This window comes from Dactylosporangium sp. CS-033363 (assembly GCF_050942475.1).
Taxonomy (GTDB): Bacteria; Actinomycetota; Actinomycetes; order Mycobacteriales; family Micromonosporaceae; genus Dactylosporangium.
On record NZ_CP192032.1, the window covers coordinates 10295146 to 10351695 of the forward strand.

A 56550-nucleotide genomic window follows, 5' to 3' on the forward strand; every position below is an offset into this window, starting at 1 on the left:
TGGAACGCGCACAACGTGGCGTTCTCGGCGCTGCACCGCTGTGGCGTGCCGGTGCAGCGGGTGCGGTACGAGGAGCTGCTCGACAAGCCGGAGGAGACCTTGCGCGAGCTGTCCCGGTTCATCGACATCAAGCCGGGCGGACTGCCGTTCCTGCAGGACGGCGTCGCGACGCTCGGCGCGTGCCACAGCGCGGCCGGCAACCCGATGCGCTTCACGGTCGGGCCGGTGCCGCTGCGCCGCGACGACGCCTGGCGCACGGCCCTGCCCCATCGGCAGCGGCGGGTCGTGAGCGCGCTGACCGCGCCGCTGCTCGGCGCCTACGGCTACCGCGGGGAGGTCCGATGAGCACCGGCGGGCACTGGCCGAGCGTCGGCGTCATCATCCCCACCCGCAACCGCCCGGAGCTGCTGCGCCGCGCAGTCGCCGGGATCGTGGCCCAGGACTACCCGGGGCCGGTCCGCACCATCGTGATCTTCGACCAGCACGACCCCGACGCGAGCCTGTGCCGCGGCGGGGACCGGCCACTGGACGTACTGCCGAATCTGCACAAACCCGGATTGGCCGGAGCGCGCAACACGGGCATCGTCGCGCTCGACACCGACCTGGTGGCCTTCTGCGACGACGACGACGTGTGGCTGCCGACCAAGCTGCGCCGCCAGGTCCACGCGCTGCAGCAGCGCCCGCAGGCCGAGTTCTGCACCTCGGCGATCGAGGTCGAGTTCGCCGACCGGCTCACCCCGCGGCTGGCCGGCGCCTCGCTGGTCGGGCTGGACGACCTGGTCCGCTCGCGGATGGCGATGCTGCACTCGTCGACGTTTCTGGTACGCCGCGCCGCGTTCGCCCCCGACGAGATGGGACTCGTCGCCGAGGACGCCCCCGGCAGTCAGAACGAGGACTGGGACCTGTTGCTGCGCGCGGCCAAGCGCGGCGAAATCGTGCATGTCGACGAGCCGCTCGTGCGCGTGTTGTGGGGGCGGACGTCGATGTTCGCGTACGAGTACGCGACGAAGATGGCCTCGCTGCGCTGGATGATGGGCCGCCACCCGGAGATCGCCAACTCACAGACCGGAGCCGGCCGCGTGTACGGCCAGCTGGCCTGCTGGTCCGCCGCCACCGGCGACCGCCGCGAGGCGTGGCACTGGACCAAGGCCGCGATGCGCTCCAACTGGCGCGAGCCCCGGGCGGCGATCGCGATCGCGGCGGTGACCGGCATGGTGAAGGTCGAAAGCGTCCTCGGGGCCCTCCACCGGAGGGGCCACGGCATCTAGGCTCTTGCTCCATGAGGCTTCACGTTCGCGTGCACGGCGACGGCCTCGCGGGGACGCCGTTTCTGCTGGTGCACGGCCTGTCGTCGAACGCCCGGCTGTGGGACGGGGTGGCCGCGCACCTCGTCGCCGCGGGACATCCCGTGCGCGCGGTCGATCTGCGCTCGCACGGGGAGTCGCCGAGCCCGCCCGACGGCTACGACACCGCGACCGCCGCCGCCGACCTGGCTTCGTTGCTCGCTTCGCTCGGTGCGGCGCCCAGCATCGTGGCCGGGCAGTCCTGGGGCGGGAACGTCGCGGTACACCTGGCGGCTCTTCATCCCGAGCACGTGCGGGCGGTGGCGCTGGTCGACGGCGGCTGGATCAACCTGCCCGCGCAGTTCCCCACCTGGGCGGCGTGCGAGGCGCGGCTGCGGCCGCCGGACGTCAACGGGCTGACCGCGACGGCGCTGCGCTCGCGGCTGCGGGCGGCGCATCCGGACTGGGAGCCGTGGGCGATCGAGGCGACGGTGTTCAACCTGGTCGTGCACCCGGACGACTCGCTGTCGCGGCGGCTGCCCATTCCCGCGCACATGCGCATCGTGCGCAGCATGTGGGACGACCCGCCGCAGCCGTACTACCCGCGCATCGGCGTGCCGGTGCTGGCCATTCCGGCCGGGTCGCACCCGCCGGACCTGGGCGGGCTGCGGGATGTGCGCGTCCGGGCGTACCCGGGGGCCGATCACGACGTGCACGCCCAGCACCCGGCCGACGTCGCCGCCGACCTGCTGAGCCTCGCATGACCGGGCTCCTCGTGATCATGGGCTCCGGCGAGACGGCGCCGACGATGGTGAAGCCGCACCGCGAGATCTTCAAGCGCTGCGGGGACCGGGCGGCGGTGCTGCTCGACACGCCGTACGGCTTCCAGGAGAACGCCGACGACATCTCGGCCAAGGCGGTCAAGTACTTCGCCGACAGCACCGGCCGCCGGCTCGCGGTCGTCGAGTGGCGCACCACCCCGGCGCCCGGCCTGCCGCTGGAGCGCGCGCTGAGCGGCCTGCGGGAGGCCGGCTGGCTGTTCGCGGGCCCGGGCAGCCCGACCTACGCGCTCCGCCAATGGGCAGAAACGCCGATCCCGGGTGTACTGGCCGAGGTCCTCGAGTCCGACGGTGTGGTGTGCTTCGCGTCGGCGGCGGCGCTGACGCTCGGCTCGCATACGATCCCGGTGTACGAGATCTACAAGGCCGGCATCGATCCGCACTGGGTGCCGGGCCTGGACCTGTTCCACCGGATGACCGGGCTGCCCGCCGTGATCATCCCGCACTACGACAACGCCGAGGGCGGGCACCACGACACCCGCTTCTGCTACCTGGGCGAACGCCGCCTCGCGCTCCTCGAGCCACTGCTCCCGGCCGAGTCGTTCATCATCGGCATCGACGAGCACACGGCGGGTCTTTTCGATCTTGCCGCCGGTACCGTCGAAATCGTCGGCAACGGCGGCCTGACCCTCCGCCGCGGCGGCGTCTCGCAGCGCTGGCCCGCGGGCACGACCTTGCCGTTCTCGGTGTTCTCGCCGTCGTCCTCCTTCGTCGCGTCCGCGCCGGCGCCTGTGGTCTCGGTCGATCCGCCGCCGCTCACGTCCCTGGCCGCGTCGACCCTGGAGACGACGGCCCGCTTCGAGGCGTCGTTCGAGGCCCACGACCCGGACGGCTGCGTGGCGGCGGCGCTCGACCTGGAGCAGGCGCTGCAGGACTGGATCGCGGACACCGACGTCTCCGACGAGCGGGAGCAGGCCCGGGCGGCGCTGCGCGGGATGCTGGTGCGGCTGGCCTCGTTCGCGGGTCCGGACCGCTTCACGCCGCTGGTCTCCGCCCTGGTGGAACTGCGCACGGCGGCGCGTTCGGGGCGGGACTTCGCCTTGAGCGACTCCTTGCGGGACGTGCTGGGCTCGGTCGGTGTGACGATTCAGGACACTCCTGGCGGCACTTTGTGGGTGTAGCGATAAGTCGGGCGCTCCGCGCCGCGACTTATCGGACATATCACGATTTTTAGGTATCCTGCGGCGTTATCGCTGGTCAGCGGGCCTTTGGCGTGGCGCGGGGGCCGAGTCGGGGGTTCGGCCGGGGATGCAGTACGCTCGTACTGCTAAGCGAGGATTCAGCGAGGACTGCCCCGCGGCGGCGGAGACCCCCCGTTGAGGCAGCGCGAGAGGAGCGCCCGGCCGATGGCGAAGATCAAGGTAAACAACCCTGTCGTCGAGCTCGACGGCGACGAGATGACCCGGATCATCTGGAAGCAGATCCGCGAGCAGCTGGTCCTGCCCTACCTCGACGTCGATCTGAAGTACTACGACCTGTCGATCGAGTACCGCGACCAGACCGACGACCAGGTCACGATCGACGCCGCGAACGCCATCAAGCAGTACGGCGTGGGCGTGAAGTGCGCCACGATCACCCCCGACGAGGCGCGCGTCGAGGAGTTCTCGCTCAAGAAGATGTGGCGCTCGCCGAACGGCACCATCCGCAACATCCTCGGCGGCGTGGTCTTCCGCGAGCCGATCATTATGTCGAACGTCCCGCGGCTCGTCCCCGGCTGGACCAAGCCGATCATCATCGGCCGCCACGCCCACGGCGACCAGTACAAGGCCACCGACTTCGTCGTCCCCGGCCCGGGCAAGGTCACCGTCACGTACACCCCGGCCGACGGCGGCGCCCCGATGGAGTTCGAGATCGCGAACTTCCCCGGCGGCGGCGTGGCCATGGGCATGTACAACTACGACGACTCGATCCGCGACTTCGCCCGCGCGTCGTTCCGCTACGGCCTCGACCGCGGCTACCCGGTGTACCTGTCGACCAAGAACACGATCCTGAAGGCGTACGACGGCCGCTTCAAGGACCTCTTCGCCGAGGTCTTCGAGGCCGAGTTCAAGGACGAGTTCGCCAAGGCCGGCATCACCTACGAGCACCGCCTCATCGACGACATGGTCGCCGCCGCGCTGAAGTGGGAGGGCGGCTTCGTGTGGGCCGCCAAGAACTACGACGGCGACGTGCAGTCCGACACCGTCGCCCAGGGCTTCGGCTCGCTCGGCCTCATGACCAGCGTCCTCATGACCCCGGACGGCAAGACCGTCGAGGCCGAGGCCGCGCACGGCACGGTCACCCGGCACTACCGCCAGTGGCAGAAGGGCGAGAAGACCTCGACCAACCCGATCGCGTCCATCTTCGCCTGGACGCGTGGCCTCGCCCACCGCGGCAAGGTCGACGGCACCCCCGAGGTCACCAACTTCGCCAACACCCTCGAGCAGGTCTGCATCGACACCGTCGAGGGCGGCCAGATGACGAAGGACCTGGCCCTGCTGATCTCGCGCGACGCCCCGTGGCTGACCACGGACGAGTTCATGAACGCGCTGGACCAGAACCTCGCGAAGCGCCTGAGCGCCTGACACAAGCGCACAGCACCGCCGGCCCCGCCCGGAACCCCACAAGGGTTCCCGAGCGGGGCCGGCCCCTTTTCGGCAGCATCCCCCCGGCGACCCCGCGGCGTCCCCTCCCCGGTCAGGAGGCCAGGACGCCGATCCCCAGGCTCAGTGCCCCCGCCGCCAGGCTCAGCGCCCCGATCCACACCAGCGCGATCGCCCCGTTGGCGGTCGTCCGCCCCTTGCCGGCCGACGAGGCGAAGAACCCGCCCGGCATCAGGATCGCCGCGGCCAGGATCCCGATCCGGCCCAGCCACCCCAGCACGCCGTCGAGCCCCGCCAGGTCCGCGTAGAGGATGCCGACCAGTCCGAGCGTGACCAGCACCCCGGCGTGCGCGTGGCCCGCCCGCGCGAAGTTCTGCTGGAACGGCGTCATCGGCACCGAGCCGCGGACGATCCGGGTGAGGAAGTAGCCGCCGAACTCAATGGTGACGATCGAGATCAGCGCCACGCCGGCCAGGTAGCGGCTCACGTCGGTGAACTCGAACTGCATGTTCAGGCCTCCCCGTCACTGTCTTGATACGCTATGCCAGTGACGATAGACCGCGCTGGCATCACTGGTCAAGCCGCAATAGACAGTTACGTGGCGGCCTGGGTCGATCTCTGCGCGGCGATCGTCAACGACCTGGTCATCGAGGTGCGGCAGGGGCGCCGGGTGTCCGCGGACGCCGGGCTGGCCGACGCGTTCGCCGAGCTGGCGGACAACGTGCTCACCAAGGACTTCGAGATCTCCTCGGCCGACGTCGACGACCTGGCCTCGGTGGCCCGGCGCCTGCACATCGCGATCGAGACGTGCATCGCGGGCGACCTGCTGACCGCGGCGTTCGCGTTGAACACGGTGCTGGCGGAGTTCGGGGCGGTACCAAATCTGCATGCGGCGGCCGGCGAAGTGCCGCACCTGGCCTTCCACGCGGCGGACGCGCCGATCGTGGACGCCTGGGCCGCCGAGTCCGCCACCGCACTGGCGTTTCTCATCGGCACCCGGCAGACGCACCGGCTGGGGCAGTGCTCGGCCGACACCTGCGACGCGTTCTACCTCGACTCGACGAAGAACGCGTCCCGGCGCTTCTGCTCGCTCGCGTGCCAGAACCGGGCGAAGTCGGCGGCGTACCGCCAGAAGCGCCGCGAGCAGGCCGGATGAAAACTGTCGTACCCACCCGTCATCCTGTCCTCGTGAACCTCATCGCACGCGCAGCAGGCGTCGTCATCCTCGGGCTCGGTGTCATCGCCACCGTCGCCGGCCTCGCCCTGCCGTGGACGATGGCCGGCGGCAGGCATCCCGACCTGGTCACCATCGCCGGCATCGGGTTCCTGGGGCCGATCATCACCGGGCTCTGCGTCCTGTACGGGCGAACCGAGCCCCGCCGATCCCGCCTGATCTCGATCGTCGCCGGGGTGGCCGCCGCGGCCGCGACGGTGATCGCGGTGGCCCTCGCCCGCCTGGTCGAGCCGAGCGCGGGCATCGGCCTGGGCGGCCCCGTCACGGTGGTGGGCGCCGCCGCGCTGGTCCTGGGCTGGCTCGTGCTGGTCGGGACCGGCGTCGGCCGCCTGCCGAGCGCGAGCTGGCGGCGCTGGGCCCCGGTCGGCGCCGTCGCGGTGGTGCTGGCCCTGGTCGGCGGCTATGCGATCTCCTGGGCCCGCGAGGGCCGGTTCGTGGACGCCACGACCGCCGGGTCGGCTCCGGCACCGCAGACGCAGACCTGGCCGCTCGCGCTTTCGGGTGTACAGCTTGTCGGCGTACACAAGGACCTCGCCATCATTCGCGGCGCCGACGGCATCCGCGCGCTGTGGCTCGGCAGCGGGACGCCGGCGTGGCAGTACCTGCGCTCGGATCTGCCCAGTCAGGCCGCGGGGCTGGTCGACGGCCAGGTCGTGATCGCCTTCGGCACCGACGACGGCGTCCTCGTCACGGCCCTGGACGCGGCCACGGGGGCGGAGCGGTTCTCCAAGCGGTACCAGTCGGGCAAGATGTCGACCGTCCACGCCGCCGGCCGCACGGCGGTCCTGTCCGCGACTGGCGGCGGCGCCGGCGACCTGCTCGGCATCGACGCCCACGACGGCACCCAGCGCTGGCGCTGGACCCCGGCCCGCGGCGGCGCGGCGTGCGACGTGACCGATGTGGCGGGCTCACCGCAGACCGTGGCCGTGGCGCTGCGCTGCCGGGCCCAGGGCGTCGACGACGTCGCGGTGGGCCTCGCCACGGAGACGGGCACGGAGCGCTGGTCCTGGCACGCCATCCAGCGGGGTACCGCCGAGCTCAAGATCCTGCCCGTCGGCACCGGGTTCGTGACGTTGACGGGGGCGGCGCCGCAGCGGGCCACGTACATGGACGCCGAGAACGGCTCGGTCGGGGCCCGGCACGACGCTCCGGGGACGCTCCCGCTGGCGGTCGGGGCCAGCGTCGTCTACGCCGATCCCGGGTCGGCCCAGGCGCGGCTGGCGTCCGTTGAGGCTCAGACCGGCAAGGTCCAGTGGACGGTGACGCTGGCCGGGTTGAGCGGCTACCAGCCGATGGCGTCGACTACGGCGGACGGGCGCGTGTACGTCCTGTGGCGGAACACGGCGGGGGCGCTTCGGCTGCTGACCGCTTCTACGAACGACGGGTCCACTACGGAGGAGCGGGCGATCGCTTGCAACACGCGGTGCCCGGAGGCTGGGATCGCGGCCGCGAACGGGCACGCCGTCGTGGCTACCAGGGAGGAGAAGGGGACGCAGGTCTGGTTGAGCGCTGTCTGATTCGGAGGCGGGGCCGGGGGGGGCCGGGGGCAGGGGGGCCGGGGGGGCCGGGGGGCCGGGGTAAGAGAACGCAGCACTGAGACGCTGTGAAATGGAGACGTGTCAGCGGGCCCGCGCGCTGAGCCCCGGGCAGGCGAGACGTTTTGAGGGCGCACCATTGAGACGGTGCTGTGGGAGATCTTCAGAACTGAGAGCGGCGGCCCTTTTACGAGTAGATCGCCTCGGTGTGTTTTTGGATGTCTACGCCGTGTTTGCGCATGAAGGCCAAGGGTTCGATTGGGCGGTCGTTCTCGCGTACCTCGAAGTGGAGGTGGGAGCCGAACGAATGGCCCGTGTTCCCGACCAGGGCCAGGCGGTCGCCGGCCTTGACCTGTTGGCCTTCCTTGCACAGGAGCTTTGAGGCGTGGCCGTACACGGTCACGATGCCGTCGCCGTGGTCGATCATTACGTTGTTGCCGTAGCCGGCGTTCCAGCGGCACAGGATGACCTTGCCCGCTGCGGCCGCGGTGAACGGGGTGCCCTGGGCCGCGCCCAGGTCCACGCCTGGGTGGAGGCGGCCCCAGCGCTCTCCGTAGAAGGAGGTCAGGGTGTATTTGTGCAGGGGGAGCATCCAGACGTCCGGGGCCGGCTGGTTGGCCGTCGAGACCGTGCCGTGCAGGTCGGCTCGGCTGGCCCGGTCGCCGGAGCGGGTGGTGATGTCGTCGTAGCTGCCCGCCGACTCCATGGTCAGGCCGTCGGTGTGGGACTCCAGGGTGGTCGCGGTGCCGAGGGCAACCACGCCCGAGGCGACCAGCGCCGTCGTGACCACGGCCAGGAGGCGGCTGCGGGGGCTTTCCAGGCGCCGGCGGCCGCGGTAGTTCGCGCGCTCGGTTGCTGAAGGCAACGCGGGAACCTCCGGGTCCGGGGCCGAAATCATTCGACGAATTGTGAATATGCATCAAGAATGGGCGAAACCGAACGCTACGGTAGTCATGCCCGAATCGTCCGCACAAGCCGATCCGCGCGCCGCGCCGGAATTAGGGGGCGTTTTTGCCCGTCGGAATGGTTGTGCGTAACCGCATTCCCGGGCGGTCGTTGGCGGTCAGGTCGCGAACCGCGCGGGGGCGGCCGGGTGCGGTACCTTCGGGCTGAGGGCTCCCGCGACCCAGCCGGGAGCTCCCCCAGTGGCCGCCACGAACGGCCGGGAAGGACCGTGAGGATGAGCGCGCGGACCCGCGTCGTCATCGCCAAGCCTGGCCTCGACGGACATGATCGAGGCGTCAAGATCGTTGCCCGGGCGCTGCGGGACGCCGGCATGGAGGTCATCTACACGGGGCTGCATCAGACGCCTGAGCAGATCGTGGAGACCGCCATCCAGGAGGACGCCGACGCCGTCGGGCTCTCGGTGCTGTCGGGCGCGCACATGACCCTGTTCCGCCGGGTCATCGAGCTGCTGGCCGAGCGGGGCGCCGCCGACGTCACCGTCTTCGGGGGCGGCATCATTCCCGACGAGGACCTGCCCGAGCTCGAGCGTCTCGGTGTCGCCGCCATCTTCACCCCGGGCGCCACGACGCAGGCCATTGTCGAATGGGCGCAGAAGAATCTCGCGGCCGCATAAAGAAACAACAAAAGAAAAGGGCGAGGGGCCGGACGCACCCCTCACACGTCCGGCCCCTCTATCGCACGATGCCCCGCCGCCACCCCTCGACCGACAGGGCATCGGCCGTTTTGGTGCCGGCCTCGCCTTCGGGTTTTCCCCGTGGGCGGGCCGACACTGCTCTCAACGACGGGCCCCGGCGGGGGTTACGCGCCAAGGTGCTTGTCCCCCGGAAGTGAAAGTGGAATGGGGCACATCAAAGACCCGCGCGGTGCTGGAGGGTGACGGCCTGGTTAGGCTGCGAAGCGTTGAGCCGTCCTCGCGATGGGGCAGGCGGCACGGTTGACGGAACGGGACCAACTGTGGACCTGTACGAGTACCAGGGGCGCGCCCTCTTCGCCAAGCACGGGCTCCCCGTGCTGGGCGGCGGTGTCGCCGAGACCCCTGACGAGGCCCGGGCGATCGCCGAAGAACTCGGCGGCCGGGTCGTCATCAAAGCCCAGGTGAAGGTCGGCGGCCGCGGCAAGGCGGGCGGCGTCAAGCTCGCGGAGGGGGCCGACGAGGCCACCGCGCACGCGACCAACATCCTCGGCATGGACATCAAGGGCCACACGGTCCACAAGGTGATGGTCACCACGACGGCCGACATCGCCGAGGAGTACTACTTCTCGTACCTGCTCGACCGGGCGAACCGCACGTTCCTGTGCATCGCCAGCGTCGCGGGCGGCATGGAGATCGAGACCGTCGCGCACGACGCGCCCGAGAAGGTGGCCAAGGTCGCCATCGACGCGGTCAAGGGCGTCGACGAGGCGCTCGCGCGGCAGATCGTCGAGCAGGCCCAGTTCCCGGCCGAGGTGGCCGACCAGGTCGTCGCGATCGCGGTCAAGCTGTGGCAGGCGTTCGTCGCCGAGGACGCCACGCTGGTCGAGGTGAACCCGCTGGCCAAGACGACCGACGGCACCGTGCTGTGCCTGGACGCCAAGGTCACGCTGGACGCCAACGCCGACTTCCGCCAGCCCGAGCACGAGGAGCTGGAGGACAAGGCGGCGGCCGACCCGCTGGAGCAGGCGGCCAAGGAGAAGAACCTCAACTACGTGAAGCTCGACGGCAACGTCGGCATCATCGGCAACGGCGCGGGCCTGGTCATGTCGACCCTCGACGTCGTCGCGTACGCGGGCGAGGGCCTCGGCAGCAAGCCGGCCAACTTCCTCGACATCGGCGGCGGCGCCAGCGCCCAGGTCATGGCCAACGGCCTGGAGATCGTGCTGGGCGACGCCGACGTCAAGAGCGTCTTCGTGAACGTCTTCGGCGGCATCACCGCCTGCGACGCCGTCGCCAACGGCATCGTGCAGGCCCTGCAGCTGCTCAAGGACCGCGGCGAGGCCGTCACCAAGCCGCTCGTGGTCCGCCTCGACGGCAACAACGCCGAAGAGGGTCGCCGCATCCTCGACGAGGCCGCCAACCCGCTGATCGAGCGGGTGGACACGATGGACGGCGCGGCCCGCCGGGCCGCCGAGCTCGCAGCGAGTGGGGTGTAACGACCATGGCGGTATGGCTGACCGAGTCCAGCAAGGTCATCGTCCAGGGCATGACCGGCGCCGAGGGCTCCAAGCACACCCGGCGCATGCTCGCCGCGGGCACGGACATCGTCGGCGGCGTGAACCCGCGCAAGGCGGGCCAGCAGGTCGACTTCGACGGCACCAAGCTGCCGGTGTTCGCCAACGTGAAGGAGGCGATGGACCAGACGGGCGCCGACACCAGCGTCATCTTCGTCCCGCCGGCCTTCACCAAGGCGGCCGCGATCGAGGCGATCGACGCGCGGATCCCGCTCGCCGTGGTCATCACCGAGGGCGTGCCGGTGCACGACACCGCGTACTTCTGGGCGCACGCCCAGGCCACCGGCAACGCGACGCGGATCATCGGCCCGAACTGCCCCGGCATCGCCAGCCCGGGCAAGTCCAACGCCGGCATCATCCCGGCCGACATCTCCGGCCCGGGCAAGATCGGCCTGGTGAGCAAGTCGGGCACCCTGACGTACCAGATGATGTATGAACTTCGGGACATCGGCTTCTCGACGGCCATCGGCATCGGCGGCGACCCGGTCATCGGCACCACGCACATCGACGCGCTGGCCGCGTTCGAGGCGGACCCGGAGACCGCGGCGATCGTCATGATCGGCGAGATCGGCGGCGACGCCGAGGAGCGGGCCGCGGACTTCATCAAGTCCAACGTGCGCAAGCCGGTCGTCGGCTACATCGCGGGCTTCACCGCCCCGCCCGGCAAGACCATGGGCCACGCCGGCGCGATCATCTCGGGCTCGGCGGGCACCGCGGACGCCAAGAAGCTCGCGCTCGAGGCGGCCGGTGTCGCGGTCGGCAAGACGCCGACCGAGACGGCCAACCTCATGCGGGACATCGTCACCGCCCTCTGAACAAAAAGACCGCGCAGGTCCGGACGGCCGGGGTTAGTGACCGGCCGTCCGGTCTTTGGCAAAGTAAAGAGCGATGCCGACCACCCCTACCCCTGAGGACCCGGAAGAAGGGGCGCAGACCCGGCTCGCCGACCGCGAGACCGTCAAGCTGCCGATCCAGCGGCGCGCGGTGCGAGGCAAGGACCCCGCCAAGCGCCCGGCTCGCCGTGCCCCCCTCGCCCTCGCCGCGGTGGTCAACTCCCTCTGGGCCGCGCTGGTTTCCCTGGTACCGACCATGCTCCTCGTCTGGGGCCTGTTCGCCTCCGACAGCTCCGGCACCCCGCTCGGGGAGACGCTGCGGCTCGGGCTGGCGGGGTGGGTGCTGGCCCATTGGGTACCGTTGCAGACGGGAATCGGCCCGATCAGCCTGGCGCCCCTGGGGCTCACCGCCGTCGCCGCCTGGCGGGTCTACCGCGCCGGGGTGCACACGGCCCGCGCGATCGGCGCCCGCGCGCACCACAAGCGCACGCCGTGGTCCCCGTGGCCGGCCGCGCGCGCCGGTCTCGCCATCGGCATCGTGTACAGCGCCCTCGGCACCCTCGCCGCCACGCTCGCCGACCACCGGGACGTCGACGTGTCGCTGGTCCGCGCGGCGCTCACGTTCGGCGGCTTCGGCCTGGTCGCGGGCTCGCTGGGGGCGTTCGCGGAGGCCCGCGGCATCGCCCGGCTGGCCGCCCGCACGCCGCGGGTGCTGCGCGACGCCACCCGCACCGGGCTCGTCGCCGCGCTGCTCGTGCTCGGGGCCGGCGCCGCGACGACGGGCATGGCGGTCGCGGTCAGCGGCGGCGACGCGAGCCAGATCATCGATGACTACCACACGGGCATCGCCGGGCAGATCGGCCTCGTGATCGTGTGCGGGTTCTTCGCCCCGGACGTGGCCGTGTGGGCGGCGAGCTACCTGGTCGGGCCGGGGTTCACGATCGGCTCGGAGACGTTCATCAGCGCCGCCCACGTGAGCGTGGGGACCCTGCCCGCGGTGCCGCTGCTGGCCGGTCTTCCCTCGACGCCCGCCACCGGGTACGCCCCGCTGCTGCTCGGCTTGCCGCTGCTCGCGGCGCTGATCGCGGGCTGGCTGCTGGCCCGGCGGTCGCTGCGCAGCGATCCCGAGCGCTCGTGGTTCCCGCTGCTCGGGGCGGCGGTCCTGGCCGGTCCGGTCGCGGGTGTGGTGCTGGCCCTGGTGAGCGCCGCGGCCGGCGGATCGCTCGGCGCGGACGGGCTGGCCGACATCGGGCCGCACGCGGGCGCCGTCGGGTTCGTCGCCATGTTCATGATCGCGATCGGCGCGCTGCTGTCCACCGCGGCGACCAAACTCGCCCTACGCGCGAAAAAGGCGCGCGAGTAGGAACTCGCGCGCCCTTTCAACGACGATCCGGAGGGATCAGATCCCGCCGTACGACGTGGTCAGGTTCAGCGTCAGCGACAGGATGAGCAGGATCACCCAGAGGCCGACGGCCACGCCACCGCAGATGAGACCGGCCAGCGCCTGGCTGCGGTTGTTCGCGAGCCCCTGCTTGACCTTGTTCATGCCGAGGTAGCTGACGATCACCGCGGCGATACCCAGCGGCAGGCCGATGTTGAAGCAGCACAGCAGCGGGATGGCCGCGATGCCCAGGATCATGCCGACCAGGCCCAGCGTGTTCTGCGGCTGCGCGGGCGCGCCGTAGCCCTGCTGGTAGCCGCCCTGCGGGTACGCCCCGCCGGAGGTCGGGTAGGCGCCACCCGAGGTGGGGTAGGCCCCGCCCGAGGTCGGGTACGGCGTGCCGGAGACCGGCGGCTGCTGCGCGTACGGGTCCTGGTAGGCCGGCTGCTGCGGCTGCGCGTACGGGTCCTGGTACGCGGGCTGCTGCGGCTGCGCGTACGGGTCCTGGTACCCGGGCTGCTGCTGGGGCTGGCCGTACTGGGGCTGCTGGCCGCCGTACTGCGGCTGCTGACCGTAGGGATCCTGGTTGGGCTGCTGCCCGTACGGATCCTGGCCCGGTGGTGGGTAGCCCATGACTGATGGCTCCTAAAACTGGGGACTATCGCTTCGTGGTGGTTGCACCAGGGTAGTCCCGAGGGGATACGGAACCCCGGCAGCCTACTTGCCCCGATCAACTCTGCGCAGCGCTAAACGGGTGGAGTATCGATAACTGGACCACAGATGCCTGGCAATTGTCCAGAATCATCCGAATTGCCGTCCGACCCGCCGCTGAGCAGGGGCGACCTGGCCGATAGAGTTTCGTGGTGACATCTCGGCTTGTCGTGCTCGTGTCCGGTTCCGGGTCAAACCTGCAGGCCCTGCTCGACGCGGCCGCCGACCCGGCCTACGGCGCCGAGGTGGTCGGGGTCGGCGCGGACCGCCCGGGCATCGAGGGCCTGGCGCGTGCGGAGCGTAGCGGCGTGCCCACGTTCGTCGCGCGGGTGGGCGACTTTCCCACCCGTGACGAATGGGACGCCACGCTGCTGGCCGAGTGCTCCCGGTTCAAGCCGGACCTGATCGTCTCCGCCGGCTTCATGAAGCTGGTCGGGCCGCGGTTCCTCGGGGAGTACGAGGGCCGCTATGTGAACACCCACAACGCCCTGCTCCCGGCGTTCCCCGGCACGCACGGGCCCCGCGACGCGCTCGCCTACGGCGTGAAGCTCGCCGGCGCCACGCTGCACTTCGTCGACAGCGGCGTCGACACCGGGGCCATCATCGCGCAGGTCGCGGTGCCCGTCCTCGACGACGACACCGAGGACACGCTGCTGGAGCGGATCAAAGTGGCCGAGCGCCGCCAGCTGGTCGACACGGTCGGGCGGATGGTGCGCGACGGCTGGACCGTCAACGAACGAAAGGTCAGGCTGGGCCGTGGCTAACCGCCGTCCCATCAGGCGCGCGCTCATCAGCGTCTACGACAAGACCGGTCTCGAGGAGCTCGCGCGCGCCCTGGCCGGCGCCGGCGTCGAGCTGGTCTCGACCGGTTCCACCGCCGGCCGCATCGAGGCCCTGGGCCTGCCGGTCACCCGGGTCGAGCAGCTCACCGGCTTCCCGGAGACGCTGGACGGGCGGGTCAAGACGCTGCACCCGAAGGTGCACGCCGGGCTGCTGGCCGACCTGCGCCTGGAGGCCCACGCGGCCCAGCTCGCGGAGCTCGGGATCGAGCCGTTCGAGCTGCTCGTGTCCAACCTCTACCCGTTCACCGACACGGTCGCGTCGGGCGCCTCCGACGACGAGTGCGTCGAGCAGATCGACATCGGCGGGCCGGCCATGGTGCGGGCCGCGGCCAAGAACTTCCCCAGCGTCGCGGTCGTCACGTCGCCCGCTTCCTACGATTCGGTACTGCAGGCAGTCACCGACGGCGGCTTCACCCTCGACGAGCGCCGCGCCCTGGCCGGGCAGGCCTTCGCGCACATCGCGGAGTACGACGTGGCGGTCGCGGCCTGGTTCGCCCGCGACGACCAGCGGTTCGCGGGCACGGCGCTGCGGCACTCGGCGACGCTGCGCTACGGCGAGAACCCGCACCAGCCGGCCGCGCTCTACGCCGACCCGGCCGCCGCTCCCGGCCTGGCCCAGGCCGAGCAGCTCGGCGGCAAGGAGATGTCGTACAACAACTACGTCGACGCCGACGCCGCCTGGCGCGCCGCGCACGACTTCGCCGAGCCCTGCGTCGCGGTCATCAAGCACGCCAACCCGTGCGGCATCGCGGTGGGCGCGGACGTCGCCGAGGCGCACCGCAAGGCGCACGCCTGCGACCCGGTCAGCGCGTACGGCGGCGTGATCGCGGTCAACGCCCCCGTCACCACCGACCTGGCCAAGCAGATCAGCGAGATCTTCACCGAGGTCGTGGTGGCCCCGGCGTACGAGCCGGACGCGCTCGAGCTGCTCACCGCGAAAAAGAACCTGCGCGTGCTGCGGGCCCCGGCCTGGACCCCGGAGCCGTCCGAGCGGCGGCAGATCTCCGGGGGCGTGCTCGTACAGGCGGCGGATCGAATCGATGCCGAGGGTGACGCCTTCGAGAACTGGAGGCTCGTCACCGGCACCGCCGCCGACGAGGAGACCCTGCGCGACCTGGTCTTCGCGTGGCGGGCCGTGCGCGCCGTGAAGTCCAACGCGATCCTGCTCGCCTCCGGCGGGGCGACCGTCGGCGTGGGGATGGGCCAGGTCAACCGCGTCGACTCGGTGCGCCTGGCGATCAGCCGCGCGGGCGAGCGGGTCACCGGCTCGGTCTGCGCCTCCGACGCGTTCTTCCCGTTCCCGGACGGTCCGCAGGAGCTCATCGCGGCCGGCGTCAAGGCGATCGTCCAGCCGGGCGGCTCGATCCGCGACGAGCAGGTCATCGAGGCCGCGACGGCCGCCGGCGTGACGATGTACTTCACCGGCACACGGCACTTCTTCCACTGAGGTTTGCGCCGGCCCCCGCTTACGGCAGCGTGACGGGGGCCGGCACCTTGGCCCCGAAGTACGTCGCCACCGCGTCGCTCACCGCGTGCGCGCCCTTCTCCAGGGTGCCGCCGGGCTTCTGCTCGTACATGGCGGCCACGACGTACCGCTCGCCGTCGCCCGCGAAGCCGACCGTGTGCGTGACCCAGACGTTCTTGCCGTCGACCGGCTTCTCGGCCCAGCCGTCCTTGTTCCCCGGCTTCAGCGCCGACCCGGCCGCCCAGACGCCCCAGCGCTGGTTGCTCGCCACCTTGCGCAGCGTGGTCACCAGATAGGTCCGGCTGGTCGGGTCCAGCTTCTCCAGCACATAGCTCATGAGGTTCTGCAGGTCCTCGGCGCTGCACTCCAAGTTGCGCCAGAAGGTTTCGTACCCGCTGATGACCTTGAGCCCGCCCATCCCATAGGCCGACTTGAACCGATCGAGCATGTTCGGCCCGTCGTACTTGTTCCACAGCGCCGTGGCGGCGTCGTTGTCGGAGTTGATCAGCGCCTTGTCCAGGTTCGCCTTGTCCGCCGAGGCGAGCGTGATCTCCTTGGCCTGCTGCCGCTCGAGCAGGTCGGTGGCGATCGCCAGCTTGATCGTGGACGCGGTCCAGGTCGTGGCCTTGGTGTCCCCGGCGCTCCAGGTCTGCCCGGTCTGCCGGTCCCGCACGATGATCCCGAACGTGCCGGACTGCTTCTGGACGAACGCCGTCGCCTTGTCCTTCGCGCCCTGGGCCGGGGCGGCCGGTGCGCTCTTGTCCTGCAGCCCGGCCGCGCCGCCGTCGACCTGGCGGCCCTGGCTCACCGCCGCCGACGGTACGAACGGCTGGGGTGTCGCGTCGTCTCCGCAGCCCGCCAGCACGGACAGGGTGAGGAGGGCGACAACGCCGCGCCGGAGCAACACGCCCTGCACTCTAATGGCAGGATCGGGTTCCGTGACGGCAACGATTCTCGACGGTAAGGCGACGGCCACCGCCATAAAGGACGAGCTGCGCGCCCGGGTGGCGGCCCTGACGGCCCGGGGCATCACCCCCGGCCTGGGCACCGTGCTGGTCGGCGACGACCCGGGCTCGCACGCGTACGTGGCCGGCAAGCACCGCGACTGCGCCGAGGTCGGCATCGCCTCGATCCGCCGCGACCTGCCCGCGACGGCCACGCAGGCCGAGGTGGAGGCGGTCGTGGCGGAGCTCAATGCCGACCCGGCCTGCACGGGGTACATCGTGCAGCTCCCCCTCCCCGCCGGCCTCGACGAGCAGCGCATCCTGGAGCTCATCGACCCCGACAAGGACGCCGACGGCCTGCACCCGACGAACCTGGGCCGGCTCGTGCTGAACATCCCGGGCCCGCTGCCGTGCACGCCGCACGGCATCGTCCAGCTCCTGCGCCGCTACGACGTGCCGATCAACGGTTCCGAGGTGACCGCGATCGGCCGCGGCACCACGGCGGGGCGGCCGCTGGGGCTGATCTTCACGCGCAAGACCGAGAACGCCACGGTGACGCTGTGCCACACCGGCACCCGCGACCTGGCCGCCCACACGCGCAACGCCGACATCGTGATCGTGGCCGCCGGCTCGGCGGGTCTGCTGACGCGCGACATGGTCAAGCCGGGCGCGGCCGTGCTGGACGTGGGCGTGACCCGCGTGGTGGACGAGACCGGCAAGGCGCGTCTCGTCGGCGACGTGGCTCCGGACGTGGCCGAGGTGGCGGGCTTCCTGGCCCCGATGCCGGGCGGCGTCGGCCCCATGACCCGCGCCATGCTCCTGGCCAACGTCGTCGACCTGGCCGAACGCGGCGCGACCCACTGAAGCGTTGACCGGCGCGCGCCGGCATCGCTTGGCCGCTTTGGCGTCGCTTTACCCCGCGCGCTCGCATCGCTTGGCCGCTTTGGCGTCGCTTTACCCCGCGCGCTCGCATCGCTTGGCCGCTTTGGCGTCGCTTTACCCCGCGCGCTCGCATCGCTTGGCCGCTTTGGCGTCGCTTTACCTCCGCGCGCCGGGCCGTCCCCGTCAGATCTTCTCGACCGCCGCGTGCCGCAGGACGATCCACATCACCTGTTCGCCGAAGTCGATCTGGGCCTGCGCGCGCGGCCCGGCGCCCTCGACGGCCAGCACCCGGCCGAGCCCGTAGCGCTGGTGGTTGACCCGGTCCCCGACCGCGAGCGACGGCACGTCCCGCTGCAGTTCGCTCGCCGTCGACAGCTTCGAGGCGTCCAGCCCGAGCTTGGCCGCCAGCTGGGCCGCCTTCGGGGTGTTGCCGACGAACGACGAGGTGCGGGACTGGGTCGCGCCCGACGAGCGGCCGCCGACGCCGGCGCGGCCCGACCAGCTCGTGTACGCGGCGTCCGTCCGCTCCCACCGCACCAGCTCCGGCGGCAGCTCCTCCAGGAAGCGCGACGGCGGGTTGTAGGAGGGCGCGCCCCAGGCCGAGCGGGTCACCGCGCGGGAGATGTAGAGCCGCTGCCGGGCCCGGGTGATGCCCACGTAGGCCAGGCGGCGCTCCTCCTCCAGCTCCTTGCGGTCGCTCATCGCGCGCTGGTGCGGGAAGACGCTGTCCTCCAGGCCGGTGAGGAACACGACCGGGAACTCGAGGCCCTTGGCGGTGTGCAGGGTCATCAGCGTGACGACGCCGGTGTGGTCGGGGTCGTCGGACGGGATCTGGTCCGCGTCGGCGACGAGCGAGACCTGCTCCAGGAACCCGGCGACGCTCGGCGGCGGCGCGGCGGTCGCGTCGCCCTGCTCGGCGGCGACGGTCACGGTGGCCTCGGCCCGCTCGGTGTACTCCCGGGCCACGCTCACCAGTTCCTGCAGGTTCTCGACGCGGCCGGCCTCCTGCGGGTCGGTGCTCTCCTCGATCTCGGCGAGGTAGCCGGAGCGCTCCAGCGCGGCCTCCAGCACCTCCTCGGGCATCGCGGTCTCGGCCAGCGTGCGCAGCTCGTCGAGCAGGGCCACGAAGTCGCCGATCGCGTTGACCGCGCGGGTCGAGATGCCCGGGGCCTCGCTCGCCCGGCGCAGGGCCGCGCCGAACGAGATCCGGTCGCGGCTCGCGAGGGCCTCGACGCAGGCCTCGGCCCGGTCGCCGATGCCGCGGCGCGGGGTGTTGAGCACCCGGCGGACGCTCACCGTGTCGTCCTCGTTGACCACCGCGCGCAGGTAGGCCAGCGCGTCGCGGACCTCCTTGCGCTCGTAGAAGCGCACCCCGCCGACGACCTTGTACGGCAGGCCGAAGCGGATGAACATCTCCTCGAAGACGCGGGACTGCGCGTTGGTCCGGTAGAACACGGCCACGTCGGCCGGGCGCACGCCCTCGGCGTCGGAGAGCCGGTCGATCTCGCGGGCGACCCAGTCGGCCTCGGCGTGCTCGGTGTCGGCCACGTAGCCGACGATCCGCTCGCCCTCGCCCTGGTCGCTCCACAGCCGCTTGGGCTTGCGGTCGGTGTTGCGCCCGATCACCGAGTTGGCCGCGGACAGGATGGTCTGGGTGGAGCGGTAGTTCTGCTCCAGCAGGATCGTGTGCGCGTTGGGGTAGTCGCGCTCGAACTCCAGGATGTTGCGGATCGTCGCGCCGCGGAAGGCGTAGATCGACTGGTCGGCGTCGCCCACCACACACAGCTCGCCCGTGCTGCCGACGAGCTCCTTCACCAGCATGTACTGCGCGTGGTTCGTGTCCTGGTACTCGTCCACGAGCACGTGGCGGAAGCGCCGGCGGTAGCTCTCGGCGACCTCCGGGTGGCTCTGCAGCAGGTGGACGACCTTCATGATCAGGTCGTCGAAGTCGAGCGCGTGCGCCTCGGTCAACCGCTGCTGGTACAGCGTGTAGGCCTCGGCGAGCGTCCGCTCGGCCGGCCCCTTCGCGGTGCCGGCGAAGGCTTCCGGGTCGACGAGCTCGTTCTTCAGGTTCGACACCTGGGTCGCGAGGCCCCGGGCCGGATAGCGCTTCGGGTCGAGGTCGAGCTCCCGCGCGACGAGCTGCATGAGGCGGCGCGAGTCGTCGGCGTCGTAGATCGAGAACGTCGACTTGAGCCCGGCGTGGTCGTGCTCGGCGCGCAGGATGCGCACGCAGGCCGAGTGGAAGGTGGACACCCACATCAGCCGGGCGCGGTTGCCCACCAGCTTGGCGACCCGCTCCTTCATCTCGCCGGCGGCCTTGTTGGTGAACGTGATCGCGATGATCTCGCCCGGGTGCACGTGGCGCTCGCCCAGCAGGTAGGCGATGCGGCTGGTGAGCACCTTCGTCTTGCCGGACCCGGCGCCGGCCACGATGAGCAGGGGCTGCCCCTCGTGCGTCACCGCGTCGCGCTGGGGGCCGTTGAGCCCGTCCAGCAGGTCGCGCCTGGGCGGTCTGGACTGCGCCGCCGGGGCCTCGGGCTGCGGCGGGCGGGACTGGGGAACTTCGAAGAGAGCATGCATCGCAGGGGCGACTCTACGCCGACCCACCGACAGTTTTCCGGCTGCGCGCCCCGTGGCGAGTCGAACGGATGACCGAAAAACGACGGTGTCCCAACCTGCGGAAGACCTTCCCGCGGACTCGGACGGCGTGCCATACTCGGGAACGTGATCGAGCGGGCGCACTACTTTTTTTACGGCTACCGGAACCCGGCAGCCGTAGGTCGCGCCTGATCGCAAAACCTACCGACGCCCCGGGCTCCAAGCCCGGGGCGTTCGCGTTCCCGGGGGCGGAGCACCGGGCCCAGTACACAAGGGACGAAGAGAAATGGCCGCCATCACCATGGAACAGCAGCCCGCCGACGCCCAGCCGTCCCCGGACGAGCACATCGCCGGCCTGCGCAACCGCATCGACGAGATCGACTCGGCCATCGTGGCGCTGTGGAAGGAACGCGCCGCGATCTCGCAGGAGGTCGGCAAGACCCGCGTCGCCGCCGGTGGCACCCGCCTCGTGCTCTCCCGCGAGCGCGAGATCCTCGAGCGCTTCTCCCAGGAGCTCGGCGCCGACGGCACCCAGCTGGCGCTGCTGATCCTGCGGGCGGGACGCGGACCCCTGTAAGGGTTCTAATAGGAACATGACCTTTCCTCCCTCGGCCGCGCCGCTCACCGACGTGCAGCGCGTGCTGTGCGTCCTCGCGCACCCCGACGACGTCGACTTCGGTTCCGCCGGCACGATCGCGACCTGGGTCGACGCCGGCCTCGAGGTCGGGTACCTCCTCGTCACCAAGGGCGACGCGGGCGGCTTCGACGACACGCCCCGCGAGCAGATGCCGATCCTGCGCGAGGCGGAACAGCGCGCGGCCGCGGCGGCCGTGGGCGTGAAGCAGGTGGAGTTCCTCGACGGGTACCGCGACGGCGTCCTCGAGCCGACGATCGGGCTGCGCCGGGACATCACGGCGGCGATCCGCCGGTTCCGGCCCGACCGCGTGCTGACCAGCTCGCCGCTGCGCCGCTGGGACCGCATCGCCGGGCCGAGCCACCCGGACCACCTGGCCGCGGGCGAGGCGACGACGTGCGCGGTGTACCCCGACTCGCGCAACCCGTTCACGTTCACCGACATCGGGCTGGACCCGTGGACGGTGCGGGAGATCTGGTACAGCGGCGGCCCCGGCCCCGACCACTTCGTCGACATCACCGACACGTTCCCGCGCAAGCTGGCGGCCCTGCGGGCCCACGCGTCACAGACGTCGCACCTGGACGGCTTCGAGGAGATGCTGCGCGAGCGGCACGCCATGGTGGCGCGCGCCGGCGGCCTCCCCGACGGCCGACTGGCCGAGGGCTACTCGATCTTCTCGACGGCCTGAAGCAACCGCCTGAAGCAACCGCCTGGAGCAAAGCTCCGTCGAAAGCTGCTCAAAACACGCTTGAACGACATGTCGGACACTCCGCGTCACGACATGTCGGATTTATCGCCCGTCGGGGTATAAATCGGATAAGAGAGACCGTCAGTAGGTGTTATTGCAGTCGTCGTGTTGTCGGCATGCCGGTCCATCGGTAGTGGGTTCGGGCGCGGCGGATGAGGGCACGCAGGGTCACGATGGCGGCGGCGAGGTAGTGGTAGAAGTCGATGACGGCTGGATGGCGGTCGGTGTGGCGGCGCAGTTTGCCGAATCCGTTCATCCAGGCGTGGTCGGCTTCCACTACCCAGCGTCGGCCGGCCTGGACCGGTGCCGGCCGGCCACGGCGGGAGATCCGGCCGGTCCAGCCCCGTCCGGCCAGCAGGTGCCGGGTCGGGATCGAGTCGTAGCCCGCGTCCAGATGCACCGTAACCAGGTCCGGCCAGCGCGGTCCGACCTGGTCGATCGCAGCGTCGAGGGTCGGGCCGAGCAGTGGTCCGTCGTGCCGGTTCGCTCCGGCCGCGACGACGCCGAGCGGGACCCCGCCGCCGTCAGTGACCACGGAGCGTTTCCGGCCGCCTTTGCCCCGGTCGACCGGCGAACGGCCGACATGCGCACCACCGGACACCGCCTTGGTGATACACCCGTCGACGGCCAGGTCGGTCAGCTGCAGGCCGATCATCCGGTCGAACGCCGCCAGGACCAGGGCGTGCACCCGCTCGCCCAGCCCGGCCGCAGCCCACGACCGCAACCGGCGGCGGATCGTCGAGTCCGAGCAGCCCGGCCCCGCGATGCGCTCGTACCCGGACCCGTGCACCAGAGCCGCGATGACATGCTCGAACACCACTCGGTCCGGCACCCGCCGCCGATGACAGCCCAGCGGGTGCGTCGGGTCGTACTCGCCTCGTTCGGGCAACAGCGCGGCGAACTCGATCCAGATCGGTTCCAGCAGCGATGATGGAAGCACGGGCACGGGACATCCTGTCGGTCACGGAGCGTAGAGAACTCCCATGATCGATGGAACCCGTGCCCGTGCCCTACATTTCGCCTCGAACGTCCCGATTCCACCCTATTGACGGTCTCCCTAAGGAAGACCGTCAGTAGGTGTCATCGGAGTCGCCGTGCTGTGGGCATGCCGGTCCATCGGTAGTGGGTGCGGGCTTGGCGGATGAGGGCTCGCAGGGTCACGAGGGCCGCGGCGAGGTAGTGGTAGAAGTCGATGACGGCTGGGTGGCGGTCGGTGTGTCGGCGGAGTTTGCCGAACCCGTTCATCCAGGCGTGGTCGCCTGCTCCGGCCAGCGTGGTCCGACCTAGCTGACCGCGGCGTCGAGGGTCGGGCCGAGCAGCGGGCCGAGCAGCGGGCCGTCGTGCCGGTTCGCGCCCGCCGCGACGACGCCGAGCGGGACCCCGCCGCCGTCAGTGACCACCGACCGTTTCCGGCCGCCTTTGCCCCGGCCGCCTTTGCCCCGGCCGCCTTTGCCCCGGTCGACCGGTGACCGGCCCACGTGCGCGCCGCCCGCCACCGCCTTGGTGCTACACCCGTCCACAGCCAGATCGCTCAGCTGCAGCCCGATCATCCGGTCGAACGCGGCCAGGACCAGCGCATGCACGTGCCCGCCCAGGCCGGCCGACGCCCACGACCGCAGCCGGCGGCGGATCGTCGAGTCCGAGCAGCCCGGACCGGCGATCCGCTCGTAACCCGATCCGTGGACCAAGGCAGCGATGACGTGCTCGAACACCACCCGGTCCGGCACCCGCCGCCGGTGACAGCCCAGCGGATGCGTGGGATCGAACTCACCCCGGACGGGTAACAGCGCGGCGATCTCGATCCAGATCGGTTCCAGCAGCGATGATGCAAGCACGGGCACAGGCATCCCCAGGTCAGTCGCGGAGCGTAGAGAACTCCCACGATCGACCGATGCCTGTGCCCATTCCCGTACCTACGTCCCGATTCCACCCTATTGACGGTCTCCCTAAGTTGCCGCGCGCCAGCGCCCGACTTATCGGGGCAAAACCGCTCAGACCAGACGCCGGTCCGCCGCCCACCGCGACAGCTCATACCGGTTCGACATCTGCAGCTTCCGCAGGACATTGGACACGTGCGTCTCGACGGTCTTGATGGAGATGAAGAGCTCCTTGGCGATCTCCTTGTACGCGTACCCCCGGGCCAGCAGCCGCAGCACCTCGCGCTCGCGGTTGGTCAGCTGATCCAGCTCCGGGTCGGCGACGGGAGTGTCGGGGCGGGCGGCGAAGGCGTCCAGCACGAAGCCGGCCAGGCGCGGCGAGAACACGGCGTCGCCGTCGGCCACGCGGCGGATGGCGTCGGCCAGCTCGTCCGGGGAGATGGTCTTGGTGACGTAGCCGCGGGCGCCCGCGCGGATCAGGCCGATGACGTCCTCGGCGGCGTCGGAGACCGACAGGGCCAGGAAGCGGACGTTGGGGTGGGTGCGGCGCATGGCGTCGAGGACCGCGCGGCCGCCGCCGTCGGGCATGTGGACGTCGAGCAGGACCACGTCGGGTTCCAGGGCGGTAATCTTCTGGACCGCCTCGGCCACGGCGCTGGCCTCGCCGACCACGTCGACGTGCAGGCCGAGCTCGGCGCGGACGCCGGCGCGGAACATCGCGTGGTCGTCGACCAGGAACACGCGCAGGCGCTGGGTGGTCTCTTCGGTGCTCATTTCTCTCCGCTTTCGCTGTGGGCCGCGCTCTTGCGGCGACGGGCCTCGCTGTCGACGGGCATGCTGAGGCGGACCTCGGTGCCCTCCCCCGGCGTACTGCGGATCTCCGCCTTGCCGCCGTGGCGCTGCATGCGCAGGACGATCGAGCCGCGCACGCCGTGCCGGTCGTCGTCCACCGCGGCCAGGTCGAAGCCGGCGCCCCGGTCGCGCACGAAGACGCTGACGCAGTCGGGTTCGACCTCGGCGTACAGCGAAATCGTCTGCACCTTGGCGTGCTTGGCCGCGTTGACCAGCGCCTCGCGGGCGGCCGCGACGATCGCGCCGACCTTCTCGTCGACGTCCATGTCCCCGACGACCACGGTCTCCACGGCCACCGCGAAGGTGTCCTCGACCTCGGCCGACGCCTCCTCCAGCGCCGCGCTGAGCTTCTCCACCGGCGAGGCGGTCGGCTTGTACAGCCAGTTGCGCAGCGTCCGCTCCTGCCCCCTGGCCAGCCGTTGTACCTCCTTGAGGTCCCCGGCGTTGCGCTGGATCAGGGCGAGCGTGTGCAGCACCTGGTCGTGGATCATCGCCGCCAGCTCGGCCCGCTCCTGCTCCCGCACCCGGGCCTCGCGCTCGGCGCTGAGCTGGGTGAACATCCGGTACAGCAGCGGCGCCAGGGCCAGCCCCACGCCGGCCAGCGCGACGGCGGCGAAGCCGAGGCCGTACCCGATGGAGGAGAAGGGGACGTTGCGCAGCGGGAACACGCCCACCACGAACACGCCGATGATCCCCGCGACGACGAGCAGGCCGCCGCCGACGAAGCGCACGAGGTACGACTTGCGGTTGGTGTCCATCGCCGCGCCCAGCCACGGCATCCCGGGCACGGTCGCGGACCAGCGCTCGCGGCGCTTCGGGTCGGCCTGGTGCCAGATGATGCCGGCGCCGAGCGCGATGACCGCGGCGAGCCAGCCGATCACCGAGGACACGCTGCCGTCGGGCTGGACCATCAGGCGCAGCACCACGATGCCGATGCCGAGCGCGAGGAACGAGAACAGCTGGTTGACGTTGCGCCCGCCGTGGCGCCCGTGCGGGGGCATCGGCAGGACGGCCCAGAACGCGGCGTAGAGCAGCGCGCCGAGCCCGTTGAACGCCGCGAGCACCACGAACGCCACCCGCACCAGGAGCACCGAGGCGCCCAGGTGCGCGGCGATGCCCGCGGCGACGCCTCCGACGACCCGGTCGGCGGGTTCGCGGTACAGGCGGCGGACGGGGACTGGGCTGCTCACCCGAGAATCGTCACACGAATGGACGGCCCGAAACCACTCCGAGCGCCCCGGAGCCGCAGAATCAGGGTGGCTTCAGGGTCGATGCCTGAGGCGCCGGACCCCGGGACTCCGCGAGCATGGATGGCATGACGAACCCGCCTGCCGCCGACGAGCCGGCCCGCAACGCCGCCGCGGAGCCGGCGGAGGAACAGACCGACACCCCCGTCGAGCACACCACCGTCGAGCTCGACGCGGAAAAGCCCGCAAAAACTGACGAACCGGATAAAGGGCCCAGCTTCGAGGCCGACTACGCGACGTCCAGCCCGTCGTCGACCTTCGAGTGGCCGGCCGAAGAGACGGAAAAGCCGTCAGCGCCGCCGACCGGAGAAACCCCGCCGCCGCCCCCGCCGGGTGCGGTGCCGCCGCCGTTCGGTGCGGGCGGGCCGAACCAGCCGCCGTTCGGTGGGTTCGGCAGCGCCGGGTTCAACCGGAACCTGCTCGTCCGCCCGCAGCAGGGCCGGTACGTGGCCGGTGTCTGCGCCGCGATCGGCCGGGCCACCAACACCGACCCCACCCTGTGGCGCGTGATCTTCGCCGTGCTGACGCTGGCGGGGGGCGTGAGCATCGTGGCGTACCTCCTCGGCTGGCTCCTGCTGCCGGCTGAGGGCGACACCGGCTCGCCGCTGGAGGCCCTGCTCGGCCGCGGCCGCTCGGGCACCTCGGCGCCGCTGGCGATCGTCATCGGGGTCTGCGCGGTGCTCGCGTTCCTGCTGGTCATGTCCCAGAACTTCGGGGCCGCGCTGGTCGGCCTGGCGATCGTCATCGGCGTGGTCGCCCTGGTCGTGCGCGGTCAGCAGGGAGGTGGTCAGCAACAGCAACCGCCACCCGGCCCGTACGTCCCGCCGGCCGTGCCCAACGCCGGCCCGAACCCGTTCACCGCGGCGGGCGCGCAGTTTCCGCCGGCCCCCGGCGCACCGGGCGCGGCGTTCGGCCCCATGGCGTTCGGCGCCCCCTCGTTCGGGCCGCCATCCGCGCAGCCGCAGGCGCCCGTGACGCCCGCGCCCACCATGTCGAGCGCGCCGCCGATCGTGCCGCAGACCGCCGCCGCGGAGGAGCCGGACGCGGGGTTCCCGCCGCCGCCCGCCGCGTACGCCGAGAGCAAGCCGGCCGTGCTCCCGCCGCGCCCGCCGATGCTGCCGCCGTTGCCGCCCCTGCCGCCGCTCCCGCCGTTCTCGGCCGGGGGATCGCCGGGGTACCGGCCGCCGTTCGCGCCGCACGGGCCGTACGCGTCCAGCAGCCCGTACGCGGCCAGTCTGGGCTATCCGCCGGGCGTGCCGGTGTCGCCGTACCCCGGACTGGCCCCGATGCCGCCGAAGAAGCCCAAGGAGAAGTCGCGCCTGGGCCGGATCACGTTCTCGCTGATCGTGCTGGCGCTGGGCATCCTGGTCGCGCTCGAGGTGACCGTGGCCGACTTCAAGGCGAGCACGTTCTTCGCGGTACCGCTGGCCGTCACCGCCCTGGGCCTGATCACGGGCGCGTGGCTGGGCCGGGCGCGGGTGCTGATCCTGCTGGGTGCCGTGCTGAGCATCGCGCTGGCCATCGCGACCGCCGCGGGCACCTCGGTGCCGCACCGCACCGACAACGTCAACATCGCGCCGCAGGCGTTCTACGAGCTGAGCCCGTCGTACTCGACCGACTTCGGCAACATCGACGCCGACCTCACCGGGCTGAACTTCGCGACCCAGGAGGTCACGCCGACGGTGGTCGGGTTCCACGTCGGCGCGGGTGATCTGCGGATCACCGTGCCGAAGGAGGTGGACGTGACGGTCAACGTGCACATCCAGGGCGGTGACTGCCGGGTCTTCGAGTCCTCGTGCGGCGGGTTCAACACCTCGACCACGATCACCGACTACGGGACCGACGGCCCCGGCGGCGGCAAGCTGGAGCTCAATCTGGACACGCAATGGGGCGACGTGAGGGTGGATCGATGAAACCGCACCGTCTGGACGGCGTCTCGCTGACGTTCGGCCTGATCTTCCTGGGCATCGTGGTCGTCTGGCTGTTCAACCAGGCCGTCTCGGTGCACCTGAACGCCGGCTGGATCGTGGCCGTGGGCCTGATCCTGTTCGGAGGCCTCGGCCTGCTGGGGGCGCTGCGCTCGGACAAACCGGGTCGCGGGAAGGCCGAGAAGAACGGCGATGGGTTCGACTACGACCTCGACACCGACTGAATCGGGCGGGGGGCCCGGTCGGCGTCCAGGACGTGGGCCGATCCATCGCGGCACGGAATATGCTGGCCGACGGGGTTGCGTACCCCGTCGGCCGGCTGTCGTTCGCGGCCTTGATCGAAATTCCGCCATCTGCCTTTGAGGAGCCCTTCCGAGATGACCCAGTTTCCCGTTGGCGGCACGTCCGGCGCGCCCCGCCGCCCGACCCAGATCGGTGACCGGGCCGCCCGGGTCCTCGCCTCCGAGCTCGCCCGCCACGGTGGTCCCAAGACCGGCCTGGTGATCGGCGCGGCCGCCGGCTCCCCGGCCCTGGCCGCGGTGATCGACGCGCTGCTGCCCGACGACCGGCTGACCGTGGTCGCCTCCGGTTCCGGATCGGCCGCCGCGCTGCGCGAGCACGTGGAGCGCCAGGGCCGCTGGGTCGCCGAGCGCACCCGGGTGATCGACTCGATCGACAACGCCGAGCCCGCCGACGTGGTCGTGCACGCCGAGGCCCTCACCGGCAGCGCCGAGGACGCCCGCGAGGTGCTCGCCGGCCTGGCCAAGCTGGTCGCCGACGGCGGCGTGCTCACCGTCGTGGTGCCCGCGACCCGCCTGCCCAGCGGCGCGGCCGACGAGGTGGAGCGCCAGGCCGCGCTGTACGGCGTCGGCAGCGACCTCGTCCTGCGCAACGTCCCGCCGGTGCGCATCCACCGCCTGCGGCACACCCCGGCCCACCACAGCATCGCCTCGAACCTGCTGCCGGCCCTGCGCCCGTCCAGCGTGCCGCTCACCCGCGGGATGAACATCGACTCCAACGGCGTGGCCGCGGCCGGCATCGCGCTGGGCCTGGCCGCGCTGGCCAAGGCGGCCCGGCCGAAGTCGAAGCTCTGGCTGGTCCCGGCCCTGGCCGCGGCCCCGGTGGCGGCGTTCTTCCGCGACCCGCAGCGCGACGTGCCCGAGGACGCCAACGCGATCGTGGCGGCCAGCGACGGCAAGGTCCTGGGCGTGGAGCGGATGCACGACAAGCGCTTCGGCGACATGGAGTTCCTGCGCATCGCCGTGTTCCTGTCGGTGCTCGACGTGCACGTGAACCGGTCGCCCGTGGCCGGCAAGGTCGTCGACTACTTCGTGGAGGACGGCGGCTACGCGGCGGCGATGAAGCCCGAGGCGGAGCACAACGTCGCGGCGTACACCCTGCTGGAGACCGCCCGCGGCCCGGTCGCCGTGGTGCAGCGCACCGGCCTGATCGCCCGCCGGATCGTGCAGCGCGCGCCGATCGGGTCGCTGCTGGCCAAGGGCGAGCGCTTCGGGCTGATCCGGTTCGGCTCCCGCACCGACGTCTACCTGCCCGCCGACCAGGCCGACCCCGAGGTGGCGCCCGGCGACCGCGTGATCGGCGGCCAGACCGTGATCGCCACCTGGCGCTGAGAACCGGACATACCGATAAATCCGATAAGTCGCGGCGCGCCGGCGCCCGACTTGTCGGACACAGAAAACGGCCCCGCTCACCAGCGAGCGGGGCCGTTCTTCATGCAGAGCTCAGTTGCGGTGCTTCAGCCACAGCAGCGGCCCGCTCACCAGGTACGCGAACACGACCACCACGAACGTCACCTGGTAGTCGACCAGCGCGCCCACCACCGGCAGCACCAGCAGCCACGGCGGCAGCTTCAGCAGCCGGGCGAGCTTCGCGTACGGGAAGCTGGACACCATCGCCAGCCCGAGCAGCACCACCCCGGCGACCCGCAGCGCGGCCGGCATCTGCGGCGCGATCAGCGTGCTGAGCGCCAGCACCGCCGCGCACATCGTGGTCGGCACGCCGCAGAAGAAGCGGCCGTCCTTCGGCGAGACGTTGAACCGGGCGAGCCGGATCGCCGCCGCCGCCGCGACCAGGGCGCAGGCCGGGACGAGCAGCCAGCCGGGGGCCGAGCCGTTGAGCCAGGCGTAGACCACCACCGGCGCCGCCAGGCCGAACGAGCACATGTCGGCCAGCGAGTCCATCTGCGCACCGAAGGGGCTGGCCACGCCGAGGCGGCGGGCCAGGAAGCCGTCCAGGCCGTCGAAGACGACGCAGGCGATGAGCAGCGAGGCCGCCACCCGCACGTCGCCGTGGTTGACCGCGATGAAGATGGCCGACAGGCCGAGCATGAGACTCGACAGCGTGCAGGCGTTGACCAGCGCGAAGCGGATCCGCCGGGCCACGGTGCGCTCACCGGGCAGCAGCGGGATCGAGAGGGAGGACTCCTCCGCGACGTCCGGCGCGGGCGCGGCCGAGACGACCGGCGGGCTGATCGGCGCGAGCGCGGTCAGGTCGCGTGACAGACCGTCACGGCGGCGCATCCGCAGGCGCGGGAGGCGGACCCGGCCGGTGCGCTCGTCGGTCTCCACCGCGGGCACGAGCAGGGAGGTCGCGCCGGCCACATTGCCGTCACCGCGACGACCGACGCGGCCGGCGAAAAGCACCCGGCGGGCGAGGGAACCGCTGCGCCGCAGCCGTCCCGCCCATTGCCGTCCGCCACCGGGGCGCGGGCTGTCCGTGGTGCGTCGTCGCTGCCAAGGTGTGCTCGGCACTGATCCTCCACTGTAGGAACGGGGTTCCCACGGTCGTTTTTTTGGGCCTTTCGACCCTCGATGTCCGTTTCGCGAGACGGTCTCGCGATCTACACGGTCTCATATCAGGTCGCGATTGGCGATGCCTCAGGAAGGAAACCGCCGTGTCGTGCGAGCCGTTGAACTACTCAGTGTAGTTATTCGTTAACCTCTAGTCCATTTTAACGACGCCGGTCACTCCCCCGTTGCGGGCAGTGAGAGCGCCCAGTGCACAACTTCGGTGACCTCCAGGCCGGCGAGGTCGCCGGGCTCGAACCAGGCCGCCGCCGCGGTCGAGCCGCCGGCCGCCTCGGTCACGCTCGGTGTCGACGGCGCGGGCACCAGCACGCGGTAGAGCGCGCGGACCGCGTGCCAGTTCATCGGGTACCCCTCCGGGCCGACCAGACCGGAGCTGCGCCGGTGGGTCACCCCGAGCAGCTCGACGATCTCGCCCTGCTGGCCGGTCTCCTCGTACAGCTCCCGCAGCAGCGCCTCGGCCGGCTGCTCGCCGACGTCCGTGCCGCCGCCCGGCAGGTGCCAGCGGCCGGCGCCGGGGAACCCGGTCGCGATCTCGGTGAGCAGGACCCGGCCGGCCGGGTCCCTGACGAACCCGTAGGCGGCGAAGCGCTGGCCCTTGGGCAGGTCGGACTCGGCCGCGCGGTCGCCGTCCTCGGGGAACGCGGCGGCGGGCACGACGTCGAAGAGGACGCGGTCCTCGTGCAGGTCGGGCGTGGTGAGGGCGAGCACCTCGCGTACCCGGGAAACCGAGACCGGCACTCCAGCACTCTCCCGGAACAGCCGGACCACCGCCGACGCCGGGTTCTCCCCGTGCCGGATCGGTCCGCCGACATCCTCGGTGGCGCCCGGCAGGCGGCCGTACACCGTGATCACCCGTGTCTGCGTCATGGTGATCAGCGTAGGCCGACCCCGCGCAGGGCCTCCTCGGTCACCTCCGTCAATGGCAGCTCGTCGAGCTCCTCCGGGTCGAACCAGCGCGCCTCGGCGGTCGAGCCGCCGACGTCGTGGATGACCGGGCGGCTCGAGCGGGCCACCTGGACCCGGTAGAACGCGCGCACGCCGTGCCAGTCGATCGGGTAGCCCTCCGGGCCGAGCTGGGCCGCGTCGCGGTGGCTGGCCACGCCGAGCAGCTCGACGATCCGCCCCTCCTGGCCGGTCTCCTCGACCAGCTCGCGGATGAGCGCGACGCCCGGCTGCTCGCCGAAGTCGGTACCCCCACCCGGCAGGTGCCAGCAGCCGCCCCCGGGATAGCCGTCGGAGATGCGGGTGAGCAGGACGCGGTTGCGCCGGTCGGTGCAGACCGCGTAGGCGGCGAAGCGCTGCGCCCGGTGCAGCCCGTCGGGGCCGGGGACCGCGTAGAACGAGGGCACCTGCGGCGTGCCGTCGGGCCGGATGTCGGCCGTCGCCTCGGGCAGCCCGAGCGCGTCGGCGGTGAACCGGCGCAGCGGCAGGGTCTGCGCCTCCTCCAGCGTCACCCAGCGGGCCAGGTCGGTCGGCTGGCCGACCCGGTCGCGCAGCGCGCCGCCGCGGACCGAGACCTCGTAGATCAGCCGGTCCGTGTGGATGGTCAGCCCGCGCTGGGGCAACGCCCGCATGTCGGCCAGCACGTCGCGCAGCCCCACGACGGCGACGGACAGGCCGGTCTCGGCCGCGGTCTCGCGCACGACGGTGTCGACCGGGTTCTCACCGTGGTCGACGGCGCCGCCGGGCAGCGACCAGGCGCCGGGCGTCCCGGACTTGGCCGAGGCCCGCACGAGCAGGAAGGCGTCGCCGTCGGCGCACACGCAGTAGGCCGCGATGCGCCGCAGCGGTTGTAACGCTGGAGTCACGGAAATAAATTGTCCGGCTTTCCGCTACAAGTACAAGAGCGGATTACCCCTGAAGAGGGATTCATTCCCATTCAATGGTGCCCGGGGGCTTCGACGTAACATCGACGACCACGCGGTTGACCTCGCGGACCTCGTTCGTTATCCGGGTCGAAATCTTGGCGATCAGCTCGTGCGGCAGGCGCGACCAGTCGGCCGTCATGGCGTCGTCGCTGGAGACCGGGCGCAGCACGATCGGGTGCCCGTAGGTCCGGCCGTCGCCCTGCACCCCGACGCTGCGCACGTCGGCCAGCAGCACCACCGGGAACTGCCAGACGCTGCGGTCCAGGCCGGCCGCGGTGAGCTCCTCGCGGGCGATCAGGTCGGCCGCGCGCAGGATGGCCAGCCGCTCCTCGTCGACCGCGCCGATGATCCGGATCGACAGCCCCGGCCCCGGGAAGGGGTGGCGCATGACGATCTCCTCGGGCAGCCCGAGGGCGGCCCCGATCGCCCGGACCTCGTCCTTGAACAGCGTCCGCAGCGGCTCGACCAGGGCGAACTGCAGGTCGTCCGGGAGCCCGCCGACGTTGTGATGCGACTTGATGTTGGCCGTGCCGGTGCCGCCGCCGGACTCGACCACGTCCGGGTAGAGCGTGCCCTGGACCAGGAACTCGACGTGCCCCTCGGCGTCGAGCTCGCGGGCCGCGGCCTCGAAGGTGCGGATGAACTCGCGCCCGACGATCTTGCGCTTCTGCTCCGGGTCGGTGACGCCGGCCAGCGCCCCGAGGAAGGTGGCGGAGGCGTCGACCACCTTGAGGTTGATCCCGGTGGCGGCCACGTAGTCCTTCTCGACCTGCTCCGCCTCGCCCGCGCGCAGCAGCCCGTGGTCGACGAAGACGCAGGTGAGCTGGTCGCCGACGGCCCGCTGGACGAGCGCCGCGGCGACCGCGGAGTCCACGCCGCCGGACAGCCCGCAGATGACCCGCTTGCTGCCGACCTTGGCCCGGATCGCCGCGACCTGCTCCTCGATGATGTTGTTGGAGGTCCAGGTGGGCTCGAGCCCGGCGATCTCGTAGAGGAAGCGGCGCAGGATCTCCTGGCCGTGCGGCGTGTGCGCGACCTCGGGGTGGAACTGCACGCCGGCCAGGCGGCGCTCGGTGTCCTCGAACGCGGCGACCGGGGCGCCCGGCGAGCCGCCGGTGACCGTGAACCCGGCCGGGGCGGCCGTGACGCAGTCGCCGTGGCTCATCCAGACCGACTGCTCGCCGTCGAGGCCGCGCAGCAGGACGCCGCCGTCGCCGGCGATCGTCAGGGCGGTGCCGCCGAACTCGCGGTTGCCGGTGTGGGCCGCCTCGCCGTGCAGCGCGACCGCCATCGCCTGGAAGCCGTAGCAGATGCCGAAGACCGGGACGCCGGCCGCGAACATCGCCGGGTCGACCTGGGGCGCGCCCTCCTCGTAGACCGACGACGGGCCGCCCGAGAGGATGATCGCGGCGGGGCGCTTGGCCAGCATCTCGGCGACCGGCATCGAGCTCGGCACGATCTCCGAGTAGACGTGGGCCTCGCGGACGCGGCGGGCGATCAGCTGCGCGTACTGGGCACCGAAGTCGACGACGAGCACTGGCTGCGGCGTGGTCATGCCGAAAAGCCTAGTCGGAGCGCCGCCGGGGCCTCCGCGGGGACGGCCGGGCGTGACGGAGCTATCGGCGCCACGGGGACGTAGGGCGCGCCCAGCTCGGGCCGGGGATCGGGCTCGCCCCGGTTCGGCCACATCGATGCGGCCCGCTCGGCCTGGGCCGCGATGGTCAGCGACGGGTTCACCCCCAGGTTGGCCGAGACCGCGGCGCCGTCGACGACGTGCAGTCCCGGATGGCCGAAGACGCGGTGGTACCCGTCCACGACCCCGCTCGCCGCCGAGTCGCCGATCGCCGCCCCGCCAAGGATGTGCGCGGTCAGCGGAATGTTGAACACCTCGGACCAGCCGCCGCCGGGCAGCCCGCCGATCTCCTCGGCCAGCAGGCGCACCGCCTCGTTGCCCGCCGGGATCCAGGCCGGGTTCGGCTCGCCGTGCCCCTGCGTGGTGGTGAGCCGCCGCCGTCCGGTCCACCCGCGCCTCCAGTGCACGTCCAGCGAGTTGTCGCGGGACTGCATGACCAGCGCGATCACCGTCTTGTGCGACCACCGGTGCACGGACAGGATCCGCAGGTGGCGCAGCGGGTGCCGGAAGAAGGCCCCGAACCAGCGCAGCGGCCGCCACGGCCCGCCGTCGGTGAGCACGGTCTGCAGCAGGCCCATCGCGTTGGACCCGGGCCCGTAGCGCACCGGCTCGATGTGGGTGTCGGCGTCCGGATGGAACGAGCTGGTGATGGCCACGCCGTCGGTGAAGTCCACGCCCCGGCGCAGCGAGCGGGCGCCGACGATGGATTCGGAGTTGGTACGGGTGAGCCGCCCCAGCCGCGCCGAGACGTTCGGCAGCGCGCCCTCGGCCCGCATCCGGTGCAGCAGCCGCTGGGTGCCCAGCGCGCCGGCGGCGAGGACCACCTGGCCCGCCTCGAACGTCTGCCGGCGCCGGCGCCGGTCGGTCCCGCGGGTCTCCACGCGGTAGCCACCCCCGGCATCGCCACTGCCCGACGGGCGCACGGCGGTGACGGTCGTCAGCGGGTACACCCGCGCGCCCTGCTCTTCGGCCAGGTAGAGGTAGTTCTTGACGAGCGTGTTCTTGGCCCCGACGCGGCACCCGGTCATGCAGGACCCGCAGTGCTCGCAGGACTGGCGCTCCGGCCCGGCGCCGCCGAAGTAGGGGTCCACGCCGGAGCGGCCGAAGTACACGCCGACCGGGGTGGGGTGGAAGGAGTCCCCGACGCCCATCCGCTCCGCGACCCGCTGGAAGGCGCGGTCGGCGGCGGTGGTGCGGGCGTAGGTCGTCACCCCCAGCATCCGCTCGGCCTGGTCGTAGAACGGCGCGAGCTCGGCCTCCCAGTCGGCGATGTCGCGCCACTGCGGGTCCGCATAGAAGGGCTTCGGCGGCCGGTACAGCGTGTTGGCATAGACCAAAGAGCCGCCCCCGACCCCGGCGCCGGCGAGCACGACCACGTTGCGCAGCATGGTGATCCGCTGGATGCCGAAGCAGCCGAGCGCCGGCGCCCACAGGAAGCGCCGGGCGTCCCAGGAGGTCTTGGGGAACTCGTCGTCGGCGAAGCGCCGCCCGGCCTCCAGGACGGCCACCGAGTAGCCCTTCTCGGCCAGGCGCAGCGCGGTGACGCTGCCGCCGAATCCCGACCCGATCACCACCACGTCGTAGCGCATGCTGCATTGTGACCCGCCGGTAACTTAGGCGGTAGCCCCTTCGGTTTCCGCGGTCATGTGCGGCAGACTGGTCAACTATGGCGAGACTTCCCGGCGGGCTGCCCGTCTGGCGTGGTCGCCGGCTGCTGGGCGGAGGACCGGCCGCCGTGCCGTCGCCACCCCTGCCGGCCGTGGATGCGAGCCACCACGCGGGTCTGCACTCGGTGGTCCTGGACGCCGTGAAGTTCGCCGATGTGGCGGCGCCGCATTCGGTACACCTGGGAGGCCACGCCACCGCCCGCACCGACGGCGGCGTGCTCGTCGTCGGCGTGCCCCTGGTCTGGGGGCTCTCCGCCGATCAGCTGCGCGTGCTGCTCGCCCACGAGCTCGCGCTGCCCCCGTCGCGCCACCCCGACCTGGTGCGCGGCCTGCTCGAGGCGCGCCGCCGGCACCCGGCCTCGGAGAAGGCGGCGATCCGCCACGCCCGGCTGCTGGAGGCCACGGAGCCGCTGCTGGCCGAGGCCGAGCAGGTCCGCGACGCGATCGCGATCACCGCGGCCGGCGGCGGCCTGTCGGCGGTCGAGGACGCGGGCCGGGCGCTGCTCAAGGCGGCGGCGATCGGGGCGGCGTTCGCGGCCTTCGCCGCGGCCCCGCTGGCCTCGGGCACCATGTCGGCGTTCAGCACCGGCTCGCTGCCCACCACCGGCCCGATCCAGGCCGAGGACCTGCACGACGGCTGGCGGCTGCGGCTGTCCCGCTGGGGCGCCCCCTCGACCGACCTCGACCGGGCCGCGCTGGCCGTGCGCCATCCGGGGCTCGCGGCGGAGATCCGCACGTCGGCCGACGGGCCGCTGGTGGCGCTGGACCCCGGCGCCGTCCACCTCGACGAGCTCGGCCCGGCCGCGATGCGCACGCTGGCCGCCGAGGTGCTGCCCAACTCCGGCGAGGCGTGGGTGCGCCTGGCCGACCTGCCGGTGGAGTCCTACCTGCCGGACGTGGAGCGGCGGGCCCGGCAGTACGTGGAGGCGGTCAACGAGGTCCTCGGGCGCGTCCCGGACGACCGCGACGAGCTGGCCGGCACCCTGCTGCGCCGCCCGGTGGACGTGGAGCGGGCCCGCCGCGGCCTGCCGCGCGACCCGGACGCGGAGGGCGAGGCGCCCCCGCCGTGGATGGGGGCGGCGCTGCTGGCGGTCGTGGTGGAGTACGCGCTGCTGCGCAAGGGCTGGCGGCGCGAGCACCCGCTGCTGCCCCGGCGGCTGGTGGCCCCGGACTCCGGCGCGGTGCTCGACCTCAACGAGCTGGTCCGCAGCGACCCGGGGGCGCTGCGAACCCACCTCGGGTAGGCAGCGGCGTCAGAGGCTCGAAACCTGCGTGATCGCGAGCTCGGCCGGGTGCACGAGCATGTACCCGTTCGACGTGCGCTGCTCCACCACGCCCGCGGCGAGCTGGTTCACGCCGTTGCCGTCGAACCGCACCCCGTTCCACGGCATGATCGTCTGCGTGGCCGGCAGGGTGAGCTGCTGGACCGAGTTGCGCACGGCCTGCTTGGAGTAGTCCGTGGCCTGGTCCATCGACATCGCCAGGGTCATGGTGGCCATGAACGCGTTGGCGGCGACCTCGGTGAGCTTGGTGTGGTACGCCTGCTCGAACATCGCGCCGATGACCTGGGCCGTCGGGTTGCGGGTGGCGAACTCGTTCGACCAGCCGGTGGCGCGCAGCGCGGTCTGGTTCTTCACGCCGTCCAGCGCGGACACGGCCGGGCCGATCGCGATCACCTGGGCGGTGCCCTTGAGCTTCACGGCCAGGTCGTTGGCGGCGCTCGCCTCGGCCGCGCTGGTGACGATGGCGAGCACGGCGTCGCCCTTCACCACCAGGCCGTTGGGCTGGCCGGCCTCGCTGCCGGTGAGCGGCACGACCTTCTCCTTGGCCGGCACCTCGTAGCCGGCGGAGAGGCTCAGGTCCTCGATCGAGCCCTTGAGGAGGTTCGCCTCCTCGGTCAGGGCCGGGGTGGCCGGCGTGCCGGCGGCCGTCACGATCCGCTTCACCTGGTTGGGCGTGCCCCGGTACCGGTAGAGCAGGTCCAGCGCCGCGCCGACCTCGCGCCGGTCGGTCGGCTGGATGCGGAAGTGCCCGGTCCGGCTGTTCGTGCCGAAGCCGTCCGAGGTGCTCAGGGCGTCGACCAGGGAGACGCCGAGCTGCTCGGCGACCCGGCTGGCGACCTGGGTGACCTCGATGGTGTCGGCCAGGACGAGCCCGACGGCGCCGTCGTCGACGAGCTTGGTCGCTTCCTTGTCGACCTTCTCCGGCGCGCTGTCGGTGTTGCTCGTGAGCAGCGAAAGCTTGGTGTTGCCGTGCAGGCCGACGCTCGGGCCGAGCGGCAGCGGCAGCGGCTTGGTCGGGATGTCCCGGTTGACCACCTCGATGGCGAGCCGGGCGCCCAGGGTGGCCTGCTGGCCGAGCTGGGCGTTGGGGCCGCCGGTGGGCACCAGAAGTCCGATGGCGATGCTCGCGGGTGCGGTCGCGGCCGGCTTCGCGTCGCCCGTGCAAGCGGACATGAGTAACGCCGTCGCCAGAATGAGGGCGATCACTGCGGGCCGGCGGCCCCGGGTGCGCACGGCGAATGACTCCTCATGAAGCGTTGCAGGTCGGACGGCCGTATCCTTCCCGTCTGATCAATGGGTAGCAAGCCCGCTGTCCGGCTTCGAGTATTGTGACCTGCGCCACTATGACGTGGTTGGACACAGGTCGCAACCCTGGTTTGATAAGTGCCGCACGCTGCTCAGCAGCGCGATGACGCATGCGAAAGGTGTGGAGGGGTGCAGACCTTCGCTTCGCCGCCTTCGACGAGGGCTCCAGCCGTCGTGATGAAGGTGAACAGCCATCGCCGTAGACGGCCGGGGGAACCGCAACGGCGCAGCGCATCCCTGTTCAGGGTGCGCGACTGGCGCGTGCCCACGAAGCTCGCGGCGGTGCTCGTACTGCCCGCGGTGGCCTTCCTGGTCATCGCCGGTGTGCAGATCAACGTCTCCGTGCAGGATGCGACCAAGCTGGACCAGTTCGCCCAAGGGGTCAAGGTCGGCACCCAGTTGACCGATCTGATCCACCAGTTGCAGCTGGAAAGGGACCGAACGGTCGGATATCTCGCCAAGTCGACCACCGGCCCGGCGCCGTCCGGTCCGAATCCCGACGCCAACGACCTCGCCGCCAGCCAGGGCGAGACCGACGCCGCGCTGCTGGCCTTCTCCGAGCAGGCGCGCCCGCTGCTGCGCAACCCGATCTTCTCCGGGGTGCAGAACCGGATCGGCGCCGACTTCACCGACCTCGGCCTGGTCCGCGACGGCGTGGCCCACCGGTGGCTGCGCGAGGAGGCGGTGTTCGACGCCTACTCGGTGACCATCCAGCACCTCTTCGACCTGGTGCCGGACCGGCCCGACATCGGCGGCGACTCCCAGTCGGTGGCCGAGGTCTCCTCGCTGATGGACCTCGCCCAGGCCAAGGAGCTCAAGGACCAGCTGCGCGGGCGGATCTTCGCCGCGGCCAGCGCCGGCAAGTTCGCGCCCGACGACTTCGAGACCTTCTCGGAGATCCAGGCGCGGCAGGTCGCCGCGGTCGAGCGGTTCCGCGCCTCGGCGAGCCCGCGGCACCTGGCGCTGTACGACAAGAACCTCAAGTACGCCGCCGTGGCCACGGTCGCCCGGCTCCAGCAGGAGATCATCTCCCGGGCCCGGGGCGCGCAGGTCGGCGTCTCGGCCGAGGACTGGTGGCGGGCGAGCACGCTCGAGCTGCAGTACATCCGCACGATCGAGCAGCAGATGCTCGACGACGCGATCAACGGCGCGGCCGAGCGGAGCAGCACCCAGCGCACCAACGCGATCGTCGCCACCTCGGCGATCGTGCTGGTCATGCTCCTGGCGCTGCTGCTGTCCTGGCTGATCGGCCGGTCGATGGCGCGCTCGCTGCGCCAGCTGCGGGCCCAGGCCCTCGACGTGGCCCAGCACCGCCTGCCCGAGGCGATCCAGCGGCTGCGAACACTGCCCCGGGGCGAGACGGTCACGGTCGACACGACGACCCGGGTGCGCTCCTCCGACGAGATCGGTGAGGTGGCGGACGCGTTCACCGCCGTGCACCGAAGCGCGGTCAGCCTGGCCGTCGAGCAGGCGGTCATGCGGCGCAACGTCAACTCGATGTTCGTCAACCTGGCCCGCCGCTCGCAGACGCTGGTCGAGCGCCAGCTGCAGCTGCTCGACCAGCTGGAGTCGGCCGAGACCGACCCGGACCAGCTGGCCAACCTGTTCCGCCTCGACCACCTGGCCACCCGCATGCGCCGCAACGACGAGAACCTGCTGGTCCTCGCGGGCAGCGAGGCGACGCGGCGGTGGGCCCAGCCGGTGTCGCTCTCCGCGGTACTGCTGGCGGCGATGGCGGAGATCGAGCAGTACGCGCGGATCCGCCACGACGTGTCCAACGATGTCTTCGTGGTCGGCCACGCCGTCTCCGACATCGTGCACCTCTTCGCCGAGCTGCTGGAGAACGCGACCACGTTCTCCCCGCCCGACACGGTGGTGACGGTGACCGGCTGGCCGGCCCAGCAGGCCCGCGAGGCGACGATCGTCATCGAGGACAAGGGCATCGGGATGACCGAGTCCGGCCTCATCGAGGCGAACGAGCGCGTCTCCAGCCCGATCGCGATCGACGTGGCCGCGTCCGAGCGGATGGGTCTGGTCGTGGTCGGTCACCTCGCGGACCGGCACGGCGTCTCGGTGCGGCTGACGGCGAACGACGACGGCGTCACGGCGTACGTCACGCTCCCGGCCCGCCTGCTCGCCGCCCCGCCGGACGGCGTCGGCCTCTACGGCAACGCCAGCGCGGCCAGCCGGCTCGCGGGCGCGGCCCGGCTGCCGATCCCGGTCGACGGGAACGGCGCGCAGGGCTCGACGGCGGCGGTCGAGCACACCAGCGACCAGCCGACCGCGGTCATTCCGGCTTTGCCGTCCCGGCCGTCCTCTTCGGACGTGGTTGAGGAGGCGGAGGAGGAACCGCCCGCGGTCGCCGCGCCACCCGTCCCCGCGGAGGCGCCGGTCTCCGCGGTACCGGTCTCCGCGGTACCGGTCTCGGCGGCACCGGCCTCCGCGCCCCCCAGCAACGGTGGGCCGGTCAACGGTTCGAAGCCGCGCCCGGCCCGGGCCGAGGAGATCATCGCCGGGGCGTCCGGCTCGAACGGGGCGCCCGCCAAGAGCACCCGGTGGTGGTCGCGCGACGGCGGCGGCGACGCGCCGCGGCCGGCGTCGATCATCCCGGCCCAGCGTCAGCCGGTGACCGCCGGCACGAGCAATGCCGGCCTGCCGATCCGGGTACCCCTGGCGCAGCTGCCCGGCGATCCGAACGAGCCGGTTCCGGCGCCGGAGGATACGCAGCCGGTCACGGTGCCGCACACCGAGCCGGACCCGGCCAGCGTGGGCAGCATGCTCACCCGGTTCTACAGTGGCGTGCATCGGGCCGCGAACGAGGACGAGGTGCCCACGGTGCCGATCAACGAACATCGAGGGAGCACGGCGTGACCCTGAGCCAACAAGCACGGGACCTGAGCTGGCTGATCAACGCGTTCACCGAGCGGGTGCCCGGCATCGCCCATGCCGTGGTGGTGTCCTCCGACGGCCTGCTGGTGGCCGTCTCGGACCACCTGCCCCGGGACAGCGCCGATCAGCTCGCCGCGGTCACGTCGGGCCTGGTGAGCGTGACCAGCGGGGCAGCACGGATCTTCGACGGCGACGAGGTCAAGCAGACCGTGGTGGAGATGGGCCAGGGCTTCTTCCTGGTCATGTCGATCCGCGACGGCTCGATCCTGGCCACGCTGGCCGGCCGCGAGGCCGACATCGGCGTGGTCGGCTACGAGATGGCCCGCCTGGCCAAGCAGGCGGGCGAGATGCTGACCCCGGCGCTGCGCGCGGAACTCCAGCAGGCGCTGCCCCGCTAGCAGGCGCGCGAAAGGGGGGCCCGGCGCGCCGGACCCCCCTTTCAACGTCGCCTTACTTGTCCAGGATCAGGCCGACCTTCTGGAATTCCTTGAGGTCGCGGTACCCGCACTTCGCCATCGCCCGGCGCAGCCCGCCGAAGAGGTTCAGCGCGCCGTCGGGGTCCTCGGACGGGCCGTAGAGCACCTTCTCCAGGCTGCCCAGCGTCGGCTCGGCCGAGCCGAAGGAGCCGCGCGGCAGCTTCGGGTGGCTCGCCGCCGAGTGCCACCAGGCGCCGCCGGCCGGGGCGGACTCGCTGCGCGACAGCGGCTCGCCGACCATCACGGCGTCGGCCCCGCAGCCCAGCGCCTTGGCGATGTCGCCCGAGGTCTGGATGTTGCCGTCGGCGATGATGTGGACGTACCGGCCGCCGGTCTCGTCGAGGTAGTCCCGGCGCGCGTCCGCGGCGTCGGCGATCGCGGTCGCCATCGGCACCCGGATGCCCAGCACGCGGTCGGTGGTCGACCACTCGTCGGCCCCGATGCCCACGATCACGCCGGCCGCGCCGGTGCGCATGAGGTGCAGCGCGGTCTGGTAGTTCGTGCAGCCGCCGACGATGACCGGCAGGTCGAGGTCGGCGATGAACTCCTTGAGGTTCAGCGGCTCGTCGGTGGTCGAGACGTGCTCGGCCGAGACCAGCGTGCCCTGGATCACCAGGATGTCCACCCCGGCGTCGAGGATCACCGGCGCGAGGGCGAGGGTGTGCTGCGGCGAGACGCGCACCGCGACCGTGATGCCGCCGTCGCGCATCTCCTTGACCCGCTCGCCGATCAGCTCGGGCTTGATCGGCTCCGCGTAGACCTCCTGGAGGCGGGCCGTGGCCGGGGCCTCGTCGTCCAGCCCGGCCAGCTCCTCGAGGATCTTGGTCGGGTCGCTGTACCGCGTCCAGAGCCCCTCGACGTTGAGCACGCCGAGCCCGCCCAGCTTGCCGAGCGCGACCGCGGTGGCCGGGCTCATCGTGGCGTCGGACGGGTGGGCCACACAGGGGATCTTGAACGGGTACGCGTCGAGCTGCCAGTTCGTGGAAACGTCGTCGACGTCGCGGGTGCGGCGCGTCGGGACGATCGCGATGTCGTCCAGGTGGTAGCCCCGCCGGGCGCTCTTGCTCAGCCCGATCTCGACCACGTCACGCATTGTCAGCTCCTGTTGACTCGGGGGTGTGCGTTCGCGACCCAGCGCTTCGCGCGAAAGCGCTAGCGCGAGTGGTAGTTCGGGGCCTCGACGGTCATCTGGATGTCGTGCGGGTGGCTCTCCTTGAGCCCCGCCGCGGTGATCCGGATGAGGCGCCCGCGCTCGTGCATGTCCGGCATCGTGCCCGCGCCGACGTAGCCCATGCCGGAGCGCAGGCCGCCGACCAGCTGCTGGGCGACGGCGGCGAGCGGGCCGCGGTAGGCCACCTGGCCCTCGATGCCCTCCGGGACCAGCTTGTCGTCGGCGTTGACGTCGTCCTGGAAGTAGCGGTCCTTGGAGTACGAGCGGGCCTGGCCGCGGGACTGCATGGCGCCGAGGGAACCCATCCCGCGGTACGCCTTGAACTGCTTGCCGTTGATGAAGATCAGATCGCCGGGGCTCTCCTCGCAACCCGCCAGGAGGCTGCCCAGCATCACGGTGTCGGCGCCGGCCACGATGGCCTTGGCGATGTCGCCGGAGTACTGCATGCCGCCGTCGCCGATCACGGGCACGCCGAGCGGGCGACAGGCCCGGGCCGCCTCCATGATCGCGGTGATCTGCGGCACGCCCACGCCGGCCACGACCCGGGTGGTGCAGATCGAGCCCGGCCCGACGCCCACCTTGACCGCGTCGGCCCCGGCCTCGGCCAGCGCCTTGGCCCCCTCGTAGGTGGCCACGTTGCCGCCGACCACGTCGACCGAGGTCTCCTTCTTCAGCCGGCTGACCATCTCGAGCACCTGCCGGTTGTGCCCGTGCGCGGTGTCGACCATGACGATGTCCAGCCCGGCGTCGATCAGCGTGCGGGCGCGCTTGTAGGAGTCCTCGCCGACCCCCACCGCGGCGGCGACCCGCAGGCGGCCGGCCTCGTCCTTCGTGGCGTACGGAAACTTCTCGCTCTTGGAGAAGTCCTTCACGGTGATCAGGCCGCGCAGCTTGCCGCCGTCGTCGACGATCGGCAGCTTCTCGACCTTGTGCTTGCGCAGGAGGGCCAGGGCCTCGTCCTTGCTCACCCCGACCGGGGCGGTGATCAGCGGCGCGACGGTCATGATGTCGCGCACCCGCACGCCCGGGTCGGACACGAAGCGCATGTCGCGGTTGGTCACGATGCCGACGAGCTGGCCGTCGGCGTCGGTGACCGGCACGCCGGAGATGCGGTAGCGGCCGCACATGGCGTCGACCTCGCCCAGCGTGTCGTCGGGCGAGCAGGTCACCGGGTTGGTGATCATGCCGGCCTCGGACCGTTTCACCAGGTCGACCTGCAGTGCCTGGTCCTCGATCGACATGTTGCGGTGCAGCGTGCCGATGCCGCCCTGGCGGGCCATGGCGATCGCCATGCGGGCCTCGGTGACCGTGTCCATCGCCGAGGACACCAGCGGTATCCGGAGGGTGATGTTCCGGGTGACCCGGCTGGAGGTGTCCACGCCACTGGGGACCACGTCCGATTCGCCCGGAAGCAGCAGCACGTCGTCGAAGGTCAGGCCCAAAGGCAGCACGTCAGGTCGCGAGAAATCCATGAAGCGCATCCCAGCTCTCGGTCGTCCGGCGGGTGCGTCTCATCGTACTTCCGCCCCGGCGCCGCACCCGTCCGCCATGGCAGAGCCGTGCCCGGGCCCACACCGGGGCCTTTTGGGGATACCGTTGACACGTGCACGAAGAGCCCATCGACCCGTTCGCCGGCGACCCGGCCGATCCCTCGGCCGAGCTCGACGACAGCGGAAGCGAAGACCCGTTGACCGCCGCCGAGCGCCAGGACGTTCTCGAGGACCTCGCGGACCTCGAGATCTACCAGGCGCTGCTCACGGCGATCGGCGTCCGTGGGCTCGTCATCGAGTGTGAGGACTGCCACGAACCGCACTACTTCGACTGGGATCTGCTGCGGGGCAACCTCAAACACCTGCTGACGTCGGGTCGCCCACGCGTGCACGAGCCCGCCTTCGACCCCGACCCGGACCATTACGTCACATGGGAGTACGCGCGGGGTTACGCTGACGGAGTCCATGACGCACTCGCGAGTGCGACCGACGACAACGACGGCTGACGTCCAGCAGGCGCTCGTTTAGGTTTGTCGCGCGGCGGGTACCGCTGCGGCATGCCCCGGATGGCCCGCAGCGCTAGCGCCGCTAGCTCACAAGCCCGGCACGGAACGCCGCTGCTACGGCGTGTGCCCGGTCGCGTGCGCCCAGCTTCCGGAACAGCCGGCGAGCGTGCGTCTTGACCGTGTCCTCCGAGACGAACAGCTCACGCCCGATCTCGGCGTTGCTCTTCCCGTCGGCCATCCCGCGCAGCACCTGCAGCTCGCGCTCGGTCAGCTCCACGCGCCGGCGCGGGGGCTCGCCCGGCACGTCGCCGCGCTGCTGGGGCACGCCGGCCCCGGTGACCCGCGCCCCGGGCATCCCGACCGCGGTCCTGGCCGCTCCGGGCAGTCCGCGCCCGTTCTGCAGCATCCCGCCCGCCGCCTGGCTGGGCGCGCCCACGCGCGCCTGCAGCACCGGCTCGCCGTTGCCGCGGCCCACCTGGCTCAGCACCAGCAGCACCGCCTTGGCCAGCGTCGTGACCGGGTCCGCGGTGTCGACCCGGATGACCGCCCGGGCGCCCGCCGCGATCGCGGCCGCTGCTGCGCGGGGCTCCTCCGTGCCGAAGAAGACCACCGTCGCGCCCGGCGCCACGGCCAGCACGCGGCGGGAGAACTCCGCACTGTCGGGCCGGGCCAGCGTCGGGTCCGCCAGCACCAGGTCGGCCGGCTGCTCAGAAAGACGCGCCAGGGCCTCGACCATCGTGACGGCGGTCCGCACCGCGTGTGCCACTCCAAGCCGGGCCGCGGCAGCGGCGACCGTCTGTGCCGCGACCTGTGTTCGCACACACACCAAAATCGTACGCACCGTCGTGCTCCTCTCTCTCAAAGAGAGAAACACGAAATGGCGAGATCTAGACGTGGTTTTGCCGCGATTGGCCTACGAGAAATTGACCGACGACATGCCGTTACCTGTGGCGGTCTCGCGCGTTGTACAGAGATTGTGCGACGCGCGAATTCCAGGCCGCACGCCTGGAAGGAGGAGCGAATGACGAATGTGACTCGCCTGCCCGGTCCGATCGCGGACATCTGGGACTGGCAGCGACTCGGCCTGTGCCGCGGACGGGACAGCGCCCAGTTCTTCCACCCCGACGGTGAGCGCGGTGCCTCGCGTGGCCGCCGGGAGACCGCCGCCAAGAACGTCTGCCGGGCGTGCCCGGTCCGCGCGGAGTGCGCCGCGCAGGCTCTGGCCACGCGCGAGCCGTACGGCGTGTGGGGCGGCTTCACCGAGGGCGAGCGGCTCCGGCTGCTGGCGCTGGGCTGGGAGGACGCGTCGGACCGCCGCCACCAGCGGGTGGACATCGCGCGCCTGGAGGCGAAGCTGGGCCTGCGCCCGAGCGTGCCGTCGCCGGCCCCGAACGCGGGCGCCCAGCAGCCGCTGCGCATGGTGCCGGGCCGTCCGGGCCCCACGCACCCCGCGCCGGGCGTGCCGTCGCAGCGCCGGCCGCAGGTGACGGCCGGGAACTCCCGGTCGCGCACCGCCGCCCGTTAGTTATTTGACCTCGATAGAGATCGAGTGCCACCCCGTGGCGCCGTCGGGATCCGGCGGCGCCACGGCGTCTGTCTGGGTGTCGCCGCCGTTGTCGGTCGCGCGCACCGTGATCCGGTGCTGGCCGGGCGTGGCCTGCCACTTCAGGGTCCACTGGCGCCAGGTGTCGATCGACGGTACGGGCAGCAGCGTCGCCTGCTGCCAAGCCCCGTTGTCGACCCGGACCTCGACCTTGGAAATGCCGCGATGCTGCGCCCAGGCGACGCCGGCAATCATGATCTCCCCGGCGTGCGGACTGCTCCCGTCCCGCGGCGCGTCGATTCTCGATTCGGTCTTGATCGGACCCTTGGCCGACCATCCGCGCTTGATCCAATAGGCGTCGAAATCGGCGAACGACGTCAGTTCGAGTTCGACGAGCCATTTTGTGGCGGAGACGTACCCGTACAAGCCGGGCACCACCATCCGCACCGGAAAACCGTGCTGCACCGGCAGCGGCTCCCCGTTCATGGCGACCGCGAGCATGGCGTCGCGCCCGTCGAGCAGCACGTCGGTCGGCGTCCCGGCGGTGAACCCGTCGATCGACCGGCTGACCACCTGATCGGCCCCGGCCCGCGGCCTGGCCTCGGCGAGCAGGTCGGCAACCCGCACGCCCTGCCACTTCGCGTTGCCGATGAGCCCGCCCCCGACCTCGTTGGAGACGCAGGCCAGCGTGATGTACCGCTCGATCATCGGCCGTTGCAGCAGCTCGGCCCAGCTGATCGTGATCTCCTTCTCGACCTTGCCGTAGATGCGCAGCTTCCAGTCCTCGGTCGTCAGCTGCGGCGACACGAGCGAGGTGTCGATCAGGTAGAAATCCTTGTTCGGCGTGACGAACGGCGCCAGGTCGGGCACGCCGGCGTCGGCCCCGGACGGCAGCGGCGCCACGGTGTTCGGCGCCACGGTGGGCAGGTTGACCGCCTCGCGATCCGCCTCGACCCCGCGCCGCGTGGAGAACCAGCGCCCGAAGAACCCGACGGCCGCGGCCCCGGCCAGCGTGTACCCGGCCGCCCGCAGGAACCACCGCCGCTCCTCCGCCGTGGCGTTGTCCCCGGCCTCGTGCGTGAGCAGCCACCGCAGCACGGCGACTCCCGCCAGTGCCCCCACGAGCGTCGGCACGAAGGCGTACCAGGGCGAGTTGTGCCTGCTCAGCGCGGCGACGATCCCCACGACCCCGAAGAGCCCGATCCCGGCGTATCCCCAGAGCCGGTTCCGCCCCGCCAGCACCCCGATCCCGGCGGCGATGGCGGCCAGCACGACCAGGGTGCCGATGGTGAGCGCCAGCTTGTCGTACGTGTAGAAGATCTGGACCGCCAGGTCCTTCACCGCGCCGGGCACGCTGTCGATGACCACGCCACCCACGCTGACCAGCGGCGACGTGGCGGGTCCGGTGAAGATCGCCACGATCTCGGCCACCCCGAGTGCCGTGCCGGCGGCGGCCAGTCCGGCGAGCGCGGCGAACTTACGAGTCTGCACGGCTCAAGCATGCGGCGATCATCCGCACCGCACCAAGCCGCGTAATGAGTCCCTAATCATTCGCCGCGCCACCCGTGACCCACCCACCACACCGAGCGACGCTGACCCGGCCTCGCAGCCCCTTCCACGGCCGCCGCGCGCAGGGCCGCCGCGCGCAGGGCCGCCTTGTGGCGCAACTCCCTCAGTCGCGCCTCGACCGCCGCGCCGATCCCGAGCAGCGCCCCCACACACCCCGCCGGGCGCCACCCCACCCGCCCCGAGCGGCGCGCTCACAACCCACTGCTGCTCCGAGGGACTCTCGCTCAGCATGCCGGCTCCACCCACCAGCCCCGAGCGCGCACCGCCGCCACTCCGCGCGGCCCTCTGACAGCCCGTCGCTGCCCCCCTCACGGCGCGGGGCCGTTCCGGCATCCCCCAGCCGGGTGACCGGCACCCCAAGGGTGATTTGCCCCACTTCGCCGGACGTCGAAATGAGCGCCATCTGAAAATCCGGCCAAACCGATTTATGCCCCGACAGGCGATAAGTCCGATAAGTCGCGGCGCGTCAGCGCCCGACTTATCGCCCCACCCACCCCGGAGCACGGCGAACGGCCAAAAAACGGGCCCCGGGCGAAGACGCCCAGGGCCCGTCCGGAGAAGGAAAAATCAGAAGCCCGGCCCGTGCGAGTGACCGTGCCCGTGGCCGTGGCCACCGGCGGCCGGCTCCGCGGCCTCCGGCTTCTCGACGATCAGGCTCTCCGTGGTGAGCAGGAGACCCGCGATCGAAGCGGCGTTGGCGACCGCGCTGTGCGTCACCTTCACCGGGTCGACGATGCCCGACTTGACCAGGTCGACGTACTCGCCCGTGGCCGCGTCCAGGCCGTGGCCGAAGTCGAGGGCCTGGACCTTGCCGACCACCACGTAGCCGTCGAAGCCCGCGTTCTGGGCGATCCACCGCAGCGGCTCCACGAGGGCCTTGCGGACGATGCCCACGCCGACCTTCTCGTCGCCGGTGAGGCCGAGGTCGCCGTCGAGGACCGTGGCCACCTGGGCCAGGGCCGCGCCGCCGCCCGGGACGATGCCCTCCTGCACCGCGGCCTTGGTCGCCGAGATGGCGTCCTCGATGCGGTGCTTGCGCTCCTTCATCTCGATCTCGGTCGCGGCGCCGGCCTTGACGACCGCGACACCGCCGGAGAGCTTGGCGACGCGCTCGTTCAGCTTCTCCTTGTCCCAGTCGGAGTCGGAGGCCTCGACCTCTTTGCGCAGCTGCTCGACGCGCGAGTTGACCTCGGACTGGTCGCCACCGCCGTCGACGATGGTGCACAGGTCCTTGGTGACCACGACGCGGCGGGCCGTGCCGAGCTGCTCCAGGCCGGTGTTCTCCAGCTTGTAGCCCAGCTCGGGCGCGATGAGCTCGGAGCCGGTCAGGATGCAGATGTCCTGCAGCATCGCCTTGCGGCGGTCGCCGAAGCCGGGCGCCTTGACCGCGACGACCCGGAAGGTCTTGCGGATGGCGTTCACCACGAGGGTCGACAGGGCCTGGCCCTCGACGTCCTCGGCGATGATCAGCAGCGGCTTGCTGTTCTGGACGATCTTCTCCAGCAGCGGCAGGAGCTCCTCGATGGCGGAGATCTTCTGCGTGGTGATGAGGACGTACGCGTCCTCGAGGACCGCCTCCTGCGCCTCGCCGTCGGTGACGAAGTGCGGGGAGATGAAGCCCTTGTCGAACTGCATGCCCTCGGTGACGTCGAGCTCGGTGGTGAGCATCGAGCCCTCCTCCACCGTGATGACGCCGTCGCGGCCGACGCGCTCCATGGCCGAGGCGATCAGGTCGCCGATGGTGGCGTCCTGGGCGGAGATGGTGGCGACCTGCGCGATCTCGGTGTGGCTCGCGACCGGGGTGGCCTTGTCCTTGAGCGCCTTGACGATCGCGGCGGCGGCCTGGTCGATGCCGCGCTTCACGCCGGCCGGGTTGGCGCCGGCGGCCACGTTGCGCAGGCCCTCGCGGACCAGGGCCTGGGCCAGCACCGTGGCCGTCGTCGTGCCGTCGCCGGCGACGTCGTTGGTCTTGGTGGCGACCTCCTTGACCAGCTGCGCGCCAAGGTTCTCGTACGGGTTGGAGAGTTCGATCTCCTTGGCGATGGTCACGCCGTCGTTGGTGATGGTCGGGGCGCCGAACTTCTTGTCCAGGACGACGTTGCGCCCACGGGGGCCGAGCGTGACCTTGACCGTGTCGGCCAGCCGGTTGACGCCGTGCTCCAGAAGGTGGCGCGCCTCGTCGGAGAAACTCAGGATCTTCGCCATGCTTTGTGGATTCCCTTCAAAGCGACACCGCCCCGGCTGCCTCGCGCCTAGCGCACGGGTCCGGGGCGGTGGCCACTGCTTCTAGTGAAAAACGGTCACTTCTCGATGACGGCGAGGACGTCGCGGGCCGAGAGCACGAGGTACTCCTGGCCGGCGTACTTGACCTCGGTGCCGCCGTACTTCGAGTAGATGACGGTGTCGCCGACCTTGACGTCGATCGGCACCCGGTTGCCCTTGTCGTCGATGCGACCCGGGCCCACCGCCTTGACGGTGCCCTCCTGGGGCTTCTCCTTGGCGGTGTCCGGAATGACGATGCCCGAGGCGGTGGTCGTCTCAGCCTCGTTGGCCTGGACCAGGATGCGGTCCTCGAGCGGCTTGATCGCAACCTGCGTCGCGGTAGTCACGGGCATACCCTCCTGGGGTATCGAGCTTACTATCGAGAGCCCGGTGAAGCCGTCGTCGCGGGTGCCGGCCCCGGCCGGGTATGTCTGGCACCCTCGGCAGGAGAGTGCTAACTCGGAGGTTATGCCGGTGGCTAGCACTCCGTCAACTAGAGTGCCAGACACGCCACGAAATCACCCCGGACTCCAGCAAAGGACCCCGTGCAGCCCGAGGACGTGCAGGCCCTGACCAGCCCGGACGGGCAGGAGGCGCTGGCCGCCGCGGCCGCGCTGCCCGACGGCGATCCGCTCGCCGCGGCCGAGAAGCTGCGCGCCCAGGGCTTCCCGCCCACCCTCGCCGCCGCCGCCCTCACCCAGACGGAGCTGCGGAGGAAGGCCCGGGCGAAGTTCGGTACCGATGCGGCCGTCATGTTCTTCACCCGCGCGGGCCTGGAGCAGGCGACCCGGTCCGTCGTGGCCCGCCGCCGCGCCGCCCGCCTGGCCGCCGCCGGTGCGCGCCGGGTGGCCGACCTGGGCTGCGGCATCGGGGCCGACACGATCGCCTTCGCGCGCGCCGGGATGCGGGTGCTGGCGGTGGACGCCGACCCCGCCACGGCCGCGATCGCCGCCGCCAACATCACAAACTTAGGGCTCCCGGGTGTACTGGTCGAAGCCCGCGACGCCACCGCCACGCCCCTGGTCGCCGTCGAGGCCGTCTTCTGCGACCCGGCCCGCCGCACGTCGGGCGGCCGGCGGGTGTTCGACCCGCGCGCCTACTCGCCGCCGTGGGACTTCGTCACCGCGCTGCCCACCCGCGTCCCCAACGCGGTGCTCAAGCTCGCGCCCGGCATCGACCACGCCCTGCTCCCCGCCGGCGCCGAGGGCGAGTGGGTCTCGGTGGACGGCGACGTGGTCGAGGCGGCGGCCTGGTGCGGCCCGCTCGCCGGGGCGCCGCGGCGGGCGACCGTCATCCGCGGCGAGGACGTGTTCGAGCTCACCGGCAGCGGCGAGGAGCGCGCCCCGGTCGGTCCGGTCGGCGCGTACCTCTACGACCCCGACGGCGCCGTCGTCCGCTCCCACCTGGTGGCCGAGCTGGCTTCGCAGGTCGACGGCACCCTGCTGGACGAGTCGATCGCCTATATCACCACAAATGCTGACATTTCTACCAGGCTCGGCCGCCGCTACGCCGTGGTCGATCGCCTGCCGATCGCACTGAAAAAGCTCCGTGCCGCACTCCGGACGCGCAACATCGGCGCCCTCCAGATCCTGAAGCGCGGATCGGCCCACGACGTCGACGAACTCCGCCGGAACCTGCACCTGAAGGGCGACGAAAGCGCATTCCTCGCGCTCACGAAGATCAAGGGCGAGCCCGCCGCGCTCCTGCTCAGACCAGCGGATGCCCCAGCCGCCGCTGCAGGTCGCTGAGCGTGTCCTCGGCCAGCACCTCGGGCGGCCGCAGCCCGAGCTGCCCCAGCAGATACCGCCCGGTGTCCCGGCACATCTCGTAGGTCAGCCGGTCGTTCAGCCAGCGCAGCCACTCCACGATGTCGTTGACGTAGAACGCCACGCTCTGGTCGGAGTTGCGCTGCCGCCGCTCCTCGGCCACCACCAGCAGGGCCGCGGCCAGCCGCCGGAGGGCGAAGTCGTGCCCGGACAGCGCGTCGGCGAACGCGTCGGCCCGGTGCCGGGGCGCGGTCGGGGCCACGGTCAGCTTCGGGAACGGCGGCTCCCCGGCCGTCCAGACCTGGGCGCTGCGCGGCACGAACTCCGGCTCCAGCACCACCTCGACGCGGGAGGCGTGGCCGGGGTCGTCGACGGCGATGAGGACGCGCGGGCTGTGGCTGGAGACCTTCGTGACGTACCGCGAAAGCCCCCCGCCCTCCTCCACGCTGAACTTGGCGTCGGGCAGCTTCAGCGGCCCGTCGAACACCAGCTTGCCGACCCGCGGCCCGGCCCCCTGCCACAACCGCACCCGGACCAGTCCCACCTGCGGGCGGGCGGCGATGCGCACGTGGTGCTCGGTCGCGGTGACCGGCCCGTCCCCGTCGAACACCGACAGGTCCACGCTGGTCGCAGCGCCCAGGAACAGGTGGCCGTGGCCGAGGTACAGCTGGACCGCGCCGATCTGCATCTCGCTATTGTGGGCCAGTGGCGAGCAAGGGTACCCCGGCGACCGCACTGCTGACGCGCCAGAAGATCGCGTTCACCCCGCACACGTACGAGGTCGACCCCCGGGCCGGCTCCTACGGCGAGGCGGCCGCGGCGGCCCTCGGCGTCGAGCCGACCAGGCTGTTCAAGACGCTCGTGACCACGGTCGACGGGCAGCTCACGGTGGGCGTGGTGCCGGTCTCCGCCTCGCTGGACCTCAAGGCCCTCGCGGCCGCGGTCGGCGGCAAGCGCGCCGCGATGGCCGAGCCGGCCGCGGCCGAGCGCGCCACGGGGTACGTCACCGGCGGCATCTCCCCGGTCGGCCAGCGCTCCCGGCTGCCGATCGTGATCGACGCCTCGGCCGAGGGCATGGCCACGATGTACGTCTCCGGTGGGCGCCGCGGCCTGCAGATCGAGCTCGCCCCGGGCGACCTCGTCCAGGTCACCGGCGCGACCCTGGCGCCGATCGCCGCGCACTGACACCATGTCGGTCGTGCGGGCATCGGACGAGGACCGGCAGCGCGTGATCGGGGTCCTGCAGCGCCACACCGAGGCGGGGCGGCTGACGCTGGACGAGTTCTCCGACCGGGTCGGCACCGTGTACGCGGCGAAGACCCTCGACGACCTGCGCGCCGCGATCGTCGACCTTCCGGCGCTGGCCCCGGCCCCCGCGGCGCCCCCGGCCCCGGAACCGGCCGGCGACCGCCACCTCCTGCTGATCTTCGCGATCGCGATCGCCGTGGTGGCGGTGTTCGCCGTGGTGTACACCTCGATCAAGTAGATCAAGTAGCTTTCGAGCCGTGCCACGACCGCCACAGCGCGGCGTAGGCCCCGCCCGCCGCGACCAGCTCCTCGTGGCTGCCCAGCTCGGTGATCCGCCCGTTCTCGACCACCGCGACCCGGTCGGCGTCGTGCGCCGAGAAGAGCCGGTGCGCGATCGCGATCACGGTCCGCCCCTCCAGCGCGCCGGCCAGCGACCGCTCCAGATGCCGGGCCGCCCGCGGGTCGATCAGCGACGTCGCCTCGTCCAGCACGAGCGTGTGCGGATCGGCGAGCACCAGCCGGGCCAGCGCGAGCTGCTGGGCCTGGGCCGGCGAGAGCGGCAGCGACGTGGTGTCCAGCCCCTCCGGCAGCGCCAGCGCCCAGTCCAGCGCGTCGACCGTCGCCAGCGCCGCGCACAGCTCGGCGTCGGTCGCCCCGGGCCGCGCGAGGGTCAGGTTCTCCCGCAGGCTCCCGATGAACACGTGATGCTCCTGGGTCACCAGCGCGACGTGCCCCCGCAGTTCATCCGGCGGCAGTTCCCGCATCGGTACCGTACCCAGCTCGATCGACCCCGCCCGCGGCGCGTGGATCCCGGCAAGCAGCCGCCCCAGCGTGGACTTGCCGGCGCCCGAGGGCCCGACCATGGCCAGCCGCTCCCCGGGCCGGATGGCGAGGTCGATGCCGTGCAGGACGTCGCGGTCCCCCACGTACGCGTACCGCACGTCCTTGGCCACCAGCCGCTCGTCCACCGGATCGGCGGTCTTCTCCACCGGCTTTTCGGCCGCCGCCCGCACCCCGATGATCCGGGCGAGCGAGGCCTGCCCGAGCTGCAGCTGGTCGACGTAGCTGAGGATGTGGTCGAGCGGGTCGATGATCGCCACGAGGTACAGCACCGCGGCCGTCACCTGCCCGATGCTCGCCCAGCCCTCCATCACGAACCAGCCGCCGGCCACGAGCGTGACCGCGGACGGCAGCGCGTAGGCGAACTCGGAGAGCGGGAACCAGACCGTGCGCAGGCGCAGCGTGTACATCGCGGCGCCGTACAACCCGGCCAGCTGCTCCCGGGTCCGCTCGACCCGCCGCTCCTGCAGCCCGAGCGTCTCCACGGTCCGGGCCCCCTCGACCGTCTCCGCGAGCCCGTCGGCCATCCGCGCCAGGGCCGCCGCCTCGCGCAGGTACCCGTCGTTGGCGCGCCGGAAGTACCAGCGCGAGGGCAGATACAGCAGCGGTACCGCGAGCAGGCCCGGCACCAGGAAGATCGGCCCGACGAGCGCGATGGCGCCGACGGTGAGCAGCATCTGCAGCCCGCTGACGACGATCGTGGGCAGCGCGAGCTGGACCGAGTCGCTGGTCTGCGCCACGTCCCGCGAGGCCCGGCTGAGCAGGTCCCCGGTCCCGGCCCGCTCGACGGTGGACAGCGGAATCGCCAGCACCCCGTCGACGAACTCCTCCCGCAGCCGCGCCAGCACCCGCTCGGCGAGCTGCGCGGCCGCCACGCGCGCGAACCGCACCAGCACCGCCTGCGCCACGACGAACCCGGCGATCGCGAGCGCGATGCGGTCGACGGTCCACGTGGAGGTACCGGCGGCGACTCTTTCGACCAGCAGCCCCAGCAACGGCGGCGCGGCGAGCCCGGCCGCCGCCCCGGTGACGTGCAGCGCCAGCACCCCGGCCAGCCGCCAGGGGTAGTCGGTGAACAGGGTCCGCAGGTAGGCGCGGACCTCCCCGGTGGATGCGATCGGCAGCATGCTCAGTCCTCCCCGCGCGTCACGGCCGCCGCATAGGCCGGGCACGTGTCCAGCAGCTCGCGGTGCGGCCCGGTCGCCGCCACCCGCCCGTCGGCCCCCACGAACGCCACCGTGTCGGCCCGGTCCAGCAGCAGCGGGCTGGTCGTGCACACCACCGTGGTCCGCCCGGCCCGCGCCCCCGGCAGCCGCTCGGCGATCCGCGCCTCGGTGTGCGCGTCGACGGCGCTCGTGGGCTCGACGAGCACGAGAATCGGCGGGTCGATGGCCAGCGCCCGCGCCAGCCGCAACCGCTGCTGCTGCCCGCCCGAGAAGTCCCGCCCCCGCTCGGCGATCTCGGCGTCGAGCCCGCCGGGCAACGCCTCCACGATGTCGGTCGCCGCCGCGTCGGCGAGGGTCCGCCCGTCGCCGACCTCATCGCGCAGCACCCCACGGAACAACGTCGCCTCGTTGTCACTGAGCAGAATCCGCCGCCGCACCTCATCAAGAGCAAGATCCCGCAGCGGTACTCCGTGCAGCCGCGCCTTCGACGCCGGATCCAACAGCGCGATCCGCTCGGCGATGGCCACCGCGTCCTCGGGCCGCACGGCCGCGATCGCCGTGAGCCGATGCTGTCGCACCATCAGCCCGGAGTCGGGGTCGTCGAGATCACCGTCATCAGCCGGTACCGATGCCGCGTGTTGCTGAAAATCCGGCTCGATCCGCAACACGGCCACCACCCGCCCGGCCGCCACCAGCCCCCGGGTCAACTTCTGCGCAAACTCGGTGAGCGTCCGCAACGGCCCGATGAGAAAGGCCGCATAGGCATAGAAGGCCACCAGCTCTCCCGGCGAGATCCGCCCACTGACCGCGAACCGAGCCCCGAGCCAGGTCACCAGCGCGATGAACACGCCGGGCAACAGAATCTGCGCCGCCTCGAGCGTGGCCTCGACCTTGCCCACCCGAACCCCGGCAAACCGAACCCGCTGCGACTCCACCTTGTACCGCCGCGAGAACTCCCCCTCGCCGCCGACCCCGCGCAACACCCGCAGCCCGGCCACAATGTCCCCGGCCCGCCCGGTCAGCTCCCCACTGAGCTGCCGCTGATGCCGCCGCCGCTCATGCAAGGGCCGCAGCAGCAGCCCGACGACAAGCACGAGGATCGGCACCCCGACCACCACAACGAGCCCGAGCGGCACCGAGACCCGCAACAGCAACACCGCAACGACGATGATCGCCACCACGGACCCGCTGCCCCGAGCGGTAACGTCGAGCGAGTACCCGATCTGATCGAAGTCCGTGGTCCCGATGCTCACCACCTCACCGGTGGCCACCCGCTTCTGCAACGCCGCCCCGAGCCGCGTCGCCTGCCGCGCCGTGACCTGCACCGTCCGGAACCCGGCACTGAGAAAGTTCGACACCGCAAACCGATGCCGCATGATCCCGCTGACGGCCGTGGAGGCGCCCAGCCCGAGCACGGCCGCCCCGGCCCAGAGCAGCCCGCCACGATC

Annotated in this window: 50 protein-coding genes and 1 pseudogene (2 of these 51 cut by a window edge); 27 read left to right on the top strand and 24 right to left on the bottom strand. The window is 71.8% G+C overall.

Annotation, left to right across the window (positions count from 1 at the left end; all coding sequences use genetic code 11):
- The 5 genes from ACQPZ4_RS47475 to ACQPZ4_RS47495 all read left to right on the top strand — a co-directional run.
- Window positions 1-345, top strand: partial view of a sulfotransferase gene (locus ACQPZ4_RS47475; RefSeq protein WP_433052222.1) — the 3' end only. 582 nt of this gene lie to the left of the window's left edge; only the last 345 of its 927 coding nucleotides appear in the window; its start codon lies beyond the left edge, outside the window; it ends in the stop codon at window positions 343-345.
- Window positions 342-1268, top strand: a complete 927-nt coding sequence (locus tag ACQPZ4_RS47480) for a glycosyltransferase family A protein (protein WP_433052225.1) — start codon at window positions 342-344, stop codon at window positions 1266-1268. The genes ACQPZ4_RS47475 and ACQPZ4_RS47480 overlap by 4 nt, the downstream gene beginning before the upstream one ends.
- 11 nt (window positions 1269-1279) lie before the next feature.
- Entirely contained in the window at window positions 1280-2047 is a 768-nt protein-coding gene (locus ACQPZ4_RS47485; RefSeq protein ID WP_433052228.1) for an alpha/beta fold hydrolase, read from the top strand.
- Window positions 2044-3243 (top strand): hypothetical protein, encoded by a 1200-nt coding sequence (locus ACQPZ4_RS47490; protein ID WP_433052231.1) that lies wholly within the window; start codon window positions 2044-2046, stop codon window positions 3241-3243. The genes ACQPZ4_RS47485 and ACQPZ4_RS47490 overlap by 4 nt, the downstream gene beginning before the upstream one ends.
- A gap of 225 nt (window positions 3244-3468) precedes the next feature.
- Window positions 3469-4686, top strand: coding sequence for an NADP-dependent isocitrate dehydrogenase (locus tag ACQPZ4_RS47495; protein WP_433052234.1), 1218 nt, complete (start codon window positions 3469-3471; stop codon window positions 4684-4686).
- A gap of 112 nt (window positions 4687-4798) precedes the next feature.
- On the opposite strand, the gene ACQPZ4_RS47500 is transcribed toward ACQPZ4_RS47495, so the two are convergent.
- The gene (locus ACQPZ4_RS47500) at window positions 4799-5212 is read right to left on the bottom strand and encodes a hypothetical protein (protein WP_433052237.1); all 414 of its coding nucleotides are present in this window, start codon (window positions 5210-5212) and stop codon (window positions 4799-4801) included.
- Between the two features lie 90 nt (window positions 5213-5302).
- Between ACQPZ4_RS47500 and ACQPZ4_RS47505 the strand changes: the two genes are divergently transcribed.
- Together ACQPZ4_RS47505 and ACQPZ4_RS47510 are read left to right on the top strand one after the other, a co-directional pair.
- Window positions 5303-5860 (top strand): CGNR zinc finger domain-containing protein, encoded by a 558-nt coding sequence (locus ACQPZ4_RS47505; RefSeq protein ID WP_433052240.1) that lies wholly within the window; start codon window positions 5303-5305, stop codon window positions 5858-5860.
- 32 nt (window positions 5861-5892) lie between these two features.
- A complete protein-coding gene (locus tag ACQPZ4_RS47510; protein WP_433052243.1) occupies window positions 5893-7455 on the top strand; it encodes a hypothetical protein in 1563 nt (520 codons plus the stop codon).
- Window positions 7456-7660: 205 nt separating this feature from the next.
- Here the strand turns inward: ACQPZ4_RS47510 and ACQPZ4_RS47515 are convergent, their stop codons facing one another.
- Window positions 7661-8371, bottom strand: coding sequence for a M23 family metallopeptidase (locus ACQPZ4_RS47515; RefSeq protein ID WP_433052246.1), 711 nt, complete (start codon window positions 8369-8371; stop codon window positions 7661-7663).
- A gap of 282 nt (window positions 8372-8653) precedes the next feature.
- On the opposite strand from ACQPZ4_RS47515, the gene ACQPZ4_RS47520 reads away from it, so the two are divergent.
- The 4 genes from ACQPZ4_RS47520 (at window position 8654) to ACQPZ4_RS47535 (ending at window position 12843) form a co-directional block, all read left to right on the top strand.
- On the top strand, window positions 8654-9052 hold the full coding sequence (locus tag ACQPZ4_RS47520; RefSeq protein WP_433052249.1) for a cobalamin B12-binding domain-containing protein: 399 nt from the start codon (window positions 8654-8656) through the stop codon (window positions 9050-9052).
- A gap of 341 nt (window positions 9053-9393) precedes the next feature.
- A complete protein-coding gene (gene sucC / locus ACQPZ4_RS47525; protein WP_433052252.1) occupies window positions 9394-10569 on the top strand; it encodes an ADP-forming succinate--CoA ligase subunit beta in 1176 nt (391 codons plus the stop codon).
- Between the two features lie 5 nt (window positions 10570-10574).
- Complete coding sequence (gene sucD / locus ACQPZ4_RS47530; protein ID WP_433052255.1) at window positions 10575-11462, top strand: succinate--CoA ligase subunit alpha; 888 nt, start codon at window positions 10575-10577, stop codon at window positions 11460-11462.
- A 73-nt stretch (window positions 11463-11535) separates the two neighbouring features.
- Window positions 11536-12843: a cell division protein PerM gene (locus tag ACQPZ4_RS47535; RefSeq protein ID WP_433052258.1), complete on the top strand. Its 1308-nt coding sequence runs from the start codon at window positions 11536-11538 to the stop codon at window positions 12841-12843.
- A 36-nt stretch (window positions 12844-12879) separates the two neighbouring features.
- Here ACQPZ4_RS47535 and ACQPZ4_RS47540 read toward each other — a convergent pair whose 3' ends face one another.
- Window positions 12880-13494 carry a DUF4190 domain-containing protein gene (locus ACQPZ4_RS47540; protein ID WP_433052261.1) on the bottom strand — a complete coding sequence of 205 codons (615 nt, stop codon included), beginning with the start codon at window positions 13492-13494 and terminating at the stop codon, window positions 12880-12882.
- 230 nt (window positions 13495-13724) lie between these two features.
- Between ACQPZ4_RS47540 and purN the strand changes: the two genes are divergently transcribed.
- Both purN and purH read left to right on the top strand, forming a co-directional pair.
- Complete coding sequence (purN, locus tag ACQPZ4_RS47545) at window positions 13725-14336, top strand: phosphoribosylglycinamide formyltransferase (RefSeq protein ID WP_433052264.1); 612 nt, start codon at window positions 13725-13727, stop codon at window positions 14334-14336.
- Window positions 14329-15861, top strand: coding sequence for a bifunctional phosphoribosylaminoimidazolecarboxamide formyltransferase/IMP cyclohydrolase (purH, locus tag ACQPZ4_RS47550; RefSeq protein WP_433052267.1), 1533 nt, complete (start codon window positions 14329-14331; stop codon window positions 15859-15861). Before purN ends, purH begins: the two co-directional genes overlap by 8 nt.
- Window positions 15862-15880: 19 nt before the next feature.
- Here purH and ACQPZ4_RS47555 read toward each other — a convergent pair whose 3' ends face one another.
- On the bottom strand, window positions 15881-16786 hold the full coding sequence (locus tag ACQPZ4_RS47555) for a serine hydrolase (protein WP_433052270.1): 906 nt from the start codon (window positions 16784-16786) through the stop codon (window positions 15881-15883).
- Between the two features lie 31 nt (window positions 16787-16817).
- Here ACQPZ4_RS47555 and ACQPZ4_RS47560 point away from each other — a divergent pair, with 31 nt between their 5' ends.
- Window positions 16818-17687, top strand: a complete 870-nt coding sequence (locus tag ACQPZ4_RS47560) for a bifunctional methylenetetrahydrofolate dehydrogenase/methenyltetrahydrofolate cyclohydrolase (protein WP_433052273.1) — start codon at window positions 16818-16820, stop codon at window positions 17685-17687.
- A 201-nt stretch (window positions 17688-17888) separates the two neighbouring features.
- Here ACQPZ4_RS47560 and pcrA read toward each other — a convergent pair whose 3' ends face one another.
- Window positions 17889-20288 (bottom strand): DNA helicase PcrA, encoded by a 2400-nt coding sequence (gene pcrA, locus ACQPZ4_RS47565; RefSeq protein WP_433052276.1) that lies wholly within the window; start codon window positions 20286-20288, stop codon window positions 17889-17891.
- 304 nt (window positions 20289-20592) lie between these two features.
- On the opposite strand from pcrA, the gene ACQPZ4_RS47570 reads away from it, so the two are divergent.
- Entirely contained in the window at window positions 20593-20883 is a 291-nt protein-coding gene (locus tag ACQPZ4_RS47570; protein WP_433052279.1) for a chorismate mutase, read from the top strand.
- A gap of 16 nt (window positions 20884-20899) precedes the next feature.
- Window positions 20900-21628 (top strand): PIG-L deacetylase family protein, encoded by a 729-nt coding sequence (locus ACQPZ4_RS47575; RefSeq protein WP_433052282.1) that lies wholly within the window; start codon window positions 20900-20902, stop codon window positions 21626-21628.
- Between the two features lie 151 nt (window positions 21629-21779).
- Here ACQPZ4_RS47575 and ACQPZ4_RS47580 read toward each other — a convergent pair whose 3' ends face one another.
- The 4 genes and pseudogenes from ACQPZ4_RS47580 to ACQPZ4_RS47595 all read right to left on the bottom strand — a co-directional run bounded on the left by ACQPZ4_RS47580 (window position 21780) and on the right by ACQPZ4_RS47595 (window position 25607).
- Entirely contained in the window at window positions 21780-22634 is an 855-nt protein-coding gene (locus ACQPZ4_RS47580) for an IS5 family transposase (RefSeq protein WP_433052285.1), read from the bottom strand.
- Between the two features lie 134 nt (window positions 22635-22768).
- Window positions 22769-23529: pseudogene (locus ACQPZ4_RS47585) on the bottom strand (transposase).
- A 150-nt stretch (window positions 23530-23679) separates the two neighbouring features.
- The gene (locus tag ACQPZ4_RS47590) at window positions 23680-24339 is read right to left on the bottom strand and encodes a response regulator (protein ID WP_433052288.1); all 660 of its coding nucleotides are present in this window, start codon (window positions 24337-24339) and stop codon (window positions 23680-23682) included.
- Window positions 24336-25607, bottom strand: a complete 1272-nt coding sequence (locus ACQPZ4_RS47595) for an ATP-binding protein (RefSeq protein ID WP_433052291.1) — start codon at window positions 25605-25607, stop codon at window positions 24336-24338. The genes ACQPZ4_RS47590 and ACQPZ4_RS47595 overlap by 4 nt, the downstream gene beginning before the upstream one ends.
- 125 nt (window positions 25608-25732) lie before the next feature.
- Between ACQPZ4_RS47595 and ACQPZ4_RS47600 the strand changes: the two genes are divergently transcribed.
- The 3 genes from ACQPZ4_RS47600 to ACQPZ4_RS47610 all read left to right on the top strand — a co-directional run bounded on the left by ACQPZ4_RS47600 (window position 25733) and on the right by ACQPZ4_RS47610 (window position 29223).
- The gene (locus ACQPZ4_RS47600; RefSeq protein ID WP_433052294.1) at window positions 25733-27577 is read left to right on the top strand and encodes a PspC domain-containing protein; all 1845 of its coding nucleotides are present in this window, start codon (window positions 25733-25735) and stop codon (window positions 27575-27577) included.
- A complete protein-coding gene (locus tag ACQPZ4_RS47605) occupies window positions 27574-27816 on the top strand; it encodes a hypothetical protein (protein ID WP_433052297.1) in 243 nt (80 codons plus the stop codon). The genes ACQPZ4_RS47600 and ACQPZ4_RS47605 overlap by 4 nt, the downstream gene beginning before the upstream one ends.
- 153 nt (window positions 27817-27969) lie before the next feature.
- The gene (locus tag ACQPZ4_RS47610; protein WP_433052299.1) at window positions 27970-29223 is read left to right on the top strand and encodes a phosphatidylserine decarboxylase; all 1254 of its coding nucleotides are present in this window, start codon (window positions 27970-27972) and stop codon (window positions 29221-29223) included.
- Window positions 29224-29334: 111 nt separating this feature from the next.
- On the opposite strand, the gene ACQPZ4_RS47615 is transcribed toward ACQPZ4_RS47610, so the two are convergent.
- The 5 genes from ACQPZ4_RS47615 to ACQPZ4_RS47635 form a co-directional block, all read right to left on the bottom strand.
- Window positions 29335-30285 carry a CDP-alcohol phosphatidyltransferase family protein gene (locus ACQPZ4_RS47615; RefSeq protein WP_433067045.1) on the bottom strand — a complete coding sequence of 317 codons (951 nt, stop codon included), beginning with the start codon at window positions 30283-30285 and terminating at the stop codon, window positions 29335-29337.
- A 291-nt stretch (window positions 30286-30576) separates the two neighbouring features.
- On the bottom strand, window positions 30577-31287 hold the full coding sequence (locus tag ACQPZ4_RS47620; RefSeq protein ID WP_433052302.1) for an NUDIX hydrolase: 711 nt from the start codon (window positions 31285-31287) through the stop codon (window positions 30577-30579).
- Window positions 31288-31292: 5 nt separating this feature from the next.
- A complete protein-coding gene (locus tag ACQPZ4_RS47625) occupies window positions 31293-32228 on the bottom strand; it encodes an NUDIX domain-containing protein (protein ID WP_433052305.1) in 936 nt (311 codons plus the stop codon).
- Window positions 32229-32289: 61 nt separating this feature from the next.
- On the bottom strand, window positions 32290-33843 hold the full coding sequence (gene guaA / locus ACQPZ4_RS47630; RefSeq protein WP_433052308.1) for a glutamine-hydrolyzing GMP synthase: 1554 nt from the start codon (window positions 33841-33843) through the stop codon (window positions 32290-32292).
- Window positions 33840-35510: an FAD-dependent oxidoreductase gene (locus ACQPZ4_RS47635; RefSeq protein ID WP_433052311.1), complete on the bottom strand. Its 1671-nt coding sequence runs from the start codon at window positions 35508-35510 to the stop codon at window positions 33840-33842. Before ACQPZ4_RS47635 ends, guaA begins: the two co-directional genes overlap by 4 nt.
- 77 nt (window positions 35511-35587) lie before the next feature.
- Here ACQPZ4_RS47635 and ACQPZ4_RS47640 point away from each other — a divergent pair, with 77 nt between their 5' ends.
- A complete protein-coding gene (locus ACQPZ4_RS47640) occupies window positions 35588-36832 on the top strand; it encodes a hypothetical protein (protein ID WP_433052314.1) in 1245 nt (414 codons plus the stop codon).
- Between the two features lie 9 nt (window positions 36833-36841).
- On the opposite strand, the gene ACQPZ4_RS47645 is transcribed toward ACQPZ4_RS47640, so the two are convergent.
- A complete protein-coding gene (locus ACQPZ4_RS47645; RefSeq protein WP_433052317.1) occupies window positions 36842-38044 on the bottom strand; it encodes an ABC transporter substrate-binding protein in 1203 nt (400 codons plus the stop codon).
- Between the two features lie 393 nt (window positions 38045-38437).
- Between ACQPZ4_RS47645 and ACQPZ4_RS47650 the strand changes: the two genes are divergently transcribed.
- Window positions 38438-41047: a sensor histidine kinase gene (locus ACQPZ4_RS47650; protein WP_433052320.1), complete on the top strand. Its 2610-nt coding sequence runs from the start codon at window positions 38438-38440 to the stop codon at window positions 41045-41047.
- On the top strand, window positions 41044-41463 hold the full coding sequence (locus tag ACQPZ4_RS47655; RefSeq protein WP_425556692.1) for a roadblock/LC7 domain-containing protein: 420 nt from the start codon (window positions 41044-41046) through the stop codon (window positions 41461-41463). Before ACQPZ4_RS47650 ends, ACQPZ4_RS47655 begins: the two co-directional genes overlap by 4 nt.
- 52 nt (window positions 41464-41515) lie before the next feature.
- Here the strand turns inward: ACQPZ4_RS47655 and ACQPZ4_RS47660 are convergent, their stop codons facing one another.
- Entirely contained in the window at window positions 41516-42634 is a 1119-nt protein-coding gene (locus ACQPZ4_RS47660) for a GuaB3 family IMP dehydrogenase-related protein (RefSeq protein WP_433052321.1), read from the bottom strand.
- A gap of 59 nt (window positions 42635-42693) precedes the next feature.
- Window positions 42694-44193 (bottom strand): IMP dehydrogenase, encoded by a 1500-nt coding sequence (guaB, locus tag ACQPZ4_RS47665; RefSeq protein ID WP_433052324.1) that lies wholly within the window; start codon window positions 44191-44193, stop codon window positions 42694-42696.
- A gap of 122 nt (window positions 44194-44315) precedes the next feature.
- Here guaB and ACQPZ4_RS47670 point away from each other — a divergent pair, with 122 nt between their 5' ends.
- Window positions 44316-44708, top strand: a complete 393-nt coding sequence (locus tag ACQPZ4_RS47670; RefSeq protein WP_345126198.1) for a DUF5319 domain-containing protein — start codon at window positions 44316-44318, stop codon at window positions 44706-44708.
- Between the two features lie 82 nt (window positions 44709-44790).
- Here ACQPZ4_RS47670 and ACQPZ4_RS47675 read toward each other — a convergent pair whose 3' ends face one another.
- Window positions 44791-45549, bottom strand: coding sequence for a helix-turn-helix domain-containing protein (locus ACQPZ4_RS47675; RefSeq protein WP_433052328.1), 759 nt, complete (start codon window positions 45547-45549; stop codon window positions 44791-44793).
- A 180-nt stretch (window positions 45550-45729) separates the two neighbouring features.
- Here ACQPZ4_RS47675 and ACQPZ4_RS47680 point away from each other — a divergent pair, with 180 nt between their 5' ends.
- On the top strand, window positions 45730-46233 hold the full coding sequence (locus ACQPZ4_RS47680; protein WP_433052331.1) for a WhiB family transcriptional regulator: 504 nt from the start codon (window positions 45730-45732) through the stop codon (window positions 46231-46233).
- On the opposite strand, the gene ACQPZ4_RS47685 is transcribed toward ACQPZ4_RS47680, so the two are convergent.
- The 3 genes from ACQPZ4_RS47685 to groES form a co-directional block, all read right to left on the bottom strand.
- Entirely contained in the window at window positions 46234-47742 is a 1509-nt protein-coding gene (locus ACQPZ4_RS47685; protein WP_433052334.1) for a molybdopterin-dependent oxidoreductase, read from the bottom strand.
- Window positions 47743-48387: 645 nt separating this feature from the next.
- Window positions 48388-50025, bottom strand: coding sequence for a chaperonin GroEL (gene groL, locus ACQPZ4_RS47690; protein ID WP_433052337.1), 1638 nt, complete (start codon window positions 50023-50025; stop codon window positions 48388-48390).
- A gap of 95 nt (window positions 50026-50120) precedes the next feature.
- Entirely contained in the window at window positions 50121-50435 is a 315-nt protein-coding gene (gene groES / locus ACQPZ4_RS47695; protein WP_433052340.1) for a co-chaperone GroES, read from the bottom strand.
- A gap of 192 nt (window positions 50436-50627) precedes the next feature.
- Between groES and ACQPZ4_RS47700 the strand changes: the two genes are divergently transcribed.
- Entirely contained in the window at window positions 50628-51830 is a 1203-nt protein-coding gene (locus tag ACQPZ4_RS47700; RefSeq protein ID WP_433052343.1) for a THUMP-like domain-containing protein, read from the top strand.
- On the opposite strand, the gene ACQPZ4_RS47705 is transcribed toward ACQPZ4_RS47700, so the two are convergent.
- The gene (locus ACQPZ4_RS47705) at window positions 51790-52536 is read right to left on the bottom strand and encodes a hypothetical protein (protein WP_433052346.1); all 747 of its coding nucleotides are present in this window, start codon (window positions 52534-52536) and stop codon (window positions 51790-51792) included. The two genes, ACQPZ4_RS47700 and ACQPZ4_RS47705, sit on opposite strands and share 41 nt — an antisense overlap.
- Window positions 52537-52553: 17 nt before the next feature.
- On the opposite strand from ACQPZ4_RS47705, the gene ybaK reads away from it, so the two are divergent.
- On the top strand, window positions 52554-53033 hold the full coding sequence (gene ybaK / locus ACQPZ4_RS47710; RefSeq protein ID WP_433052349.1) for a Cys-tRNA(Pro) deacylase: 480 nt from the start codon (window positions 52554-52556) through the stop codon (window positions 53031-53033).
- Window positions 53034-53046: 13 nt separating this feature from the next.
- On the top strand, window positions 53047-53334 hold the full coding sequence (locus ACQPZ4_RS47715; protein ID WP_433052352.1) for a DUF1707 SHOCT-like domain-containing protein: 288 nt from the start codon (window positions 53047-53049) through the stop codon (window positions 53332-53334).
- A gap of 1 nt (window position 53335) precedes the next feature.
- Here the strand turns inward: ACQPZ4_RS47715 and ACQPZ4_RS47720 are convergent, their stop codons facing one another.
- Both ACQPZ4_RS47720 and ACQPZ4_RS47725 read right to left on the bottom strand, forming a co-directional pair.
- Complete coding sequence (locus ACQPZ4_RS47720) at window positions 53336-55063, bottom strand: ABC transporter ATP-binding protein (protein ID WP_433052355.1); 1728 nt, start codon at window positions 55061-55063, stop codon at window positions 53336-53338.
- Between the two features lie 2 nt (window positions 55064-55065).
- A protein-coding gene (locus tag ACQPZ4_RS47725) for an ABC transporter transmembrane domain-containing protein (RefSeq protein WP_433052358.1) crosses the window boundary here: on the bottom strand, window positions 55066-56550 show its 3' portion. It continues 63 nt past the right edge of the window; 1485 of the gene's 1548 nt are visible here — the last part of the coding sequence; its start codon lies beyond the right edge, outside the window — the gene reads right to left on this strand; it ends in the stop codon at window positions 55066-55068.

Bases quoted from the DNA above. Each gene is read 5' to 3' on its own strand.
- ACQPZ4_RS47480 (WP_433052225.1), top strand. From the start codon at position 342: ATGAGCACCGGCGGGCACTGGCCGAGCGTCGGCGTCATCATCCCCACC.
- ACQPZ4_RS47485 (WP_433052228.1), top strand. From the start codon at position 1,280: ATGAGGCTTCACGTTCGCGTGCACGGCGACGGCCTCGCGGGGACGCCG.
- ACQPZ4_RS47490 (WP_433052231.1), top strand. From the start codon at position 2,044: ATGACCGGGCTCCTCGTGATCATGGGCTCCGGCGAGACGGCGCCGACG.
- ACQPZ4_RS47495 (WP_433052234.1), top strand. From the start codon at position 3,469: ATGGCGAAGATCAAGGTAAACAACCCTGTCGTCGAGCTCGACGGCGAC.
- ACQPZ4_RS47500 (WP_433052237.1), bottom strand. From the start codon at position 5,212: ATGCAGTTCGAGTTCACCGACGTGAGCCGCTACCTGGCCGGCGTGGCG.
- ACQPZ4_RS47515 (WP_433052246.1), bottom strand. From the start codon at position 8,371: ATGATTTCGGCCCCGGACCCGGAGGTTCCCGCGTTGCCTTCAGCAACC.
- ACQPZ4_RS47520 (WP_433052249.1), top strand. From the start codon at position 8,654: ATGAGCGCGCGGACCCGCGTCGTCATCGCCAAGCCTGGCCTCGACGGA.
- sucD (WP_433052255.1), top strand. From the start codon at position 10,575: ATGGCGGTATGGCTGACCGAGTCCAGCAAGGTCATCGTCCAGGGCATG.
- ACQPZ4_RS47535 (WP_433052258.1), top strand. From the start codon at position 11,536: ATGCCGACCACCCCTACCCCTGAGGACCCGGAAGAAGGGGCGCAGACC.
- ACQPZ4_RS47540 (WP_433052261.1), bottom strand. From the start codon at position 13,494: ATGGGCTACCCACCACCGGGCCAGGATCCGTACGGGCAGCAGCCCAAC.
- pcrA (WP_433052276.1), bottom strand. From the start codon at position 20,288: ATGCATGCTCTCTTCGAAGTTCCCCAGTCCCGCCCGCCGCAGCCCGAG.
- ACQPZ4_RS47570 (WP_433052279.1), top strand. From the start codon at position 20,593: ATGGCCGCCATCACCATGGAACAGCAGCCCGCCGACGCCCAGCCGTCC.
- ACQPZ4_RS47575 (WP_433052282.1), top strand. From the start codon at position 20,900: ATGACCTTTCCTCCCTCGGCCGCGCCGCTCACCGACGTGCAGCGCGTG.
- ACQPZ4_RS47590 (WP_433052288.1), bottom strand. From the start codon at position 24,339: ATGAGCACCGAAGAGACCACCCAGCGCCTGCGCGTGTTCCTGGTCGAC.
- ACQPZ4_RS47600 (WP_433052294.1), top strand. From the start codon at position 25,733: ATGACGAACCCGCCTGCCGCCGACGAGCCGGCCCGCAACGCCGCCGCG.
- ACQPZ4_RS47605 (WP_433052297.1), top strand. From the start codon at position 27,574: ATGAAACCGCACCGTCTGGACGGCGTCTCGCTGACGTTCGGCCTGATC.
- ACQPZ4_RS47610 (WP_433052299.1), top strand. From the start codon at position 27,970: ATGACCCAGTTTCCCGTTGGCGGCACGTCCGGCGCGCCCCGCCGCCCG.
- ACQPZ4_RS47620 (WP_433052302.1), bottom strand. From the start codon at position 31,287: ATGACGCAGACACGGGTGATCACGGTGTACGGCCGCCTGCCGGGCGCC.
- guaA (WP_433052308.1), bottom strand. From the start codon at position 33,843: ATGACCACGCCGCAGCCAGTGCTCGTCGTCGACTTCGGTGCCCAGTAC.
- ACQPZ4_RS47635 (WP_433052311.1), bottom strand. From the start codon at position 35,510: ATGCGCTACGACGTGGTGGTGATCGGGTCGGGATTCGGCGGCAGCGTC.
- ACQPZ4_RS47640 (WP_433052314.1), top strand. From the start codon at position 35,588: ATGGCGAGACTTCCCGGCGGGCTGCCCGTCTGGCGTGGTCGCCGGCTG.
- ACQPZ4_RS47645 (WP_433052317.1), bottom strand. From the start codon at position 38,044: ATGTCCGCTTGCACGGGCGACGCGAAGCCGGCCGCGACCGCACCCGCG.
- ACQPZ4_RS47660 (WP_433052321.1), bottom strand. From the start codon at position 42,634: ATGCGTGACGTGGTCGAGATCGGGCTGAGCAAGAGCGCCCGGCGGGGC.
- guaB (WP_433052324.1), bottom strand. From the start codon at position 44,193: ATGCGCTTCATGGATTTCTCGCGACCTGACGTGCTGCCTTTGGGCCTG.
- ACQPZ4_RS47680 (WP_433052331.1), top strand. From the start codon at position 45,730: ATGACGAATGTGACTCGCCTGCCCGGTCCGATCGCGGACATCTGGGAC.
- groL (WP_433052337.1), bottom strand. From the start codon at position 50,025: ATGGCGAAGATCCTGAGTTTCTCCGACGAGGCGCGCCACCTTCTGGAG.
- groES (WP_433052340.1), bottom strand. From the start codon at position 50,435: ATGCCCGTGACTACCGCGACGCAGGTTGCGATCAAGCCGCTCGAGGAC.
- ACQPZ4_RS47705 (WP_433052346.1), bottom strand. From the start codon at position 52,536: ATGCAGATCGGCGCGGTCCAGCTGTACCTCGGCCACGGCCACCTGTTC.
- ACQPZ4_RS47720 (WP_433052355.1), bottom strand. From the start codon at position 55,063: ATGCTGCCGATCGCATCCACCGGGGAGGTCCGCGCCTACCTGCGGACC.